Here is a 57,671-nt window from a genome sequence, read left to right as displayed (position 1 = left end):
AACTGATACCCCGGTGCAGCCGCTGTCGCGAAGTTGGTCCGGCACGTCAGGCGAGCAACTTGTCCAGCGTGACGGGAAAGCGGCGAATGCGCTTGCCGGTGGCATGATAGATAGCATTCGCAATTGCCGCAGGAACGCCGACGATACCAATTTCGCCGAGGCCCTTGACGCCCAGCGTGTTAATGCGGTCATCCCGCTCCTCGACGAAGATAACGTCGATGTCTTGAACGTCGGCATTCACCGGAATGTGGTACTCGGCGATGTTTGCGTTCATGATCCGACCGAAACGGTGATCCATCACGGTCTCCTCGTGCAAGGCCATCCCGATGCCCCAGACCACGCCACCCATGATCTGACTGCGACCGGTCTTGGTGTTCAGGATCCGCCCGGCAGCGACGGCGCTCACTACCCGCGTGACGCGGATGACGCCGAGCTGCTCGTCAACCTTCACCTCGGCGAAGACGGCCGAGTGGGTGTTGCGGGCGTACGACTTGTCCTCTGCGAAATGATTGAGCTTCTGCTTCTCGATGCGCTCCAACTTGCCATGGCGCATAGCATCAGCGATCGAGACGGCACTGCCCATGTCGCCGGCCTTGGCTATTGTGCCGCCGACAAGGATGACATCGGCCACATCGACACCGGCGAGCGGCGAAGACGGCATTGCACTGGCGAGACGTATGAGCTCCTGGCGAATGTCATCGGCCGCCCCCAACACCGCATGCGCGCTCGACGCGGCCATCCAAGAGCCGCCCTCTACCGGAGCTTGGGGCAACGTCGAGTCGGCGAGCCTGACGTCGATGTTCTCGATCGGCAGCCCGAGCGCATCGGCCGCCACCTGCGCCACGATGGTGTACGTGCCGGTGCCGATGTCGGACGCCGCGCAAGACACCTCGGCATGACCGTTGGCAGTCAGCCCGATGCGGGCTGCCACCGGCATCTGCAGCGCCTCCCACACGCCTGTCGCCATGCCCCAGCCAACCAGCTCCTTGCCGTCGCGCATTGAACGGGACGCGGGATTGCGCTTGCTCCACCCGAAGGCTTCCGCGCCGCGGGCGTAGCATTCGCGCAGCTGCTTGCTGGTGTAGGGCAGGTCTTCGCTCTGGTCGCGATCGGAGTAGCACTTCAGCCGCAATTCGATCGGGTCGAGCTTGAGCGCGACGGCCAGCTCGTCCATGGCGCATTCGAGCGCGCAGACGCCCGAAGCGGCGCCTGGCGCGCGCATGTCGCAGGGCGTGGAGACGTCGAGGCGGACGAGCTTGTGGGAATAGCGGCTGTTCGGGCTCTTGTAGAGCTGTTCAGCCCAGCCGCTGTCGTTGCGGGCGAAATCTTCGTACCGAGAGGTGACGGCGGTTGCCTCGTGCGTCACCGCCTCAAGCGTACCGTCGGACTTGGCGCCGAGGCCGACGTGCTCGATCGTTGCCGGACGGTGGCCGAGCCCGTACATCTGCTGCCGCGTCAGCACGACGCGAACGGATCGCCTCAGAGCGAGCGCAGCGAGCATTGCCAGCACCACCTGATATTGCGGCCGCAGGCCGGAGCCGAAGGCGCCGCCGACATAGGGCGAGAGCACCCGGATATCGTCCGGCTTCTTGTCGAACACGCTGCACAGAAACTTGTGGACGTTCTGGACGCCTTGTGTCTTGTCGTAGACCGTGAGCCTGCCGCTGCTGTCCCAGACGACCGTGGAGGCAAAGAGCTCCATTGGGTTGTGATGCTCGGTCGGAATGAGGTAATCCGCATCGTGCCGTACGGCAGCTTTGGCGAGCGCTCCTACAGCATCGCCGCGCGGCTCGTGCGGCTGCTTCACCTCAGTCGCCTTGCTGCGCCCGGCGTCGAGATCGGTCGCAAACGCCTGCTCCTCCCGATATTCGACACGCACCAGCGTCGCGGCGAATTTGGCGGTTTCCCAATCCTCCGCCACGACCAGCGCGATCGGCTGGCCGTTAAACTTGATGCTGTCGTCATAGAGCGGCCGGAAGGGCGATCCTTCCGCCGGCGCGACCTCATCCTTCCAGGCGTCGTCCTTGCCGGCGAGCGGTGGGCGATGCGTATGCGTGAGCACGTCGAGCACGCCCTTCACCTTCAACGCTTCGCTGGTGTCGAGCCGGGCAATGCGCCCGCATGGAATGGTGGCCGCGACGACGAAGCCATGGAGAAGCCCGTCGGCCGCGAATTCGCCGGCGTATTTGGCGGCCCCAGTGACCTTGGCCCGTCCGTCGACGCGAGACGTTGGTGTTCCGACGTAGGCATTCATGGCTGCCTCATGCGATCTTCTTGTGCGCCTGCGACTGCGGTGTGGCACTTGCGGCCTGCATCAATGTCCGAACGATGGCGCGGCGCGCGAGCTCGATCTTGAAGCCGTTATGCGAACGGGCCTTTGCTTCCTGCAGTAGGGAATCCGCAAAGCGGGAGAAATGCTCCACTGTTGCCGCCTGGCCGCGCAAGGCCATTTCGGCCTCCGCGCTGCGCCATGGCTTGTGGGCCACGCCGCCAAGGGCCACGCGTGCTTCGCTGATCGCATTACCCTCGAGTTCGAGCACAGCAGCAACCGAGACCAGCGCAAAAGCATAAGACAGCCGGTCGCGTATCTTGAGATAGCTGTAGTTGCTGGCAAAGCCGCGCGGCGGCAATTCGACCGCCGTGATGATCTCATCCGCCTCGAGATTGGTATCGATGTCGGGCGTTTCGCCGGGGAGCCGATGGAAATCGGTCAGAGCCATCGTGCGCTCGCCGGATGGGCCCGCGATATGCACGAGCGCATCGAGCGCGGCCAGCGCCACGCTCATGTCCGACGGATTAGTCGCAATGCAGGAGTTGCTCGCACCAAGGATCGCATGGTTGCGGTTGAGGCCGTCAATCGCTGAGCAGCCGCTGCTGCGCGTTCGTTTGTTGCAGGGCGTCGCCGTGTCATAGAAATAGGCGCAACGCGTTCGTTGCATCAGGTTACCGCCGACGGATGCCATGTTACGCAATTGGGCCGAGGCACCGGCCAGGATGGCGCTGGCAAGCAGCGGATAGCGCTGCTCGATGAGCGGATCGTACGCAAGGCCCGAGTTCGGCACCAAAGCACCGACGCGCAGTCCTCCGTCGGCCGTCTCCTCGATCGTTCGGAGCGGCAGGCGGGAGATGTCGATCAGCCGGGAAGGTTGTTCGACATTCTCCTTCATTAGGTCGATCAGGTTGGTGCCGCCGGCAATGAGCTTGGCGCCGGGATGGCCGGTGAGCAGGAGGATCGCATCGGCAACATCTCTGGCCCGGGAAAACTGGAAATTGATCATGGCCGGCTCATTGCCTGCTGGATTGCTGCGACGATGTTTGGATAGGCGCCGCAGCGACAGAGATTTCCGCTCATCAGTTCCCGGATCTCATCTGCATCCCCGGCGTGACCTTCGGCGAGCAGGCCTGCCGCCGAACAAATCTGTCCCGGCGTGCAATAGCCGCACTGGAACGCGTCGTGGTCGATGAAGGCCTGCTGCAGAGGATGCAGCGCCCCATCCCGGGCAAAACCTTCGATGGTTGTGATCTCCGCGCCATCCTTCATGACAGCGAGCGTCAAGCAGGAATTGATCCGCCGTCCGTCCACCAGCACCGTGCAGGCGCCGCATTGACCGTGGTCGCAGCCCTTCTTGGTGCCGGTCAGCGCGAGATGGTCACGCAGAGCGTCCAGAAGTGTGGTCCAGGGCACGACATCGAGAGTGCGCCTGTTGCCATTGACGATAAGATTGATCGGAATGCGGTCGGGAACTTGATTTGCGGCATCAGCCATGACTCTTTCCCTGCGACCGAGGCCGAGCCGAGAAATCAAGCCGTGTTGACGCGAAAGCGCGTCGTCTCCGCTGGCCAATAGCGCCCAACGGACGGCCGGTCACTTGGTTCCATACAGGACAATTCCCTGCGGCGACGAAGCCGTTGGCCTTCAGGTCGCCAAGCTGGCCCTTGCTGTTAGACCTTGCGCCCTGTTCTCGGATTGGGACGATAATTCTCGAGAGGGCACGAAAACGTCGGTTTGAGTCCGATTTCGTTGAAAAAAGGTGCCAGTAGTCGGATGTATTGGCGCCGGTCAATGTGCGGAACGGCTTTGCTGACCCTTACGCGGGTTTGAGGGTTTGCATCGGGATCAACTTGGCCATCTTGCGGAGGTTCTGGGCGGTGGCTGCGAGGGTGAACTCGTCGCGCGCGCCATTTGGGCCTCGTAACCGCAAACGGTCGAGTTTGAGAATGCCTTGAGGTGCGCGAACAGCATCTCGATCTTCTTGCGGAGGCGGCGCGAGGTCCGACCCCTCCCACGATCTTGCGATCTGACGCGCCATTTCGCGGGCGCCCTCGTAGATCTGAGCGCGGCACCCTGCGATTGCCTTAGGATCTCACCGACGCCGCTCTTGGCGCGACGAGCGGCGTCCGCTACCGAACGAACCTTGGCATACTTGCGAATGACCATGTACATGGGGGCTACCGCGCGCCACACGCGCCCTCGCATCAAAGTATACCGGTCCCTGTCGGACTAGGGCCCACTTCCGGGATGGGCCACAGCGTCCGGTTGAGCTGACCGCGCAACGCGCCTTTTCCAATGAGGCATCCTCGCCCAAAATGAGCCATCCTCGCCCAAGTGGGGGCGAGGTGCTAAGGCTCAGGAGCCCTCGAACTTGAACGATACGTTGAGCTTGGCGCGATAGGCTTCGACTTTTCCCTTGTCATCCAGTTGCATATCGAGCTTGACGACCTCAGCAATGCGAAGATCTCGGAGCGATTTTGCAGCTTGCTCTACCGCATTGGCGGCCGCCTTCTCCCATGAGTCGGTGCTGGTGCCGACCAGTTCAATGACCTTGTAGACGCTATCGGGCATGTCGTCCTCCTATCGGTAGAAGGAAATCTAGCATCACGATCTCGACGCTGACACGTCTCGGGGTGCCGCGGAAAAGGGTCCGATTGGCTGTCGCTTTTCTGCTTGAGGCCGAAAGAACTCGAGCGGCCCTCTGTCGGGCTGGCCAAGCGGAAGCGGCTGTTCGACGGTGTAAATACGTTCGAAGGCGATAAGAAGCGGGCTGCGGGCTGCTGTTCGTAGATCAATATCCCCGCTGCATGCCGCCCATTGGCCCACAAGCAGACCTTTGGCCACCATTGCGATGCAAAGCCGGGACGGGGCATCGTCAAGCAACTCATAGAACTGATGCTGCCGGACCATGAACCGGCCCATGCGCTTTCCGCGTAGCCAACGAACGATCACTTTTGTCAAAGGGATAAATGTCTCCGGCTTTCAAGATTGCGAGCGCTTGGATACCAAAGCCAGTAACCCAAACTGTGATGACGGCATAGGACGGCGCGTATTCGCGCTCTTTCCAAATCCCAGACAAACCTCGGTCAGTGCGACTGACGCTTTTTGACTCAGCCGCAACGACCGTAAGAGCCCGTTTGGCGCTGGAGTCTGATCCATCGTAGAATGTTGCTGGTTGGTGGGCCATGGTGCGGGCCATGGTGCAAGAGCGGGTCCGAGTCGAGCGTAGATTATCGGCGATCTTGGCCGCCGACGTGGCTGGCTACTCTCGGCTCATGCACAATGACGAAGAGGCAACGCACGCCAAGCTGACGGCACTCCTCGCCGGAGGTGTCGAGCCCGCAATTGCGCAGCACGGCGGCCGCATCGTGAAGCACACCGGCGACGGGTTTTTGGCTGAGTTTCCAAGTGCGGTCGAAGCGGTGCGGGCTGCCATGCAGTTCCAGTCCCGCATCAACGAACTTACCTGCGACGACGCGGAAGACAGGCGCATTCTCTTCCGTGTGGGGCTCAATATCGGCGATATCATCGCCGAGGCCCATGACATCTTTGGAGACGGCGTCAACATTGCGGCCCGGCTCGAGAGCATCGCCGAACCCGGCGGCATCTGTATCTCTCAGACTGTCTTCAATCACGCGCGCGACAAGGTGCCGTTCGATGTTGAGGAAGCGGGTGAGCAAACTCTGAAGAACATCGCCCGGCCTGTTCACGTTTACCGTATCATCATCGACCCGGGCCCGCGGACTACGACGCCCAAACGCGAGATTCCGGCGCTCGCGTTGCCTGACAAGCCGTCTGTCGCCGTGCTGCCGCTGACCAATATGAGCCGCGACCCCGAGCAGGAATTCGTCTCCGACGGTATAGCCGAAGATGTGATCACGGCACTATCGCGCTATCCCTCGCTGTTCGTCATCGCGCGGAACTCGTCGTTCACTTACAAAGGGCGAGCAGTTGATGTAAGACAAGTCGGGCGCGAGCTCGGCGTCCGCTACGTGCTTGAAGGTAGCGTGCGCAAGGCAGGCAGCCGGATCCGCGTGACCGCGCAGCTCATAGAGGCGGCGACCAGCAATCATGTATGGGCCGAGCGCTACGACCGCGATCTCGCGGATGTTTTCGCGGTGCAGGATGAGCTTACCGAAGCGCTGACGACTGCGCTCGCCCCCGCCATTGCAGATGCCGAGCTCCGACGCGCCATGCGCAGGCCGCCGGGGAGCCTCGATGCTTGGGCAGCCTATCAGCGCGGCCTGTGGCATCTAAGCAAAGCGACCGCAGACGACGATGAGACCGCAGAGAAATTCTTCAGACAGGCGATCGATGTCGACCCGACCTTTGGCGGCAGCTACAGCGCGCTCGCTCTGTACCAGCTGCAAGCGGCCGCGCTCTACCAGAAGATAAGCTTGCCAGACGCGCAACGCTCGGCGGAGGCCCTGGCCCGACGGGCGGTCGCGCTCGATGGTGCCGATGCGGAAGCCCGTTCGTGCCTTGGCTGGGCCTTGCAGGCACGCGGCGAGGCTGACGATGCGCTGGCGGAGATCGAGCGTGCTCTCTCCATGAGTCCAAATCTGGCGATCGCTCATGGCCATCGAGGCGCAACGCTGATCTTTGCCGGACGACCCAAGGAGGGGGTCACGGCTCTCGACGCGTGTATCAGGCTCGATCCCCGCGACCCCTATCTGGCAGTCCGCTTGTTACACGTTGCCTGCGGTCTATATTTCTGCGGCGAATACGAGGCTTCGATTGAGGCCGCAAAACGTCTGATCCGGTCGTATCCCGATTTTCCGATGATCTACCGCTGGTCCGCGGCGGCGCTGGGCCAGCTTGGCCGCACAACGGAAGCGAAGGAAGAGCTGGAAAAGGCCGTCTCGCGCGCAGCGGGGGCATTAGATATGTATGTCCGCAACAGAGCTCCGTGGTTTCGGCCAGAAGACCACGCTCACCTCATTGAAGGTTTGCGTAAGGCGGGGTGGAACGGGTGAGGCTATCCTGTTCTTCTTCATGTCGCAGTTGATACTGCCGCCGATCGTGCTCGCGCTGCCGTTTCTCGTACTCTACAAAGCCCTGGTGCTGCTCGACACGAGCTTCGGCCTGATCCTGCTCTATACGTTGACGGTGCTGCTGATCGTCATCTGGATCATGCGCGACCAATTCAACTCGATCCCGATCGAACTCGACGAAGCTACCTTCGTCGACGGCCTGTCGACCTGGGGCGCGTTTCTGCGCATCATCCTGCCGCTAGCCTTTCCTGGTATGGCGGCGGCCTTCATTCTCTCGCTGGTGTTGTGCTGGAACGAGTATTTCTTCGCGGCGCGGCTCACCAGCACCGACGCCAAGACTCTGCCTGTGATGGTCGCGAGCCAGACCGGCTCGCAGGGCATCAACTGGTGGTCGATGGCGGCATTGTCGACGGCTGCAATCGCGCCCCTCGTCCTGATTGGCATCTTCCTCGAGCGCTACATCGTCAGCGGGCGACGACCGGCGCGGGCAAGTAGGTGGCGCGCGACCGGCTTACACCGGCACAGGCGCGTCTGCCTCGAGCAAGCGCGCAGCCTTCAGATCGGCCCACAATGCGGTGGGCACGCTGGTCGTAAGCGCCGCCACGTTGCGCTCGACCTCCGCGGGGTTATGCGCTCCCAGGACCACGCTCGCCACCGCCGGATGGCCGAGCGCAAAATGCAATGCAGCCGTCGGCAGAGCGATGCCATGCGCTGTGCAGATGCGCTGGATCTCGGCAACTCTCGCCAAGATGTGAGGTGGGGCGTCCTGGTAATTGTACTTCGCGCCAGCGACGGGACCCGTCGCCAGGATACCGGAATTGAAGACACCGCCGAGCAGAACGGCGATACCCTGTTTCAGCGCCAACGGCGTGAACTCCTCCAGCGCGGGTTGCTCCAAGAGCGAGTAACGCCCGGCGAGCAGCATCACGTCGAAGGTCCCGGCCTGCGCAAAGCGCACGCACATCTCGGCTTCATTGACGCCGATGCCTATTCCTGAGACCACGCCCTCGCTACGAAGCTTGTCGAGCGCCACATAGGCACCGGTCATCGCTTCACGAAACCGGTCCTCGATCGCGTCCTTGCCATGGGTCCAGACATCGACATCGTGGATCAGAAGCAGATCGACCCTGCCGGTGCCGAGCCGCAGCAGCGACTGCTCAACCGAGCGCATTGTCCCGTCGTAGGAATAATCGACGACGGCCCGGTGCGGCTGTCAGCCGACAAAGCCCGACCGGGTCTCCGGCAGGTGAAACGGATCCATCTAGCGGCCGGTCTTGGTGCAGAGGACCACATCTTGACGCTTCACCCGCCGGAGCGCAGTTCCGCAGCGGTGCTCGGACAGACCGTTGCCGTAATGCGGCGATGTATCGACCAAGTTGACGCCGAGCTCAAAGGCGCGGCTTGCGGCGGCAATCGCCTTGTGATCGTCGAGTTCAAGGAAGAGATCGCCGAGCGGCGCAGTTCCGAACCCGAGGATGGAGACTTGAAGTTCGGTCCGGCCAAGCCTGCGGCGCGGCAATACGGATTGCGAAACCATGATGGATCCTTGCCTTCCCCGCGCCCCTTCGGCGCGCTGGGCTCATTGTCGGAACGTGCAGCGTATGTCTTCGCCAACGATGCGCAAAGCCATTTCGCTGATTTGCGCCGCTGCTCCCTATAGACCACCCAGGCTTCTGCGGGGTCGGGATCACCAAGCACCGACACTGCCTTCAATAGATTTTTCTTGATCTCCTGGTGCACACGTCGTGCACACGCCGCCCTCTAACCATCTGAAACACTTGAGTTCTCGCTCCAGTCCATCTTTGGACCGACCGAGCTTCCGCGGCCGGGATCTTCCCGGTCCATATGTATGAACAACAGCTGAAACCGCGTTTTCGGATATTCGGTACACGAGTCAAATTCACGAGAAAGCGAGTGCACACCCCACTGGGAAGGCGTGCATATGAGCCGCATTGGCAACTGATAAGGTTTGTTCAATTTCCTTATCAGTTCGCGAAACTGCGTCCATTTGCGACCAAGCCATATCGGTTGCCGACTGACTGCTGCGCTCACCACCCGACTTCGTCTCGGACTCGCTAAATGAGCCCTATCTTCCAGGCGACTCCGCAGGCTAGGAGATTGCGCGCGCCTCTCGGTGTCATTCCGTGACCCCGTTCATTCAAAGGGCGCGCGCCGGGTATGCCAGTCCGTCACCGACTGGAAGGCATGACCAGCGCGGGCAAGCACATCCTCGGACAGATGCGGACCCACCAACTGCATGCTGAGCGGCAGGCCGTCCGACGCCATCCCGTTCGGCAGCGTGACAGTGGGGCTGCCCGAGAAGTTGAACACTGCGGTGAAGCGCAGGATACTGAGCAGCACGTTCGGATCGGCACCGTATTCGCCCATCTTGGTCAGCGTCGGGATCGGCACAGGCATTGTGGGGATCAGCAGCAGGTCGATATCGCCGAACAATGCGGCGAGACTGCCGCAAAACTTCAGTCGCTCATGATGGATCTGCGCTATCGAGATACCGCTCATTGACCTGCCCTGCTCGATCAGCTGCGCCAGATCGGGGCCGTATTCCGATTCCCGCGACTGATAGGTCTCCAGGTGCGCCTCCGCCGTTTCGATCGAGCACATCGGGATCCACATGCTGACAAGCTTCTCGTAGGCCGGGAACTTGACCTCGCGGATGTCGGCACCGAGCGCTGCCAGCGTGCGTTCGGCTTCCAGCAACGCAGCGACCACCTGCGGATCGATCCCGTCCTGGATGTAGCTGCGGTCCACGCCGATCCGTACGCCCCGGATGCCGTCACCGATACCAGCCAGATAGTTCGGCACCGGCGCCTGCAGGGCCGTGGGATCATTCACATCCGCGCCCGCGATGACGCCAAGTATCGCGGCGGCATCGGCCGCGCTCCGGCACATCGGCCCTACATGGTCGAGGGAGTCCGCCAGCGGAAACACGCCGTGACGGCTGACACGTCCCCAGGTCGGCTTGATTCCTGTTAGCCCGCAGGTTGCAGACGGAAACCGTATCGAGCCCCCCGTGTCGCTGCCGATTGAGCCGAAGCAGAGTCCCGCCGAGGTCGCCACGCCCGATCCGCTCGAGGAAGAACCGACCCAGTAATCGACGCCCCAGGGATTGAGCGGCGGCTGATCGTTCGGATGGTGACTGGTATACGCGCCCTCGGTCATCTTCAGCTTGCCGAGCGTAACGGCACCGGCGTGTTCGAGCCGGTCCACGACGGTTGCGTTGAAGGCCGGGACGAACTTGGCGTGGATCGTGGTGCCGCCGGCAGTCGGCGCGAAGGTGGTGTAGCAGAGATCCTTCAATCCGATCGGCACGCCGTGCAGCGGCCCCCGCCAGATCCCCTTGGCAAGCTCGGCGTCACAGCGTTTCGCCTGCGCCATGGCGCGCTCGGCGAGGACGAGGGCGTAAACGTGGAACTTGCCGTCGAGATTTGCGATCCGGCTCAACATGGCCTCGGTGACTTTCGACGGCAGAAGGTCACCTCGGCGGAACAGCTCGGAGAGTTCGAGGATCGACTTGTAGTGAATTGGATCTGCTGACATCTGACAGCCCTGCTGTTGTCGGAAACGGCTTCGCTCACCGGCACCGCAGACGGCCCGGTCTTGTGCCTGCGCAGCGCCCGCAAAGCGCCTAGAACTGCACCCCCCGCGTGAGGGCACCGTCAACCACGAGGTTCGTCCCCGTAATGAAGCTCGCCGCCTTGCTGGCAAGGAACACCGCACCGTTCGCCATTTCCTGCGGCGTGCCCATCCGGCCGGTCGGGTTGAGCGCCAGCGCAGTCTTGTACAGCTCGGGATTGCCGCCCTTAATCTGATGCCAGACACCGCCCTCGAAATAGGTGTTGCCCGGCGACACCGAGTTGGCGCGGATACCTTTGTTGGCAAGCTGGAATGCGAGCCCCTGCGTATAGTGGATGATCGCGGCCTTGAACGTGCCGTAGGGGCCGCTGGCGAAGTCGACCTCGCGGCCCGACACGCTGGAGATGGTGACAATCGCGGCCGCTTTGCTCTTCTCCAGATACGGCATCGCCGCATTGACCAGCCGCACCGTGCCCATCATGTCGGTGGAGAATTCCTTCTCCCAGCTCTCCTCGTCCTGCCCAATCGACAGCGCGCTGACATTGGCGACGACGATGTCGATCCCGCCGAGTTTCGAGGCCATATCCTGGACCCATTCCTTGAGCGCCGCCCCGTTGGAGACGTCGACCGAACTGCCGAACGCAGCAACGCCCTTCGCCTTGATCGCAGTGACAGCTTTATCGACGTCGCCTTGGTTGCGAGCGCAGATACCGACATTGGCACCTTCCGCCGCGAAGGTGTCCGCGATCGCCCTGCCGATGCCCTTGGTGCTGCCGGTAACGAGAACCTTTGCTCCCTTGAGTCCCAGATCCATGTCTATTCCCTCCCTATCGACGACTTGAAAACATGAGATGCGGCCGTTCAGAGCAAAAGCTGCTCGCGGACATTATTCTCGTTGACCTCGCCGCCTGCCAGCGACTGCGTGATCTTGCCCTTCTCCATAATGTAACAGCGCTCGGCGATCGCCAGGATCGTATCGAGGTTCTGCTCGACGAAGATGATCGTCGTCCCGAGCTCGTTCCGGAACGATCTCAGCGCCTCGCAGATATGGTGGACGATCGAGGGTTGGATACCCTCGGACGGCTCGTCCAGGATCATCAACGACGGATTGCCGATCAGCGCGCGGCCTATGGCGAGCTGCTGCTGCTCGCCGCCCGACATGGTGCCCGCGGCCTGCCGCCGGCGTTCCTTCAGCCGCGGAAAATATTCGTAGACGAGCTCCGGCAGCTTCTTGCCGCCAGGACCACCGATGAGCTCACCCACTTGAAGATTTTCTTCGACCGTCATCTGCGGAAAGACGTCGCGTCCTTGCGGGATATAGCCGAAGCCCGCCCTCGCCCGCGCGTCGGCTTCGAGCTTTGTGACGTCCTGATCCATGAAGCTGATCGTGCCGCGCCAGGTTTGCAGCAGGCCGATCAGGCACCGCATCAGGGTCGATTTGCCGACTCCGTTACGGCCAATCACGCCGACGATCTCGCCGCGCAAGACCGACATGGTGACACCCTGCAGGATCGGCGTTGCGCCGTATCCCGCCCATAATTCCGATACCTCAAGAATCCGGCCAGTGGGCGTGGGCTTAGTGAGCATGGGTCTTACCGAGGTAAATTTCGGCGACTTTTTCGTCCTGCAAAATGCTTTCGAGATCGCCGCGCGCAAAGATCTTGCCGAGATGCAGCACCGTGACGCGCTGGGCGACCTGGCGCACAAAGGCCATGTCATGCTCGACGACAAGCACCGTCATGCCCTCGGCATTGAACGACTTGATCAGCTCGCCGGTCCTGAAGGTTTCCTCCGGCGACATCCCGGCCGTCGGCTCGTCCAGCAGCAGAAGCTGCGGCTTCAGTGCCAGCGCCATTCCGATCTCGAGCCATTGCTGTTGGCCATGCGACAGCGCGCCAGCTAGCTTGTCGCTGTCCGCCGCGAGATTAAGAAGTGTCAGCAGGCGATCCTCCTCGGCGAGGCGTTCCTCGCCGGACAGTCGCTCCTGGAGCGCGATCTGGATGTTCTGCCGGACCGGCAGCTCCTTGAACACGCTGGGAGCCTGCATCTTGATGCTCATGCCCCGCTGCACGCGCGCGTATGGGCGCTCAGCCGTGATGTCGACGGTATCGAACAGGATGCTGCCCTGGGTCGGCGGATAGAGGCCCACGATCAGCTTGAACAGCGTGCTCTTGCCAGCACCGTTGGGACCGATCAGGCAGTGGACCTCACCGACATTCACCGCGAGGTCGACGTCGGAGACGGCGGTCAACCCGCCGAACCGCTTCGATACGCCTTTGACCTCAACCAGGGTCATGATCAGGACTCTTTCGACTGCAGGCGAGCAGTCTCCGTAAGGCTCGCGCCGGCATCGCTCGGCCCTCGCCCGCCCCACCAACCGGCAGCGAGCTTACCGATACCAAGCACAAAACCTTGCGGCGCCAGCATCACCGTCGCGAGCAGCAGCGCCCCCATTAACACCAGCGCCGCCTGCTGGCTGTAGACCGTGATGGTCTGAAAGCCGAACAGCAGCAGGAATGATCCGACCAGGGTCGCAGTCAAATCGCTCCGCCCGGAGAAGGCCACCCACACGATCGGCATCGCTGCCGCCGGCAGGCCGATGCTGGACGGCGTGATGAACTGTCCCCAGGATGTGTACAGCGCGCCGCTAAGGCCTGCGAGGCCACTGCCGATCACGAAGGTCAGTAGCTGATACTTGCGGACGTCATAGCCCAGCATCTCGGCGCGCTGCGGGTTCTCCCGCGTTGCCACGATGACGTTGCCGATCCCCGAATTCACAAGCATGCGCAGCGCGAGATAGACGATCACGATCAGTGCGACCATGACGTAGTACAGGGCCGATCCCTCGACATAGAAGTCGCCCACGGTCAGCGGGTCCATGCCCTTCATGCCGTTGAAGCCGTTCAGCCGCGCCGGGCCGATGTGCCATTCCGGCCCTGCCGTCTGGCCAAGGAAAAAGGCGAGCACCAGGGTCGCGGACAGCGTCACGATGCCAAAGAAAATGCCGTTAATCCCGCCCCAGATCATGAAGTAGCCGAGGATTCCTGCGGCGATCATCGCGAGGACAACCGAGAGCGCGAGCGCGGCGATCGTCGCGGTGCCTCCGCCCATGTTGATCGCGAGCACGCCGTAGCCGTAGCCGGCGATGCCGAAGAACAGGGTCTGGCCAAACGACAGCATGCCGCCATAGCCCCACATCAGGCAGAGGCCGAGCGCCATGAAGATCCAGATCAGGAAATAGGCAAAATTGCCGACACCGTAGGAGTCAGCGAACAGCGGATAGCTCAGCGCTCCCGCCAGCACCGCGACAAAGCACAACCAAAATTTCTTGCCGCGCCCGAGCGTCTGTGGGCCTTCAAGAAGCTTGAACATCACAGATTCCCTTTAGCGCCCACGACGAACCAATACGCTGGAGAGTCCCTCGGGCAATACCCGGATGATCACGATGACAGCCACCAGCATGCCGATCTGTCCGATGATCTGACCGTAGCTCGCATTCAGCGCCATCCGGATCATCGCCAGGAACACCGCGGCCGGCGCCGTTCCGAGCAACACGTTCGCTCCTCCGATCACGACGGTGACGAAGCTTTCGACCACGAAGGTCGCGCCCATGGTCGGGATCAGCGTCATGGTCGGCGCGTAGAGCGCCCCGCAAAGCCCGGCGAGACCGGTGCCGATCCCGAAGCTGATCGCATAGATGCGGCCTGTGCGTGCGCCCAGCGCCTTTGCCATCGCCGCATTCTGCATGGTCGCGCGGGCGATCACGCCGAACCGCGTCTTCATGAAGATGATGTAGAGACCGGCCAGCACGGCGACCGCACAACCGAACAGCACCAGGCGGTAGGTCGAAAACGTATAGTCACCGATTGCGAAGCTTCCCTCGGGTGTTCCGATGCCCCGTACGGCAGAACCGACGATCAGGAGCATCGATTGCGTCACGATGAGGCTAAGGCCCCAGGTCGCGAGGAGCGAATCCAACGGCCGCTTGTAAAAGCGCCGCACGACGAGGAACTCGACGAGGACGCCGATGAGCCCCGCCGTCACCGCGGCGAGGATCTGCGCGATCGCGAGCGGCACGCCGAGATTCACCAGGCCGACTGTCACATAGGCGCCGCACATGATGAACTCGCCATGTGCCATGTTGATGACGCCCATCATGCCGAACACGATGGCGAGACCTGCAGCCGAAAGAATGAGGAACGCAAACACGTCGGCGAACTGATAGAATAGCGAGAACACTTCGGCCGACATCTTGATCCCCTTGCCGATCCCGGCGCCGCATCGTTGCAGCGCCGGTTTTGTCCAAGACCGTGACACTCAACTCGAGCAAGATCCGTGCCCGTTGCGCGTCACGACTTCTTCGGGAGATGGCTCGGCGTGTACTGATCCTTCTCGTTCTTCTTGGTGAGATCGCAGCCGATCTCGCCAAGCCAATAGGGCTGGATCACCCCGTAGTCCTTCTCCACCGTCACCTCGTGCTTGGGCCCGACCGAGATCAAGCGCATGCGGTGCGACGTGTGCTGGCTCTTCGGATCGATGCAGACCTTGCCTTCGGGCGCGTCGATGCAAGCATCACCCGCTGCGATGGCCTTCCGCATATCCTCGAGCTTGGTCGACTTAGCCTTCTCGACCAGCGCTTTGTACATGTAGAGCGCATTATAGGCGTTGTAGCCCATATCGTTAATGTAGAGCTCGTCCGGGAATTTGGCGTGCCAGCGCTTCTTGAACTCGTTGGCCTCCGGCGTGTCGATCTCCTCGAACCAGTTCGCGGTCGCGTGCATGTTGTTGAGCGCCGGCGGCTTGAACCGCTTGTGCTCGAAGCCGAGCATGACCTTGATCGAAGACCCCATCGGCAGGTTGAGGTTGGCAGCGGCCGCCTGCTCGAAGAACGAATCCTGGGCGGCACCGACGTTGATCGTCAGCAACCAATCCGGCTTCGCCTTCTGGATGTTCTGGATGGTCTGCGCAAACTGCGATACGCCGAGCGGAATGAACTCCTCGCCCACGACCTCGCCGCCGAGATCCTTCATGATCTTGCGGTTCCACTCGGCCGAAATCTGACCGAAATTATAGTCCGCCGCAATGACGTAGACCTTCTTGCCGAACTTCTCGACCATCCAGGGAATCAACGTCGAGAATTGCTGCTCAGGTACAGCACCCATGCTGACCATGCTGGCGTCGCAGACACCGCCTTCGTACTGGTTGGTGTAGAAATAGGGCGTCGAGGTGCGGTCAACGATCGGACGCAGCGCCTCGCGCGAAGCCGAGGTGATGCCGCCGATCAGCACGTCGACCTTATCGCGGTTGAGCAGACGGCGGCCGAATTCCTGATAGCGGGCGTTGTCGCCCTGCGGATCGAGATGGATCAGCTCGATCTGCCTGCCCAGGATGCCGCCGCTCTTGTTGATCTCCTCGACGGCGAGCTGAGAGCCGTGCAGCTTGGGCATGCCCATGAAGGCGAGGTCGCCGGAGACGTCCTCGAGCAGGCCCACCTTCAACGGTGGTTCCGCCGCCCGAGCAACACTCATCGCCGCCGCTGTACCGAGCATGGCCCCGAGCAAAACCATCCCTAACTTACGTCCCGAATTCATCGTGATATCCCCTGTTTCTGAAAGCGGTTGAATGTCATGGCTTGAGGTAATTCTTCAGGATCGATGCCCCCATCGTGTATTTGGGGTCGACCATGTTTCCGAGGCGCATGCGGCCGGCCTGGCTGAGCAGCATGTAGGCGTCGATCTCGTCGAAGCCGTAATCGGCTGCCATCCACCGCACGAGCTCGCGATAGGCGATACGGGCCGCATCTTCGAGCGGACGGGCGCTGCCGATCGTCATGATGAAGTCCTTGGTCTCGAGCCGGGGCCAGGCAAAGCTCCAGTTCTTGATCAAATCCACCTGCAGCGTGACCGTCGCGCGTTGCTCCAGCGCCACGCCGGAGAGCTCGCCGTCGCCTTGCGTCGCGTGGCAGTCACCGACGTAGAGCATCCCGCCGTCGGTATGCACCGGGAAATAGATGATCGCGCCGGGAGCTACGTCGGGCAGATCCATGTTGCCGCCGTGATAGTCCGGCTGCAGCGAGGAGATCGCCTCGATCTCCGGCGAGACGCCGATGGTGCCGATGAACGGCTCGTAGGGCAGCGTGAGCTTGTCGTTCCAGCGCACGCCGTTCCTGTCGACATGCAGCTTCTTCACGCGCTCCGGCAGCGGCGGATTGAGCAGCGCCGTGGAGCCGGTTCCGACAAGTCCGCCGAACTCCGGGATGATGCAGGTCGTTCCGGCCGGCTGCTTACCCCGTGTCTCGACGTCGCGGATGTAGATCGCGAGGCAATCGCCCTTCTTGGCACCCTTGACGGCAATCGGTCCGCATTGGGGATTGAGATAGGGGAAGTTCAGTTTGGCCGTGGGGCTGTCAGTCTCCTTCGTGAGCACGCCGCCGAATGCGTCTTCCGTCTCGACGACGACCACCCCGCCCGGGTCGATCGACAAGGTCGGCTTGGCATAGGGACCGTAGACGTAGTGGAAGCCGCCCTGTTGCTCGATCGTCAGGCTGTGCGTCGCGCCGGTCGCACCTTTGGCGACGGCGCGCTTGGCCATGATTGATGTCTTCAACCAGTCTTCGGACATGTGATCGGCTCCTCAACTCAGATCCCGGGATGACGCTTGTGCCAGTCGGTGACGCGCTGGAACGCATCGCCCGCGCGAACGAGGCCGGCCTCGTCGAAATGACGGCCGACGAACTGGAAGCCGACCGGGCCGCCATTCGCAGCGAAACCGCCCGGCAGCGTTACGGCCGGACTTCCCGTCATGTCGAACGGGCAGGTAAAGCGGAGCAGTCCAGCGATCAGCGAGGCGTCCTCTCCGAGTGCCGCCATCTTGGCGAGCGTCGGCGCAGCGAAGGCCTGTGCCGGGACCGCGATGAGATCGACGCTCTCGAACAGCAGACGCATCGCGCCGCGAAACGCTTCGCGCCGGAGCACGATCTTCTGGTAATCCATGCCGGACTGCTGCCGACCGAGATCGAGCAGGCCCGCGAGCGCCGGACCGTACTCGTCCTTGCGCGCCGGATAGGTGTCCTCGTGCGCAACGGCGACCTCGACGCCGCAGAGCGGGAACCAGTCGTCGATGATCGCCTTTGGATCGGGGAACGTGATTTCCTTGATCTTCGCACCGAGATCGGCCGCCACACGCAGCCCCTCGGCTAGGACCTTGGCCGCGTCGCCGTCAGTACCTTCGCTGGTCCAGCGCCGGTCGACGCCGATTGTCACACCGCGTAGGTCGCCGGAGAGACCCGCGAGGTAGTCGGGCACGGCCAGTGGTACCGATGTCGTATCTTTGGGATCCTGCCCCGCGATCACGCCGAGGATGGCGCCGCAATCGACCGCGCTCCGCGCCATCGGGCCGATGTGATCCAGCGTTGCCGCAAGCTCGAACGCGCCGTGGCGGCTGACACGTCCCCAGGTCGGCTTGAGCCCGGTGATGCCGTTGGCCGCCGAAGGAAAGCGGATCGATCCGCCGGTATCGGTGCCGAGCGAACCAAAACAGAGGCCCGCCGCGGTCGCGACACCGGAGCCGCTCGAGGACGCGCCGGGCCAGAGATCCGTGTTCCATGGATTCTTCGGTGGGTCGATCTTCGGATGGTGATCGGCGTAAGCGCCTTCGGTCTGCTGCAGCTTGCCGAGGATAATCGCGCCAGCATCCTTCAGCCGCGCGACCACCGTTGCATCCTCGGTCGGACGGAAATCGCGATGAATGGTCATGCCATGCGCCGCCGGCGCGCCCTTGGCCCAGCAGAGATCCTTGACCGCCACCGGCACACCATGCAGCGGCCCCTTGATCTTGCCGGAAGCGATCTCCTTCTCGGCCGTGGCGGCATGGGCGAGCGCCGAGTCAGCCATCACATGCGCAAAACTCTTGAGCTTGCCGTCGAGCTTCTCGATCCGCCCGAGCATCGCTTCGGTCGCTTCTACCGGCGACAGCTCCTTCGCCTGGATCTTCCGCCCGACGTCGACGAGTCCGAGATAGTGGAGATCTGTTGCCGCCATCGCTCTTCATCCTCCCACTCGATGTGACGCACGGTCGCGCCCACGCACGCGTCACCGCTCTGGCAATGCGCATGCTTTGCCAGTTCCCCTGGCGGCAAACGAAAAAAGCCACCCGTCCCTCCCGAATGAGGTGACGAATGGCTCAAATGCCGCGGCTATGATCTATCGCTTAGGGTCCGAACTCGAACGAAGCACTTAGTGCAAGGAGCTGGACGTCATCGGCCAGATCGGCGCACGCGAGGTTCGACAGGAGCCCCTGTAGGAGAAAAGTCTAAGTAACTGCCTATCGCATTGTCAACGATGCTCTCTGCCTAAATTTCGATAGTGCTGCGCAGCAAAACGGCAAGCCACTTGCACTGTTGTCGCCGATGATGATTTCATCTTCGCGCTGCACTAGCGAAAGTCGTCAATGACAAGACCGTCTGTTCCCGTTGGCATCATCTGCTCGCAGTCCGGGCCCTATCAGGCCATGGGCCGCGAGATCCTCAAGAGCGCGATGATGGCGGTCGACGAGATCAACAACCAGATGGAGTTTGATTTCTCGATCGTTCCCCATGTTCGTGATCCCCGCGGAATCATCTCGGAATACCATACGGTCTGCGACGATCTCATCCGCAATGTCGGCGTCGAACACATCATCGGCTGCTACACGTCGGCGTCGCGCAAACAGGTCCTGCCGATCGTGGAACGTACCGATCGCCTGCTTTGGTACCCTGCGCGCTATGAGGGCTTCGAGTGCTCCGACAACGTCATCTATGTCGGGGCCTCGCCCAATCACAACGTCCTGCCCCTCGTCAGGTACGTGCTCGACAATCTCTCGCGGGAGATCTTCTGCGTCGGCTCCAACTACGTTTGGACATGGGAGACCAATCGCGTTACCCGGGAACTGGTCAGCGCGGCAGACGGCCACATCCTGGCGGAACGGCTGCTCGAGCTCGGCGAAAGCGCCGTCGGCCACATCGTGGATGAGATCGTCCGCCGCAAGCCGCCGATCGTGTTTAACACGCTCGTCGGAAGCTCGAGCTACCACTTCATCCGAGCCTTCCATGCGGGCACCAAGGCCGCCGGGCTCGAGATTCCGATGCTGAGTTGCAGCCTGTGCGAGCCGGAATTGTCGATCGTCGGACCAGCATCGGCCGGCTGCATCACGTCATCCGCCTATTTCGAGAGCATCCACCTGCCGGAGAACCGCGCCTTCGTCGCGCGCTGGAAGGCGCGCTATGGCGAGGACAGCAGCCCCTCCGTTGACGGACAATCCGCTTATGTGGCGGTCTATCTGCTGGCGCGCGCACTGCAGCGCGCGGGCACGTCCGACATTGCAGAGGTGCGGCGCGCCGCGGCGGGACATCGCTACAATTCGCCGCAAGGACCGGTGTGGATCGACGGCGGCAACAACCATTGCGTCCTTACACCGCGGCTTGCCGTATCCAATCCGCAAGGACAATTTGATATCTTCTGGGAAGCCGAGGCGCCTGTTAAGCCTGATCCTTACCTGACGCAGCTCGACGTTGCCGTCGGCCCGGCGAGGGAAACCTCGGCGGGCGGCACATTGCCGAATGCGCCGCATTTGCGGGTTGTAAAATGAGCAGACGGTCTTCATTTTCGCTGCGCGGACGCAAGGCGCTCGTCGCCATCAAGGACGAACGCGACGCGAGCATCGTGCGACGCCAGTTCGAGCGTCTCGGGATCGAGGGTGTTGCATGGGCGCTGGGTGAGCCCGTCGACTTCGCACCCGATCTGTCGCTGATCGATGACGAATTCCTGCCCTTGCTGCAACCGGCGCAGCGCGCGTTCCTGGCGCGATCACCTGTCATCGCCCTGCTCGGCACGGAGACGCCGAGCCGCCTGAAGATGGTGCTCGAACTTGACCCGGCTTCGTTTCTGGTAAAGCCGTTACGATCGGCCGGCATCTATGCAGCGCTCGTCATGGCATTCGAGCGCAACGAACGCACAAGCGAATTGAAGCACCAGATTATCAAGCTCGAGAACCGGTTGAAGTCTCGTCGCGTCGTGCTTGCCGCCGTCCTCCAGGTGATGAATTCGCATGCGCTCGCCGAACCCGCCGCCTTTGCGCTGATCCGTAAAGCGGCGATGGAGCACCGCAAGACGATCGAGGAGCTTTCGGCGGAGATTACGGCTAGGGGCGCGCTCCCGCGGGCAACGGGTTAGGATCACTTTCCGCCATGGGCGGAGATTAGGTTTCCTATCTCTGCTTCTGTCTCTGCCATTTGCGATAGCACGATGAGGAGATGAACGCAGCACGCCCGCGTAGCGCTCGATGATCTCTCAACTGATTAGCGCCGTCGACCAAACTCTAGATTTCGCTTCTGGCCAATAGTTGATTTCCAACGGCTGCAGCTACGGTCAGCCATTCGGGACAAGGCAGGTATCCATCGCCCGTTGAGCGCCCAACTGATAAGCTTTCGCTTGAAACCTTATCAGTCAGCCAACTGACTCCTTTCGTATGAAAGTTTTTCAGTCGGCGGACCGAACTCCGTTTGCCACCAAGCCTTATCGATGGCCGGGCCCCATTCACGATTATGTCGGCTCGAATAGCGAGATCGGATGTCTGGGTCTCGCAGGAGATCTGTTTGAAGCGCCGCACGTTTCAGATAGACACTTTTTCACCGCTGCATGTCAGTCGGTCCAATCCATCATGGGGGCCGTAGAAAATTTCCACCGTAAGCCATTCATTTCACTGATCTATTTTACCTTCGATCGATCCTATATGTGATTGGACCGATTGAGAAATCTGGTTTGATGAGGCTTCCGCTGCTTGGCTCTTCTAGGGCTAGATAGGCATGAATCGGAAGTGGAAATCGCGTCTTCGGATTCTCAGTGCACACGTCACGCACACGAGAGCAAGGCGTGCACATGCAGAGTACTCAGCGCTTCTTTGAACACAAGAGCGTAGCGGCCTCAATTCTACTCACTTCGCGATGTGACACTCTCCCCAACGAGACCATCCATTCAACAAGCGGCGTAGTCCGATCAATCTCCGAAAGCGGACGTCAGAGGCGTGCCGAGAGATGTCAACAACGCGTTAGAGGTATCAGACGTCACGACGACGATAAGGTGTGCTCCAACAGTGATCATCTGAACACCCGTTCGGTGCGTGAGCACAACAACGGCTCGCCGTCGCCAACCTTATATCGAGCCCTGACTCTTGTTCGGAAAGCCTGACCTAAACCAAACGTCGTCTCAGCTTTTCAGGTCGCCGCCGAGCCGATCCCAGACGTGCGGTTCAGGCCGAATGGCCGCTTTGCCCCACCTCCTCGCGAGGTCGCGTTTTGACCAGCAGCAGCCTCTCGCAAGCGAAAGATGACCTCGGCTGGTGCAGAAGCTCGGCCCACCGAACGGTTCTACTCGCGCTTAAGACGGAGAGAAGCCCCAAAGCCATCAGCAGCATGCCAAGCCAGGTCCAGCCCCACCCGTCATCGCCCGCCTCGGCGGTGGAAAAGGCGCGCGGCGTCGCCGAAGCGACAACCGCGTCACTGGTGGCCGGCACAGCCGCCAGGAGTGCCTCCACGTCGACTTGACGCGGCCTGATCTCGTCAGCCGTGAGCCGGTCGTTCGCGCGTTTGGAAAGGGGGACCGGCGACACGCGAGTCGTGATCCCGGTAGCAAGGACGGGACCGGCATCAACCGCCTGCACGGGCGCGGACGGGCTCGGCCGAGACGTATCCTCAGGTGTGGAGCGCGGCAGCTCCGCGCGCGCATCCACCACCGCCTTCCGATTGCGCGCTGCGGTCTTGTTCTCTTCGGCCGTGGCGACACGATGTTTGGCGTCGCGATGCTGAACCAGCTTCTTCACCGTCTCCGTCCCTTCGGCGACCTGAAACCAACATCGCCGCTGGCCTTCCACCCGATAGACCCAGTGCTGGCCGTCGGCGGTCGACTTGCCGGGCCGCGTCGAGCACTCCACTTCCGCGGAAGCGGGTGCAGCGGCCGTTGCGGGACCGGCGTTGAAGAATTCGGAAAGGGAGTTCGAAGACGCGGATGACGTCGAGAGACCTGCAAGAAGCACAATAGCTACGAACCAAAATCGCAAATGACCGGACATCGAAACCCCGGTGTTGCGCCCCTGCCAGGCAAGAGCTTTGGCCGTGACCTGGGTCGCAATGCGACTTAAATCCGGCGACGCGGTGGATTCATTATGGCCGCAAACCCGAGATGCAGGTGCGAATCCCGCACCCGTTCTGCAGCCGGGCGACGACCCGGCCCATCGGTTCGATTGTCCATCTTCGCCACCCCCTTAAGGTCGCACTTTCAAACATCGGCCAGCGCAAAGCTGCAAAGGCTGGAACTGTACCCGAACGGATGTAGCCGATGTTACGGCTGCCAGACGAAGCGCTATATCCGAACTGACGACTGGGCTTTCGACTTTCCCAGGATGACATTCTGTCCGGAGACAAGAACCCGTCCGATTGCGCGGAGCGATTGCGATGAGGGAGGCTACGATGAATTTTTCGCAGATGTCGGATGGGATCCGGCTGCATCACGCCTCTCATCACCACGATGGGTACGATGGCGACGATGAACCGGCCCTTACGCCGAGCGCCCCGCTCCCGACTGACGCGGCCGGCAATGGCGCCCCGATCCATGCTCCCGGCCCGTTCGCAGGCCAATTTGCAGATCCCGGACCGCCCCCCGCGAGCGCGAAGATCCAGCATCATGACTCCGACCCGGTTCAATCCGAACATCCCGCCGCCAAGCTCGCTTCCGACGCATCCCATCCCGGGATGAGCACGGTCGAGAGCGGAGCGAACACGGCCGGGAACGGCGGAGATGGCTACTTTTATGGAGGTATCATTCACGCGTCCCTGCTGATCTATGAACCGATCAACATCTCGGTGAGCCTGGGATACGGCTCGGTCGCCCTGGCCAGCCAGTCCAACAATCTGAATGTCGATCAATCCGCCTTGCAGATGGCCGGCATCGGCGGCCATGGCGGCAGTGACAACATTGCATCGGGAGGCAGCATCGGGACGTCCCTCGGCGCCGGCGTGATCGCAAGCGGCGAGAACAGCGCCGGAAACGGCGGCAGCGGTTATTTCTCGGGTGCGATCGTGGACGCTCCCGTGGTGATCTATCACCCGGTCAACATTGCAATGGCAGGGTCGGGCGGCACCGCGCAGGCAAGTCAATCGAACACGGTCGACATCGATCAATCGGCCATTCAGATCGCGGGCGTCGGCGGCAGCGGCGGAAACGGCAATGTGGCCGCCGGCGGCAGCGTCATGACGCTCGACCCCAGCTGGGGATCAAGCAACGGAACGGGCGTCGCGGACGTTCAAACCGGCGGAAGCCAGGCCAGCAATGGCGGCGACGGCGCGCTCCACGGGAGTCTCGTCCATTCCTCCGTCGTGGTGTACGATCCGATCAACGTCGCAGTCGCGGGCTATGGCTCCAGCGTTCATTCGCTCCAGACCAATGACGCCTACGTCGATCAATCCATCGTTCAGCTCGCCAGCATTGGCGGGCACGGCGGCAACGGCAACGCCGCGGCGGGCGGCCATGCCAGCCATCTCCCCCAGGTGTCGGGCGGCTCCGACACGATCGCGACCGGTTCGAACGCCGCAGGCAATGGCGGCAACGGCTATTTTGCCGGCAGCCTGATCGATGTCAGCGTCGCGATCTATGCACCCATCAACATCGCGATTGCAGGTCCCCATTCAACGGCCGTGGCCGATCAGGTCAACAACGTGCACATCGACCAGAGTGCGGTCCAGATCGCCGGTGTCGGCGGCGACGGCGGTTACGGCAATCTCGCACTGGGCGGCGATCTTTCGGCCCATCTTCTGTCGGATCTTCACCTGATGGGATAGCGAAACGTCACATCGCCCGGACAAGCCCGATCGTGAGTTCGGTCGACACGCTCGCGCATGCAAGCACGCCCTGAGGCGCCCTCCCCTGACGTTTGAAGCTCCGCTGTCGCGCGGCGGATGTCATACTTTCGTACGTAGGTCGACCAAACCGGATGGTGTCCGATTTGACATCTATCGCCGTCGCGCACGAGCGGATCAGAGTTGCCGCGCGCGTCCGCCTGATCGGGATGGATGATGCGCGACAGCCAACAGAAACACGGAGGCTCAAATGTTGCCCAAAGCGATCAACATCTCGGACTCGATCGGATTCAAATCGATCAACACCGGCGGTCAAAGCGTCGGAAACGGCGGGGACGGCACCTTCAAGGGAGCCATCATCAGCAAGCCGACGGTCAACTTCGATCCGACCAACAAGGCGGACGGCGCTAGCGTGCACGTGAACACCGGTGACAGCGTCAAACAGACGGCAGATTGGGATGCCGGCGGCGCCAACGCTAAGGCATCGGTGTTTTCGAAGGCCTATGGCGGAGACGCCGAGTCGAACGGAAGCCAGAAGTCCTATAGCGGCTACGATACCTCCAAGGTCTACGCCAATACCGATGCAAGCCAGATCAACAAGGTCGCGGTGGACCAGCACCAGGACGTCGTGGCCGGCATCGGCGGCAACGGGGGAGACGGCAACGCCGCGCTCGGCGGTGAAGTGGACTTCCATCTCGATACGTTCTGACCGTCGGCTCGTCCGACCGGCAGGACCGGTGATCGCCCTCACCGGTCCTGCAGATCAAGCCGATACCCCGCCGATGCCGTTGGCAGTGACGTTGGCCATCGGGCAAGTGCGCCGGACCTCGATTTCAGGCGGTGACGATCATGCTGATGCCGCCCGTTCGGTTTCCCATCCTGCCGCAGGTGCCAACGCCACTGCACGCGGCCCTCTGGTCCTGCGCGGGACCGCTTGGCCTCGTCTTCGCGTATAGCTGCAGCTACAACCTGCTTCTGTTTGCGCCCTCCATCTATCTTCTTCAGATCTACGACCGGGTGTTGTCGAGCCGGAGCGGTGACACGTTGCTCCTGCTCACGCTCATTGTCGCGGTCACGGTGGTCGTCGGCGGCGTGTACGATGCATTGCGGCGCGCCGTCCTGGGACGCCTTGGCGCCTGGCTCGACGACCGCCTTCGTCCTTGCGTGCTATCGGCCGGCCTCGAAGCGGCGTTTCGCAGCGATTGGACGCAAGCGTCGGGCGCATATCGGGATCTCACCACGCTGCGCCAGTTCGTCGAGTCCGGCGCATGTCCGATGCTGTTCGACGCGCTCTGGGCGCCCTTGTTCCTGCTTGTCCTCTTTCTGATCCATCCTCTGCTTGGCGTGGTGGGCGGCTGCTGCGTCGCTCTCCTGTTCGCGCTCACGGTTGCCGGAGAGCTGGCCACCGAAGACGTTCTGCTCAGATCCGGCGCAGCGCTGTCCAGAAGCTACGGCCGCCTCCAGACCGCCGCCGGCAACATCCACATGATCCGCGCCATGGGAATGTTCGATAGCGCCGCGCGCATGATCTACCATGACGCACAGGACTCCCGCAGGGAGCACGATGAGGCCCTCCGGCGAGGCGAGATCGTCATGCTCGCCACCAAACCGGTCCGCGCGCTATCGCAGGTCCTGATCATGGGGGCGGCTGCATGGCTCGTCCTCGATCACGGCAAGAGCCCTGCAATCATCTTTGCTTCCACGCTGATGTTCAGCCGGGCGCTCGCGCCGGTCGAAAGTGCGGTCGCAGGCTGGAAATCACTCGTGACAGCCGTGAGTGCCTGTCAGCGGCTCGGCATGCTTCTCGCCGCGTTCCCTGCAGCCGCGCGGGAGGATACGGAGATCTCGCCGCAGCAAGTCCGGAGCGATCTCGTCGTCGACAATGTCAGCGTGAAGCTGCCGGGGACCAATCATCTTCTGCTGAACGGCGTCTCGTTCAGCATCGCGCCCGGAGAATGCCTCGGCATCATCGGTCCGTCCGGATCGGGCAAGTCGCTGCTTGGCCAGGTGATCGCCGGGCTGTCGATGCCGACACAAGGGCGTGTCCATCTCGACAACACCGACGTTGCGCTGTTTCGCGAGGGGCGAAAAGGCCAGCGTCTCGGATATCTCCCCCAGGACATCAACCTGCTCGGCGACACCATAGCCGACATCATTGCGCGCCTTGACGATGCCGATCGGCAGAAGGTCGTCGAAGCGGCCAAGCTCGTCGGACTCCATCAGGCGATCATGCGCCTTCCGCTGGGGTACGACACGGCGGTTCCAAGTGAAAAAACCTTCTCGCGCGGATATCGGCAGCGCCTCGGTCTTGCCCGTGCCTTTTTCGGCACTCCACGCCTCGTCGTCCTCGACGAACCCAACGCCAGCCTCGACTACGCGGGCGAGCGAATGCTGCTGGATGCCATCGAGCGCATGAAGCTCGCGGGAGTCATCCTCGTCGTCGTCACTCACCGGATGGGTCTCCTCGCCGCCACGGACAAGATTGCCATCATGGAAGACGGCGCGGTCACCGCGTTCGGCGACAGCGAGGACGTCTTTGAACGGCACCTGAGCCGCCCCCTGGTTACTTCGCAGATTGTGCCATGATCTGGAACTCGCTCACCATCTGGAAGGTTCCCGCCGTCGCGAGACTTCCCATGATCTGGGGCCAGCTCACGCGAACGCCGGTGCCCCTCACCCCGGCGGCCTGGCGATTTGGAGCGGTGGTAACCGCAATCGACGATTTCGAGCCGATCGAGTTTCCATGGTGCTCGAGGCCCACGCCGATCTCTCCGCGCGCAAGGCTTCGCGGTATCACCGTCGCGGGCAATCTGCTGGTACTCTGCTTCATGCTGGGGCTTGGTACATGGGCGAGCCTCGCGCCTCTCGAGAGCGCCGCGATCGCATCCGGCGTCGTCGAATCGGAATCGAGCCGCAAGACGATTCAACATCTGGAAGGCGGTATCGTCCGGAAGATCCTGGTTTCGGACGGCGATGTCGTGCGAAGCGAACAAACGCTGATCGCGCTGGACGACACCCGGGCCGGCTCGGAGGTGCAAAGCCTTCAAGGCCAGTTGTGGGATGCAACGGCCCGTGCCGCACGGCTTCAGGCCGAACAGCAGAGGTTTGAGAGCATCGCAATCCCGGGCTCGCTGGAGCAGGACAGCAAGCAGAGTGGCGTGGCCGCCGCTGCGGTGTCGGCGCAGCAGTTCATTTTTCAGGCCCGACTGCAGGTTCACGAGTCGCAGCTTGCAATCATTCGCGAACGAAGGCGCCAGGTCGAGAAGGAGATCGAAGGCCTCAAGGCGCAGGAGAACGCCACCGGGCAGCGAAGCAACATCGTCCGGGAGGAACTGGATATGGTCGCGGCGCTTGTCAACAAGGGACTCGAACGGCGGCCGCGGCTTCTGAACCTGCAACGCGAGCTGGCCGACGTCGAAGGCCGCCGCGGCGAGATCGGCGCGCAGATTTCCCGCGCCGCGCAGGTCATCAGCGAGCAGCAGGCCACATTGTTCAAGCTCGAGAGCGAGAGGCAGAACGAAATCGCCCAGTCGCTACGCGAAGCCCAGAACCAGATATTTCAGCTCCGCGAGCGATTGCTTGCGGCCAGGGATCAGCTCGCTCGAACGGAGATCAAGGCGCCCGAGGACGGCGTGATAACCGATCTACGGATTCATACAGCCGGCGGCGTCGTCGGAGCGGGCGCTCCGCTCATGGACCTGGTGCCCCGGCAAGACCGCCTCATCGTGATCGCGCGCCTGAGGCCCGAGGACATCGATGTGGTTCATCCCGGCCTCAATGCCGAGGTTCACCTCGTACCATACAATCAGCGTCGCGTGCCTCGCCTGAAGGGAACCGTCGTGCACGTATCCGCAGACCGGCTCCTCGACAAGCGTACCGACCAGCCATACTACGCGACCAAAATCCGGATCGACGACGCGCAGATCGCCGCAAACGACATCCAGATCGTGCCGGGCATGCCGGTTCAAGTATTCATCACGACAGGGCGTGGGACCGTGGCTCTCTACGCGCTCCGGCCCTTGCTCGACAGCTTCCGGGGGGCATTCAGGGAGGACTAGGTCTCTGGCATCGGAACGGCGCCGGGGTCGCGATCGCGGCTCAGCACGGGCAACCGGCCGCGCCAGCGGAGGACGGCTTCCGTGCGATTGTGCGCAGCACATTTCCTCATGATATGCTGGATGTGCATTTTGACCGTGCTTTCCGAGAGGTTCAATTTGGCGGCGATCAGCTTGTTGGGCAGGCCGAGCTCCAATTCCGCCAGAACCTGTTGCTCACGAGGCGTGAGATCGGTCACGCTCCTGTCAATGGCCACTCTGGCTCCGTCGTTCATCAGATATGTGGGCGCAAGCACGCGCGCATCCGGCGGTTCGAAATCCGGCATCCTGTTGATCCCGGCCACGGGCAACGGCCTGTAGACGCCGCCGACAAGAACGAGGCGCAGGCCGGCTATGACGATCTCGATCGGCAGCGAGGTGGACAGAAAGCCGCGCACGCCCCGCTGCATCGCGGCCTGCACTGTCGCCTCGTCGTCATGGTTTGACAGGAGTGCAACGGCGGCGGTGGGACAACACTCCGCAACGAAGGCGAGATCGTCCTCAACCGAGGGATCGCCGATGGACTTGTCGGCGATGCTCAGCACCACCAGACGAACATCGCGGGCTGACGTGCAGTCCAGGCTTTGGGCCGTTGCCATGTCAAGGATCTCGAGTTCGTCCAATTCCCGCCTGAGGACGTTCAGAATGCATGTGCGAGGCAACAGGAGCGGCTCGATGATCACCAGAACCGGCAAGTGAAGCGATTCATTGAGCCGTTTTGAGGTGTTGGTTATGTCGTGCATGACTTCCTCGAAAATGAAAGAATTTCCGCGATATTCCCATTTCGTTTGCATCTCCCCTGCTGCCGCATTCATCCCGAATGGAGCAGCACGAGAGCGGTGCAGCGCCAGCGTTGGTGTCGTATCCACTGCGGGATCACTTGGCGCCTGGGGAAAATTCTTTCCGCTCAAATCATTTCGGCGCGAACCACGCGATGGCGCAGTCGACGCACTCCCTCAATTGCAGATATTTCGATACGCGGTTGACGACGCCGACCCTGACTTGCCATCGACGACATATGCCTCATCCTCCTTGACGAGATACAGAAACGGCCTCTCTCCGGTCTCGCCGCCTGACGCGCTTCTTCCTTTCACACGCCCGCAAATCGTATCCACGCGGCGTCCAAACATGTTCTTTCGCATTGCGCGCTTCATGTCGCTGAATTCGGCCGATTTCGGATCTTCCATCTTCGTCGCGATCGCGACCTTCGCCTTGTCCAGAGCAGGATCTGATATTTCCGCGGACCGTTCGGATGCCGGGACGCTGATCCTCGTTCGCGAGGACGCCGCTTTGGCGAGGTCAGCCGATTCGCGCTTCTTCGGAGATGATTTCTTGCCGGGCCTTGCCGGAGTTGCGGAATTCGATTTGACGACCGCAGGCTCTTGCGCCAGTGCCGTCGGCATTGGCTGTGCGGGCTGGGCGACTGCAACCCTGTCGAAACAGGGTCGCGACGCACACCCGAGGAAATACCCCCGGGAAGGCGCGAACCAGCCAAAGCCGATCAGGACTCCTGCCAGCACTCCAATGAAAAGCAGTCCCATCCGATTCCCCTCCTCGGGAGCTCGGCTCGCACTCGTAACTAGGACTAATTCCGCGCTGGTGCTCTATCTGTTGCGCAAAAGCATTAAACGCTCATTAAGCGCGCGCGGTTGCCCGGCAGGTTGCCTGTACGAGCCGGTCAGATAGGCTCCCGACCCGCCGAGATCCGAAAGGCCAACGCGAAAACGATCATGGCCGAATTGGTTCGCTTTTGGGCTCTTCTGCAACTTGCGTGCTCGTCCGAATGTCCGGTTTGCGCGAAAAGCTGCCGATCCTCGCACGAGGTTGCTTCATTGGCGCGAGAAGGCCAGCTCCCATAGCCTAGCTGGGCCTCAGTCGCATTCGCAGTCAACACCATCGCACCAGCGGGCCCTGGCCGATGCTATCAGGAGAAGAATCGTCGCAAATTGTTCCCGGGCGCAAGAAACTGCGGCATACATCATGGGCTTTTCGCAAGATCCTAGAGTACCTACAATCCTTTGGTCCACGCGCAGCACATAGCGGACAAAAGGCCTGTGAGGTCGCACGCTTTCTTGAGCTGAAACCAGGCATGACTGTCGGCGATAGCGGGGCAAGCAGCGGCTACTACACGGCGAACGGAATGAATGGGGCTGACAAACGTCATATTCGCAACGGGCGAACGACACGACCCCCGCCTGCCCGCTTCCTCCCTGGACGCGGCCATCCTCGGGCACATGGATCACGAGATAGCCCAACCGTATGCCTTCCTCTATAATCTCGCGCCCACCTTGGAGCCGGGCGCGCGGGTCGGAATTGTCGACTTCGAGCGACCGACCTCGAAGCATGGCACGCCGATTGAGTTGTTGCGTTGCGAACTGACTGCCGTTGGCTATGGCGAGATCGCTACTTATCAGCTCGCGGGCGATGGCCGATACTTAGCGGTGTTCGTGCCACCGCAGGAAGTGGGTCGAAAATTCTCCCGCGATATCGTTGCTTGCACGGATCGTGCCCGCTCTCGCTGATGATAGTTAGTGAAGGCGGGTAAGCACCCAGCCGACCTCGTGAATCGACGATCCGCGATCCAACCAAACCGCATTTCGCTCGTAGCCCATCCCGTGAGGCCAACGTCATCACAAATCGCGGTCCGCGCTATTAGCCTGGTGCGGTATGCCATAGAGCTCCGCAGAATCGAAGATGTATCCGCCAGCGGCTATCGCGCACAAATAGCAAGATGCCGCAGAAGTGATCCGCTCATTAATGGAAGCTCCGTGCGCGACCGCTTCACGCTCGCCGAGTGTAGATTTTCTTGATCTCTGGGTGCACACGCCACCCTCTAAACCGATTGAAAACCTAAACTCTCGCTCCAGTCCATCATTGGATCGACTGAGCTTCCGCCGCTGAGCTTTTTCAGCTTCATATATCCATGAAGGGGAGCGGAAGCCACTACTTCGGATTTTCCGCGCACAGGTCGGGTCCAAGAGAAGGCGAATGCACACCCACTCGAGCATTGCACTCCTTGAGCTACATTCGGAACTGATAAGGTTTGTTCATTTCCTTATCAGTTCGCGAAGCTGCGTCCATTTGCGACCAAACCTTATCAGTCGGCGAATGGAAGGCTTTCGCGTCGCAGACGCTTCAATATCGCCCTCGTGAGATTTCTCATGTCGCCATGTCCTCTTGAAGCTTATTTCCCACTTTAACAAACTGCCGCAAGCTCACAACGGCCTCGGCGGCAACTACGCGATGAAAGCCTTTGGTCCGTTCGGGACTAGGGGTGTCCTTGTCAACCTCGCTGATTTAACTCGATTTTTCATGCGCCTCTGAATAATAGCTACGGTGTTTGCAACGGTCGCCTCAGCAATATCTCAACCGTAGTTTTCCGCCGCTGAGCGTGGCTTGCGACCTGCCCCAAGCCTTCCTTCAAAACGGCCAGGGAGCGGATCTATTTGTTGATCGGGCATTTTGCCGGTCAAGCTGAACGCGCGCAGGACGACCTCAGCACATGGCTTTTAGTCACGGGATCCTGGGTTCGAGCCCCAGCGCGCTCACCAAGCTAATTCAATTACTTAAGCGCACTAACGAGTCTTTCTCCCTCTCCCTTAAAAACCCCGCGTGCACACACTATGCACACGGGAGAGCGGAATTGACCGCGCTCGTCGGCCTTATCGCCGGCATTTCCGTAGGGATCGCCATCTCGCGAGCTGTGGGCGCGGCGGGAGAAGGCCAAAGGCTTCATTCGGACCGCGCTGATGGCTGCGGCTCCCATCTTGGTGTGGGCGCCGATCCTGTGGCTGATGGAGGGTGATGGTGACGATCTTTCTCAAGCGGCCGCCGGGTTGAGATAGTTTCGGCGACGGGGACCGGCGCTCGATGACGCGCGAGCTCGTCGATGTCGTGCTGATCCCATGTGGCCGATCAGATTCCTGCGGCCAGTGCCCCGTCGAGCAGTAGCTTTTTCCTCAGAACCGCATCGCCCTCCGCGGAAAACACTTGCTCCGAGTGTCGTTCCACACCCACGACGCGCAGTATCTCGCGCGCTCCGAGTCGTCAGCAAGGATAAATGCCTCTACGCGCGCCGCTCAGCCATTCGAAGCTGGTCGCTCGTCAAGAACCGACGGTATTCGCTTCGTCAGATAAGCAAGATTGCTCACGCGCCGTTTGATCGTTTCGATTAGTCCGGCCATGGTCCCATATCGCTGCAGACCGAAACTCTCACGGTTCCTCTCGCTAAATCTCAGGTCGCGCCCAACCAGCCGAGACGCAGGCATTATGAGATAATCCATGATCTCTCGATTGCCGTCGCTCAGCCTGATCACGGCAACGAGGCCCGACGGAAGATGCCGACCACGCACTATCACCCAGCTAGGATGTGTCGCCCCGCGCGCATTGCGGCTGCGTGCCACGCGGAACGATATCGCGATTACGTGCACCCTCAGGATCTGACGAACCTGATCAACTCTGACATCTCGTCCGGATTCTGCGAGCGCGGACCCCACCTTCAGGACCGTAGTCTTGATCATATCGCAGCGGACTGGACGCGACTTAATGTGCTCGTAGTTTCGCTTCGGAGTATAGCCAATCAACCGATAGGCGTTGCTCAGGCTGCCAAAGCGCGCCAAGTATGCTGTTGTGCCCGGGATACCTTCTGTCTCGTTGATGACGTCCCTGCTCAGCCTCCCTCTACGATGTAGCAGGACCCTCAGCCGCTTCAGCATTTCCTCGTCCGACACCCCCCGGGTGTGTTGGCGATCCATGAGCATCTGCTGTGCTTTCGCGAAAATCTCCTTATCAACTATAGGTTCAAAAACGCCCTCCTTCTTGATCCAATCTGCCGGAGCATTTTCTTTTCGGGCCGTTCGCAGCTTGGCGCTATGCCGGTTGTAACGATTGGTCCCGATGTAATTATCGTTCTGCAACAGATAGTGGATTTTTCCGCAGGTCCACGGCCGACCGCGATTAAAGACACCGCAAAGATTGAGCTCTCGCGCAATCTTGGTCTCGGTGCGATGCCCGTTCACGAAACGATCGAATATAAGCCTTACCGTTTCGATTTCATGCTGCGGTCCTGGGCGTAGGATGATGCGATCGGTCTGAAGTGATTTCCATTGTCCGGCCTCCAGCACCCCTTTTGATCTGCCACTTCCATCAAACAGTTCTCGACGTAGCCCGAAGCAAGGGTGACCGCCTTGCCGAAAGCCAAGCCTCGACAAATGGCACGCGCCGGCGTGCACCTTGACCGATAGCTCTCGACTGTATTCGGCAGCCATCACTCGTTTGATGTTCTTCACAATGCTTGAAATCACAGTTCCATCGTTCTCGAATTGCTCCGCGCAATAAGAAACTGTGACGCCCGCCTCCCGGCAGACAAATTCGTAGTGGGCACTTTCATCGGTGTCTTGAAACCGCCCCCATCGACTGACGTCGTAGATGAGGATGTGATCGAAATTAGCTCGGCGTTGGCAGACGTCGGCGATCAAACCGATCAGACCCGGCCTGTTTTTTATCGCAAGACCACTCTCACCATCGTCCCGATACGTTCGAACAATTTCGAGCCCGCGCGCTTGTGCGTAGGCGGCGATGACAGCAGCTTGATTCTCGATGGAGTACTGCTGGTGGTCCGTCGACATGCGGACGTATTGCGCAGCGCGGAGTGTCCGCTGCGCTTTTGGCAAAGAGATTTTGTGCGGAACGAGCGCATTGACCATCGAATCGGCCTCAAACGCATCGCGCGTTTTAGGCAATTTACGACAACCAGCCAGAGCCGCGAAACTCACGTCTTCAAGATGGACTGCTCCACGGCCATCCATACTTTGCCACCCAGGTCAGAATGGCTGTCGCAAAAGCCACGATCAGCCCACCCCAATGGGATGCATGGCGAGCCGCGCTGATCGAACGCAGATACAGAAACGCACCAAGCAGCCTCCCGTAATTTCTTCGGAAGTCTCCGTTGAGCTTCGCAATTTTGGATAGCTCAGATGACGCTTGGATTTCTTCCGCCATTGAGCCCGCTCCTCATTCGATCAGGAGCACCCTATGAACCACTGTTCTGCCCGACGGAGCAAGCGAACATTTCGGCATATCGGAATATTTTCTCGTGCCGCTATAAACAGGTCCGATAGGCGGGCGGGCACGGAATCGGTGCTGGCCGAAGAACAGGCGCATCCGAGCGAGGAATCGGAGCGGGACCAGCCGCCGCTCTGCCTGCATCTCTAATCGCGTCGTCTCGACGTTCTCCTTGGATCAGGGAAGTCTTGTACTCGGCAAATCGACGCATCGCTTCGGCCTCGGTCATTTCTTTGTTTTTGACCGACAAGACCAACGAGTCTGTAAATTGGACGTACGCGTTCCCCATAGACGAACAATCATTACTGGGGATGCAATCGGCATTGCGGGCCTGCTTGCCGCATTCCGCCATAGCTAGAAAGGACGAAGTTTGAGCGCTGCACTTATCGTAGTAACTCCACACCATCGGACCGCCCAGCGACAGGCAACCGGCCAGCGCGAACGGTAGTGCACAAAATGCGATGGCGAGCAGGAAAAATTGCTGACGAAACATCCACTCCACCCAATGACTGCCCGTTTTCTTTATCAACTACAGAATGTACGACGACAAGAAAAGTTTTTCGTCGCGTCAGGCACTCGTGGCGGGGATAACGCCATCTCGCACCGGCGAAGGCCGGCGGCTCTAGTTCTCCACACCCACGACGCACAGTGGCTCGCGCGTCCCCCCGAGCCACCAGCAATCGACAATTTGACTCACATTCGGCGAGATGCGCGAGATGGGCCTGCGCGGCGTCCTGGTCTATTGCGCGCATCGTTGCGGCCACCACATTGCTCTGGACGCTGATCGCTGGCCGGACGATATCCGGCTATCCGACATCGAGCCGCGCTTCATCTGTCAGGCTTGTGGCCGCCGCGGCGCCGAGGTCAGGCCCCTTCCATGGGGGTAAGCCGCCAACAGCCGCGATGGGCTATCGATAGCGGGCAAAGACGGCCCCGGCCTGGGTTCTGGGTGTGGGTGGCCGGGCCCGTTTGGGGTGCTTGGACCTTTGGGGAGGATCAGGCAGCTCCGACCTTGCTCACAGCTCAAAGCGCCGGTCTGTACGTTTCCCCAACGTTGGCAGTATTGTTCCGGATAGGAATAGCGTCCGGGCCGATGACGAGGAGCCCTGCCCGACAATGACCGTAGGCTGGGGGCGGCCTTTCGACGAGCCGATTGACATTGCCGGCCCGAAGCTGGCCACGCTGCTTGATGCCGGCGAGTATATCGCCGCCCTGCCGAAGAAGGAGCACAACGCGCCGGAGTGGCAAGCCGCCATGGAAGCGCTGCTCCTGGTAGCGGAAGGCGGCGGCCCGACGATGTTTGCCCGTATCGGCATCTTGCGGGCATTGAACCGCCACTACGTGCCGGAGTTCACCCCAAGGGGAAAGGAGCCGCATTGGGGCCGGCGCAAGCTCAAGAGGGATCAATGACCGTTTTCGTGTACGTGAACACCGCCAAGCAGGTCGGCGACGTCGACCACATCAAGGTCTTCTCCACGGTCGACGCCGCGGAAAAGTGGTTTGAGGAAAACGACCCTGAGGGGGTCGCCTTCGAGTACGACGTGATTGAAGATTAGGCGCGCCATCGTGAACCAAGCCCAAATTGACTCGCGCTTTAGGTCAATGAGGCGCATACTTATGGCATCACCGTTTCCGTATTCTGGCATTTGCCGGTGACCGAGAGTTTTGCGCTCCCGCCCATGCGTAGGGAGGCATCATGGCCCAACCTCAACGCCCGTCGCCTGCCATTCCACCGAACACATTCCAGCGCCCCGTCTGTCCAAGGTGCAACGCCTCGATGACGCTCGTCAGCATCGAGGCAGAGCGCTCAGGCGTGGACTTGCACAGGTTTCAGTGCGCTCTCTGCAATGACGTACTTACGATCCGTGCCGCCTACGAAGATCCGATGCATTCCAAGTCCCTTGGCCGCTGGCTTCAAGGCGATTTGCACCCGCCGAGGTAATCCCGCTGTGAGAAGAAGCCCGCCAGCGTGAACCGTCGACCCGCTTGTCGCTGGCCCAACCGTGCTTATGGCGGTCGGATATGCTCCGGCGTCACGTCAGACTTTCGTAAGCAATTGAGTCCACGGTCTCGTGTGGGACGGGGGCCTCGGGGACATCCGCGGCCTTGTGCTTGGGTCGAAGGCCCGCCAATTAAGCCAGCCCCGGCGGGCCTTCCCTCACCAAAATATTGGAACCGTATGCACGTTGAATTGCACGTTAAGCAGTTCGTGAAATGTGAACTAAATTATATTGAAATCCAGCGATGTCCCGATACGATCTCTTTGCCGGGGCTGGCTTGCATATTTCACTTAGATCTTTTTCACCCGGTTATTTTTGACCAATGCGCGGGCCGCAGCTGCCCCCAGCTGCGGCCTTCGTATTTATCGAATTACGTTTTAGGGGTCGAATTCAATGCCCAACGAACATTGCCTGATCGTCCATGCAGCAGGAAGACAACTGGACCTGCTCCGGGGAGAAGCTTCGCGCATCGCAAAAGGAAAGCAGATCAACTGGTGGACTGATCGCGCCGAAGTCGGCACACGCTTCTGTTTTGAAGATGTCGGGGCGAAAGAGGCTTTTGCGCTTACATGCGACAACTTTGGCGTTCGTTGCCGAGACGGCTAGCAAAGCAGAAACTCGCTCGGCGTTGCGAAGCGGGTAAGGTTGGCCGCAGGTTCTGCTTTAGGATCGGACCTCCACACCATGCGGATGACTAGTGAAAGACGCCGCCGACGAGGCGGCCTTATCCATTTGCGGTGCGATTATTGTCGTTGGCGAAAAAGGGACGACAGGCAAGAGCCGCATTGCTCTCTGCCTTTTCGGCCTTCTCGTACTGCTCCGGTGCTTGGACATGGAGGGTTATCGCCATCGCCGGATCGGGCTCTACAAGAGCCAGCCGGGCGGCGGCCTCTGCCTGCCTGAGATGATACTCGACATCTGACACCGGCGCCTCCCGGTGTGTCCCTTAACAACGCGTAACGCGCCGGGCCGAATGAACGTTCCGACCTTCATGTCTTAAAATGATCGCTCCTCACTGGCTCAGCCGGGCTGTGGCGATCAAAGCTGCTCCAGTCCCCCCTCGATCACTCGGAGGTCCTCAAGGATAGAATCTCGAGACCGAGCCGCGTTGATGCCCGATGTGGACTGTAACGGTTTGAGCAACTGGCACCGGAGCTCGCGCATATTCTTCAGGGCTTGCCGGTTCTTCGAACGCACACAAGCGGAAACGATCGATTCAATGCCTGCTGGCATTGGGTAGCTCCCAATATCCAATTCTAAAATGGGTCAGCATCGTAGCCGTCCGGGAAAATCTGGTATGCACACTTTGGTGCTTAGGGTTAAAGCGCCTGCCAGCCAGCCCCGGTAGCGCTCTCCCTAAGCACGCTGACGTGCATTAAATTACTCGGGCCGCAGCGAGCTCAGTCGCTGCGGCCTTCGCATTTGTTGATCCGTGGACCAAAGAAATTGCCGCCGACCTCGTGAGCCGGCGGCGGGAGTTAGCAGAGATATAGACCGGCGGGCACCGGTCGCTTGAGGTTGATGTAGCATGAGTCCCGCCAGCGTGAACCAGCGGGCACTCTTCAGAAGGCAACTTGTGAGCACCGTCTGCGTTAAGACATCCGGAGGGGTGTGCCGCGGAGACCTGTTGATGTCAGCCATTCCTCTGGAAATCGAGCGAAGGTTTGAACAGCGTTGGGCCGCGAGATTTCTCCTTCCGAACAAATCGAGCGGACAACATAGCCAGCGCCCCAAACGGACCCAGGTTACCGGGCCCGCAAGAGCCAAAAGAAAAGCGCGCCGTGATCGAGCAACGGGCTCGAAGCCTACTCCGGTGGCGTGAGCGCGGGGCCTCACTTCAGATCGATCGTATCAACCCTGCGGCATGGCAAGCACCTGTAGGCATGCACTGCTGGTAGCTTTGCAATCTCCGGCAGTGTCGCAAGATAATCCATAGGACGCCTGCATTCGTAGCAAATGAGGATGGGCGGATTTTTCTTCTTCCGGTGGCTCGTCATCCCAACGCTCACTCAGAGCGTGGCAGTATAAGTTCAAGCTGCGCTGGACACACCTCCGGCGAAATACCGAAGCCTATCGAAATTCGGCAGCTTGAGACTAAGCATTGACGAGATGTAGAGCACGCGCGCGAACAACCAAGACGTAGTGTGCTCAAGTGGACATCTGAAGATTTTGCAGCAGCCTACCTTCGCCCGGCGTCGGTTGGTTTCGCCTCCGATCCGAAGCGCTAGGCGGCCTCAGCTCATCACCCTGCCGAAGCTGAGGTCGCTTACTCCTTCTGAAATAAGAACTTGGGATTCCGAACGAGAGTTGGTGCGTGCTTGCTCGCCGCCGAGCGGCCCGGGTCTCTAGCTCCCCTCCCAACTGGGCCGTCGGCTGTGCGTCACCGGCGAAGCTGTTCTGAGGTCGTTTGTCGTCATCCCGGCCGGCCGCAAGGATCGATCGCCAGCACGCTGGTCCGCCCGCGCAGTATCACGAAGGCAATCGTCGGACCCGGCACCGAACGCGAGCTGCTCTCGGTCGAGACCTTGCGCGTCGACGACCGGCCGGACGGTGTGAAACGGACTGGTCGTCACGGACCGGGAACGTGGGCGTCCGGTTGGTCATCCCTGACCACGTCGTGGGGCCTCCCGTGTTGCGTACGCTTTCCTTGTGTACATGCTGTCGCCACTACCCCGGCGCAGCGACTGGAGGTACTGCTTCGCTCACTTCCTCCAGCCGTGTCAGCCTTCCCCGAAAGGGTCGTCGGGTCGGCCTGCGCATCGTCCTTTTCGAGGCTTGCTCGGCGTTCACTCGCGTTACGGCCGCGCTGTCACCAATGCGTGACACGCTAATCGAAGGCTTCAACCACTTCGTTACCTCCATGACTGCTCCGATTGCTTCCGGCTGGAGCGTTTGCCGGATGGGGCTTGCACCCACTGGAAAGCGCCGCCTTGTCACGGCGCACACCCGTAGCAGACGTCGCGTCGGCTTAGGTTCGATGACGTCTTCTGACCCAACCGAACATGCGACGCTTCGTGTCCTGCGCGCTTGCTGGACGGAACTGCACAGATGGCGACCCTGAACGTGACTGTTCACCTGAGGCAGACCGGAAGTAGCGGGTCACGGTTTTACGTAGGTCCAACCCGTCTCCTGCAGTTCCATGACGCGCACCACGCCTGATTTTACAACCTGGGCCTGAGAAACAATCGGTATGTCCTTGTGCTCGGCTTGTTGCATTTTTTCTTGGGTGTTGCCGCATGCCTTGAATGATACCTCCGGCGTGCTCAGCGCCATCTGCTCTATTCGAGCTTTCACGGGCGACGTGTCATCGCGAAGCATATGCAGCCCAGGCCCGAACGTGATCACCTCGATCTTCACTTTCTCCCTGAGTTCCCTATAGTGTTGCGTGACGTTCGTTGCGTTGTTTAACGTGAGATTCATCGCGGCAGGATCATTCGTGTCGACCTGCAGGATCAAACGGTGCGTTTTAGAAACGGGGACGGTCCGGGCCATCGCAGCGAGAAAGGATCGCTTGTGGGCCTGTTTCACAGCGAGCCGATCCGTCGAGTTTTTCACTAGCCATGGCCCATGCGGAGCTCGGTTCGACTTGATCGATCCGGAGTATGGAGCTGGGGTGGTTATCAGCGCTGGGTACGGGGCCAGGGTCGTTGTTGCTGGTTTGGAATATTGGGTCGGATTTTCCATTGACGGTCTGGGCTGTGAGCCGTCGCTCGTCTTCGGCACCCAGTATCGCCCGCCTTGCTCCGCTGCCGCGATCGGAGCGGTAAAAAGGACCGCCAAGGCTCCCATAGTCGCTGCCTTCACAATGTGCTGAAAGATGCTCATCGTATTTCTCCATCGCGAAATTTGCTGAAAACCATCAAATGGCCTGGCGCTTTGCGACGGCATAGTGCCCGGCATTCCGAGACATCTCGCGCGCACCAGATCGCGAACTCTTGCTCTTGCGCATACTGTTCCACAGATCAGGAACTTCTATGTCGCGGCTCCAAAGTCACCGCCAGTGCTACGCGTTCGGCTACACGCGATCCTATGCCTCTTAGGGAGAACTCCTTATCTATTTCGGGGTAGTATGCGAACCCTCAGGCCAGACTCTCAAGAGACATGCTCTGCCGTACGGCGCTTTCCCAGCAGAGACAAAACAACTTCGGCGACAGTTTGGGCCATGCTGAACGCGCCCGTACCTGCTGAAGAGCGCGGTCGCCAAGTTCGGCTTCTGGCCATGGCTTCACTTAGTGCGATCCAGCGGCACGTCCGGAGTTTGGGGTAGACTGGACGTGGCTGGTAGAGAGGCAAACCGACGCGATTGACCCTTAGCGGAAGGAGCGAGCCGATGATTTGCTCGCGGTCGCGCGCAGTGATCGCCTCCCGGCATCACCCCCGGGGCTATGTCGAAGATGTTGACTGCCTGTGAAGTAGTTTACTTCCCTGTGCTCTTGGCCCGGATTAATGTGGCGATGGCTTCTTACTTTGAAGGAGGCATCCAATGCTCGCGGCAATCAAATGGAGCTCCCGATATAGAGCTCGCGAATGGGTGATGATAGCTGGGGCGCTTGTTGTCCAACTCCGCGCCCATGCAAACCGACAGAACGGCGAAAGTAAGCAAAGGCAGCCACTCTGGAAACACTTCGACGACACCCATCATTGGGACGAAACCGCGGAGGAATGGGTCCCCAACCATGATCGGTGATCGTGCAACGCATTGTGCGTCGCACAGGCCGTGGAATGCCGTCGCGATCGACGCAAATGCCCCTGAATGGACGTGGTCGATATAAACTGGGCGCGGTGCGGTCTCAGGTGTTGGCTTTGGTTTGCTCGGAAGCCGTATCACGGACTGACGCGGACGCCCCTAGCTTCTGCCCTACTGGGCTTGATCGTAAGCCTGCAGGATCCGGACAAAATCAGCCATGCTGGATCGATCTCGGTTTTCAGCCATAACCGCAATCTGGGTATTGGACGCAGGTTGGCTTCCCTGCCCAGAACCGTATCAGGAGATGGGCGATGTTTCGCATGGCATACCCTCTTCATCAACCACGCGGCAAGCATTTGAGCGGCCAACTGCCGCTCGATCGGGAAAAGAGTCGGCGGGCGCCACCCCGCCGGCCGTGTCCCGCAACTGCCGGCTCGCAGGGCCGGTTCCGTTGCTTCCGCTCTGGATGGATCGGTACGCCAAGCCCTTGGTCGGTGCCATCGCCGCCGGTATGAAGTGACGACACTAAGCTAGACGAAAGCTAGTGAGTCGGGTCCAGTCGCCCAAGTGCCGGTTGAATCGTTGGTAGGTTGGCGACTCGTTGATGGCCCTGAGCCGAACTGCGGTCCGGCAGCGAGCACGTCGGCTGTCGGAGTTGGAGCGGACACGCCCGACGCCAGCCGGGAGCGCCGCTTATGACCAGCCGGAGGGGACGTTCGGCGCATCAGCCCGACACTTGGTACCTGTGTCGCGACGAATGCTCCGCGCACTCGCGCCGCACCGCGCCGGATGTCGACAGATGAGCGCGACGGACATGAAACGAGCCGACTGCGCTATGAGCACGGACGAAAACAGATGCTCAGGCTGGTGCCGGCACTTCTTCAGGGGCTTTGCGAGTTGCGTTATCGAACAACCAGCCCAACGCCTCTGCGGGATTTAACCAGCGCACCTCGTCGATCCGTTCGGCGAGCGTCAGCGCATATGCAGTAACGACTTCTACATCGCCAGGATCGGCCGCAGCCTTTTCCAAAGCCGCTATGCACCGGTTGAGAGCCGCCAGTTCCAGCTGAAGTTCCTCGATTGTTGAGTGGTGATGTCCGGCCCCCACGACTTTCCATGTTCTTCGTGCTCGCATCTTTTTCTCCCCATATGCGGTCACACATTCGTGCGTACTGTTTATGGCGGCAACACGAAAGCCGGGAGACCGAATTAGGGAGCTTCGCAGGCCGGGCGCCCAAAAGTGAGGCATTGATCGATGCCGTCGTTCTGAGCCCTTGAACCCGGGATGCAAACGTTTCACGTAGAATCGATCCGCGCCAACAGCGGGCTTGCCCGTTCGGCTGTTTGCCCAAGCGACGATATTCAGCCCAAGTCTCGTCGGTTGTTAGCGGTAAACCGAGCATCGTTGGCGACCGCTTGTGACCCGGAGCGGAAAAATTATGCCATTACGTCGATGCGGTATCCCTGAGGGAGTGAATGAATATTGACAAGCTGATCCGCTTGCGGCGCCGCGCTCCACCTGCTTAAGTTGCAGGAACTGGAGTAGGCGATTTATGAAACGTCAGTTATCCACTTCAGCACTCATCGTTTTGGTGCTGATCTTCACCAGCAATCACGCAGCCGCAGTCAACACTGACAAGAAGATCAACGGCGGCAAAGGCTGCTTCATGGGTGATTGCAGCAAACGTCAAGAGCGGGCTGCTGTAAGTTGCTCTCACCGCGCTGATTCATGTCGGATGAAGAACAGCGCCCATCCTAGCATGGCTTCACGATGTGAGGCCGCCCGCCTAGCATGTCTCAAAACTGGTACTTTTGTAACGTTATCCGGTGAAAGGATAACTGGCACCTTAAGGGAATAATCGAGACCACTTAAGGCGAGTATCTCGACGTCTACTTCCTGACCCGCTGTGCACATTCCTGTGAACACAGGTTTTCCCGTCTGCTCGTGGCCCATAGCGCCGATCGTCGGCGTTCGTGCTGGCGTCTGCTACTAGGAGTAAACAAAGACATCGCCAACGGCATGGCGTCATCGGCGCAAATGAGCCTCAGGCGAAGCCGTCCTCTCGGACAGGTCCGTTTTCCAAAAGCTGCCCCATCGGAATGGCCTGCCCGAGACGCAACGTCGTGCAAATTTGCCCGGATAAACGCAGGGGCGGACGAACCATCGCGTTGACGGCGTGATCTACTATCACTGCTGTCGAACAGCACGCCAGGCAGCGCTAACATGCAGACTACGTCGCTCGGCATTTTGATGACGGACTGCGTCGCAATCAGGAGTAATTCGTCGGCCTCAGTCGCAATCCGTTAGCCTTGTCTCAAAGGAGACTGGACGCTGTACGCGAGTGTTCACCTGAAACACGGAGGTTGAGAATGAAGACGATCTTGGTACCGATCCAAAACATTGCGATCATGGCATCCGTGCTCGAGGCCGCCGCACGTCTCGCGCAACGTACCGGCGCCTACCTCGAAGGCTTTCCGCTCCGGTTCGGCATCCCTCAATATTTGGTCGCAGAATTGGCCACCGGGTTTTCTTTAGATTCGTATTATACGGAGAGCGAGGAAGAATTAGCCGAAATGCACCGCTCGTTCGAGGCGTTCATGCTGAAGCACGATATTGCCAGAGCCACCGCAGGTTCGAGCGGACCATGCTTCGGCTGGTTGGAAACCGCGCCTGAGGGTGAAGACTTTGTCGGAAGTTATGGGCGCGCTTTCGACGTGATTGTAATGACGCGGTCCGACGTTGATGCTGTCGGCCCTCACCGGCGCGCCATTGAATCCGCACTGTTTGAGAGTGGCAGGCCCGTCCTGCTGGTGCCAGTAGAGGCGCCGAGAAGCATCGCGACGAACATTGTGATCCACTGGAACGGTAGTACCGAGCAGGCTCGGGCAAACGCATTTGCTATGCCGTTGCTTCGTCTGGCGGAACGGGTAACCGTGCTGACCGTGGTTGGCGGACAAGAGGTACCAGGCCCATCTGCCGATCAGATAGTCCGGCAATTGCTGTACAACGACATTGCCGCCAAGCTAATGAGCATTGAACTGGAAAACCGCGACACTGGTGAGGCGATCCTTGACGCGGCCAGAGCACAAGGCTGCGATCTGTTGATAAAAGGGGCCTTCACCCGCAACAGGCTGCGGCAAATGATATTCGGCGGTGCGACTAGCTATATCATGGAACACGCGGATTTGCCCGTCCTAATGGCTCATTAGAACTGCGCGTGCCCTCTGATGTAGTTCGGCGCGACTGGGCATGGAATTCGCGTTACCCCGGCAGCTTGCCCAAGGAAGAAGCGCGCCTTTCTCGGCGTCCTTGTCAGATTGCTGATAGGAGAATGCCTTAAGACATTAAATCGCTTGAGGAGCGGACGCGCATAAAGCCGCTGGGCGACGCCAACCCGCGAGCATCTGTGTGCCATGAAAGCCTAGGCCCTGTGATGGACGGTTTGCAGGTCGTAGACCGGCGTCGGGATCCCCTCGTAGCGTGCTTTCAACTGTAGGGAAAGGAACTGCGAGTAATGGCGCGACTGATGCAGATTACCACCGTGGAACCACAGGCCTTCCTGCTGTGTCGGCTTCCACATATTGCGCTGCTCGCCTTCCCATGGGCCGGGGTCCTTGGTCGTGTTCGAGCCCAGCCCCCACACCTTGCCGACCTTATCGGCCGTTTCCCGGCTGATGAGGTCGGCAACGAAGCCGTTCATCGAACTGTAGCCGGTGGCGTAGACGATTACATCGGCGGGCAGTTCCTTGCCATCGTCGAGCCTCACGCCGTTAGGCGTGATTTCCTCGACCTGACCTGCGACCAGTTTGACCTTGCCGTCGATGATGAGCTGGGAGGCGCCGACATCGATGTAATAGCCCGAGCCGCGACGCAGGTACTTCATGAACAGCCCTGAATCGTCGTCGCCGAAGTCGAGCCGGAAACCGGCTTTCGTCAGCCCCGCGTAGAAATCGGCGTCATCCTCGCGGATCTTGTCGTAGACCGGCTTCTGCAACCCAGCCAGGATTTTATAGGGCAGCGAGGCGAAAATCAGATCGGCCTTCGCCGTCGTCATGCCGCCGCGGACGGCGCGCTCGGAATAGAGATCCGCTATCGATTGCATCAGCGAATCCGAGCGCACGATATGGGTGGTCGAGCGCTGAACCATGGTCGCGTCGACGCCGGCCTCGTACAGCGCGGCGCAGATGTCATGCGCGGAATTGTTCGAACCGATCACGACTACCTTCTTGCCCTTGTAGCGGTCGGCACCTGGATGGCGCGAGGAATGGTGCTGCTCGCCCTTGAAAGCGTCCATGCCCCTGAATTGGGGCATGCTCGGCTTGGCCGACATACCGGTCGCAAATACCAGTTGCTTCGGCTTCAGCGTGATCTCCTCGTCATCGCGCTCGACGACGACGGTCCACTCGTTGCGGGCGTGGTCCCAATCGGCGCGTTTGGCCGTGGTGCCGGTCCAGTAGTTCAGCTCCATGACCTTGGTGTACATCTCCAGCCAGTCGCCGATCTTGTCCTTGGGCGAAAATACCGGCCAGTTCTTCGGGAAGTCGATGTATGGCAAGTGATCGTACCAGACCGGATCGTGCAGGCAGAGCGACTTGTAGCGGTTGCGCCAGGAATCGCCGGCACGGTCGTTCTTCTCGACGATGATGGTGGGCACGCCGAGCTGACGCAACCGCGCTCCGAGCGCGATGCCGCCTTGGCCGCCGCCTATGATGAGCACATAGGGCTGGGCCTTGACGCCGAGTAGCTCGGTTTCCTCGTCGCGCAATTCCTTCCAGGTTTTGGCGCCGGGATTCACGCCGTGCCGGGCGCCGAGCGGTCGGCTGAAGCCGGCCTTTTCCTCGTGACCCTTCAGTTCGACCATCGTGGTCAGAAGCGTCCAGATCTGGCCGTTCTGGAGGCGGATCAAGCCGTAGCCGCGCGCGACCTGGGTCTCGAACGAGATCCAGCACTCGGTTACGTCGCCGGCGTCGGTCGCGCCTTCCCCCTCGGCGATTTTCCAGTTGCGCGGCGTTGTGCGCGCAAGGCAGGAGCTGAGCATTTCGCGGACCTGATCGCGACCTTCCATGGTCTTTATGTTCCAGGTGAAAGCAACGAGGTCGCGCCAGTAGCATTCCGGTGCGAACATCGCTACGGCGGCGTCGAGATCATTTGCCGCAAGCGCCGCTTCGAATTTGTCAAGAAAGACCTGGACGCGCGCGTTAAGCGTGGTGTCGAGCATCATCTCCTCCCGGCGGTCGATTTCAATTTTTCTGCAATTGTCGGAAGCTTATCCCAACTACCGAACGAATCCAGACTTGCGCGGCCCGATTTTCCCGGACAACGCCATTGTCTCGCGATGGCGTCAATTACCGCTCCTGGAGGTATTCCTGCCTGCGGCCCTGGTGCGAAGTCCGGGCGGGCTCTGAATGGTCTGCTAATCGGGGTAGACCGGAAGTGGCTGGCCGACATCCCAAACGGCGCTCCTGACCCAAGGCAGACTTAGCGACGATAGCCGGATTAAGACGGCCTCGACTTCGCTAACCAGGTGACGGAAGTTTGCGCACCCGAACCTCATAGCTCGCAGGAAACCTGCATGAAACATTTTGGCTGGGTCGACCTGATAGTGATCTTGAGCGCAATGATGTACATGCTGTCGTCATCTTCATCTCTAGCTCAAGAGCTCCTGTCGCAGGGAGCAGAGCAACAGGTGTTCAACAACGCTTGTCGAACTTGCCATTCAACGAAGGAGGGCGACAATCGTCTGGGACCAAACCTGTACAAGATTATTGGAAGAAAGGCAGGGTCCCTGCCAAAGTACAATTACTCTTCGGCGATGAAAGATGCTGATTTCGTCTGGGATGAAGCCAAGCTCGCGCGCTTCATAGCTAATCCAGATGAACTCGTGCCCGGGAATGAGATGACTCCATACGGCGGTCTCACGTCTGCCGAGGATAGGAAGAGGGTCGTCAATTTTCTGGTATCGATGGGGGCTCGATAAGATGCTGACACTCACATTCAAAAAAAAACCGCCCGAAGGCGGGAGGCGCAAGATACTCATGGTCCGTTAGATCACTCGGAGGCGCACAATGCCTGCTCGGTGCTTTTCTGCGAGCCAGGCCTTGTCAGGCCAACTGTGAGTTGATTGGGATCCGCTGAAGCCTCAGCAATCTTCAGTGTTTTCGCACGTGGCGTCAGAACTGCGATCTGATGAGGAGAAGCCGGCATACCAGCTAACATTAGCGTTGGCGTAACCGCACTCTCCTCCACTTGGGCCGAGCCCAGCACTGCTACTTGATGCCGGGAGATCGGGAAGCCCGCACGTTCAAAAGTTGGAAGGCGTAATGCGCACGCTGCGTGACTAGTCGCTACGCCTCCGATGGCGGCAATGATGGACACGATCAAGAACAGCTTTTTCATGGAATTTCCCCTCTTGGATTAGAGATATTCCCACCACGAATTCCATGATGTTAGCCCGAGCAACGGACGTACTTATGTGAACCTGTTCACTGTGGGTCCCCGAAATCCGGCAAAGGTTCAATCGGACCTGTCAGCGTGGCTGCATTTCTGGCGCAGTGCTGCAGTCGTGGGTCCGCAGTCCGCAGTCGGGGGCGCGAAGCGGGATATCGTTCGGTCGAACGATACGGTATCATCATGCGCACGCAATCAAGTATTGAGCCGGTGGACCCAAACCGATAAGTTTCACCGACATCATTCCTCCTAGGTCTGATGGGTCGGGCGATCAGGCTTACGGACTGCCGCTCGACAATACTTGAGCGGCTAGCGCCCCGCCTCCGGACACATTTTCAGTCCGTTGGGCTCTGTTGAATATATTGCCCACCGTTCTTCCCATTGACTCGGAGGCGGGCCTTTTTTCTGTCACTTCGCGTTGTCGAACAAACAAATCGATTTGATAGGTGGCTATTTTGCGAACTCAATTCAAAACGCACATAGCGACGTCGCTATGGTTGGTGTGGTTGCTGACGTCCAACCCGGCCTTGGCACGCGATCCCGGTGGTAAGTACGCCCAAGCCGATCCTACAATGCACAAGTGGTTTGAGCAGTTGAGATCAGTGGGAGGAGAAGCTTGCTGTGCACTGTCTGATGGAAATATGTTGAGTGATACGGACTGGCGCAGCAACGACAGTCATTTCCAAGTCTTTCTTGAAGGCGAGTGGATTGATGTGCCGGATGCTGCCGTTGTGAAGGTACCCAACCTGATCGGACGGACTATTGTCTGGCCATACTACGAAGATGGTCATCCGTCTGTTCGATGCTTCATGCCGGGCAGTATGATTTAAGGGCAGCCTGAATGAGCTGCTCAGTGTACGGGTGAAGCAACTCGGAATAGCGGCCCTACTCGCTTGCATCGACTTCCGGTGTTGGCCCTGACGCGAAGTTCGGATTGGCGCTGAAATCGTCAGCTTGTTGGGGTAGACCGGAAGTGACCGGCACGCCTCAAAACCGACGCTCCTGACCCAACTCCGACATGGCGACCTGCGTCGTCATGCAGCCGACTAACTCGACTTTGCCCCATTGAAGCCTCCGAGCTGACGCTCGCCGCCGTGCCGCTGGTCTCAGGGCACGGCGGAGTTCACGCGCGTCACCGCGTACTGCCCGTGGTAAGCTCTTGCGACTGCACCGGGATCATCAGGTGCTCGTTGGGTTTGCCGGGGAACATGACGAAGGGCTGCGTCGGGTCTTTGACATCCAGATCGTGCGGATAGGGACTGAGCATCTCGCGTGCTGCGCCGCCGACGATCATCACATGCGGCCCGGTCTGGACCCAATGCTTGTGCGTGTGCCGTTCGGCGGAATCATGATTGCTCGTGCCCGTGTCACCGGCCAGCATGAAAATGAAGCCAATCTTATTCGGCGGGGCCTGTTTGGCCTGCAGAGCTTTACGCCATTCCATGGCGTTCTCGTCATCGCATTCGGGCGTTCCGTCGTTTCCGATAAAGCACGTGAAACCGTTTGATCCGGTTTGGACGGCCTTAGAAGACCCATCCAGCTGCGGCATGGTAATTGTCGCGTTGTTCACGACCGACGCCGGAGCGGCGGTCTTCACCTTGGCGATGTACTCTGGTTCGGTCTTCGGGATTTCCTCGCTTGGAAGAGCCGATGCCGACGTGGTGGTGAGGGCCGCCGAAGCTACGCAGAACCCAACCGATGCGAGAGCATAGAGCCTGTTCATGGCTTACCTCCTATAGTGGGGAACCGGCATCAATTGTACACCGAAACCAAGTGGGTGCATTCTCCAAAAAGTATCTCAGGCGGACATATTCGGCGAGGTGCCGCCGATGCCAAGACGGGAGGAACGAGCTACCTAATGGAGAAGAAAGTTGATGAATCGCCACCGCTTCTGGGACCATCGTCATTCCGAGCAGCGGTGCGCGGCCAGACACCAAAGCGCTATTGCCGCTTTCATTTTGCGCGCAGCTAAGAGCCAGAGTGAGCGAAGATGTCTCGCTGTTATGCACAAGTGCGACAACTGCTGTTGTGAAGGGTTTCGGATGCCGGCCCCACGAAGGTGGTGCGGCGCACGGCGGGGCCGGCGTCCGAAAGCCTCCAAGGGAGGAAACCGCGCTTAAGGGAACGTAAGGCCGTGCGGCGGGCGCTATGGGGATTTGAGTGCCGCGGAAGAGCTGGTTGGTTGGGATCGAGCTGATCGAGCAAGTCGTGCGACGGTGAAGCGACTGGCGAATGAGCGGCGGGCGGCGTCGAATTCGGTAAATTGTCGAGCGATTTGCGACGGCTGGCGGATATCTGGGCGCGCTCTGCCGTGGCTGGTCGAGAGCCGGCGAACGCGACGAGCCGATTGGCGGGATTGTGACGCGGTCATGAGGTGTCGATCCTGATGCGATTCGGTGGGGCCGTCGGTTGATGCCGTGGCGTTGCACCGCGCGCGAAGACCTCGATGATGATCATGCGGCCGCCGCAGCAGATTGATGGTCGGCACACCAACTCCGCTCGCCGCCAGATGAAGCTGGTAGCGGCGCACGTCCTCGAAATCAGCCGTATCGGGTGATCGCCCGAGGAACGCGGCGAAGTCCTTCACCCTTTGCACGTAGTCGTGTTGGGTTTTGGGCGCAAACTTGCGGATCGTCATGTCTTCGATCATGCGCCGGCGCAACGGGCTTACTGCCTCGTCGGTCATGGGGATGCTCCTGTCTTGGGTGAAGGTTGCGAACCCCTCATCTCAAGACAGGACGCCCAGTTGCGCTATCCTCTCGGCTCCGCTGCCAGCCGCAGTGCCCTACCGCGCGAGCGGTTTAGTCCGTTGGCCCTTAGCCGAATAGGGCGGACGCGGTTGCCATGTCGGCTATCGGCGGCAGACCGGTCGCGAGGCCGCTTGCCCTGCCCGCTGCTTGTCAGCGACCTCGACCTCCTCCTTTTGCGCCGCTGTCAGGGGCCCATTCCTGCGATGGGACGGTTTCGGAGCGCCCTGCCCTTCGAGCCCGCTCGCGGCGCGGAGCAAATCTGTAGCTTATCATCGTAGCTACTCACGCGAACTCCGGGTTGCCTGCCGAAAACTGCAGAGTACGCAATGCATTGGTCGCTCCCGTTTGGAGGAGCGGTGATCCGCCAGACAAGTCAAGACGAGCGCTTGCCCATATCGCGCCACAGTACTGATAAGCTTTTGTTAGAAACCTTATCAGTCTAAGAACTGACTCCATCCGCGAGCAAAGATTATCTATCGATCGCCCCTGCCCGTTGCGACGACCCAGCAAATAGCCTTTTTCGGCCCACGGAGAAATGCAAGGAGCGTTGCCGAGCCAACTATATTGCACGTGTACCTGCAAGCCGAGCGCTCATAACGGTCTGGTTGCAGGTTCGAGTCCTGCCGGGCCCACCAATGAGATCAAATACTTAGCTGAACGGCCATTTTTGCTGCGGACCGTTTCGCGGACCGGCTGTCGGAGTAACAGTTTCGGACGCGAACCCTCTCTGAGTTGTGCAGATCGCGCGCCGGTCATGAAGACACCGAAGCCAAAGCAATGGGCTGAGCAGGAGGTCCGACGACTAGTCACGCTGGGCCGGAAAGGAGTTGGCGCAACGAAGATCGCTGCCGAACTCGGCCGGTACGCTGGATCAGTGAGGCGAATGGCGCGAAGGATGGGACTACTGTTGAAGAAGTAGCCATCGTCCGAACGTGGGCGGAAAGGGCTGGATGCACCACACCTTCGGTTAGTCGCCACAAGATAGCACTCGCATCCCGTGCTGCACTGCGAACTTAGTCGCGGCTACGGGCGTCCGTAATTCTACGGCCGTTGCGCATCCGCAATCTTTGGCATCTACTTCAGATTGATTTTATGACCATCGAATTTTCCGACGAGGGTGCATGAGCGTCAAAGCCATGATGGCGACGATCCTCCACAACCAGCTGAAATTGCGCGGCGTGCATTCACTTGCGCCGTCTGACTATGAGGAGATCGTAGAGTTGCTGATCGAGCAGCTTCGAGAGCTGGAGCTTGGGTTGGCTGCGCGAGAGATAACCAACAAGCACGAGCCGTAGTCGCGCCATCCGACCGGGGTGAGACCGCGACAGGAGGCAAATGCGAATGGCGAATGACCTAACAGGCGCGCGATGGTTACGCGCAGGCGGTCCACCCGTAAATTTCCCAAGCGGTTGGCAACCAGGCGCACTGGTTAAGTGACGTTTCAGATTGGCGCCGCACCATGAAAACACCGAAGCCAAAGCAATGGGCGGAACACGAGATCCAGCGACTGGCCAAGCTGGCCCGGGCAGGAGCTGGAGTATCGAAGATCGCTGCCGAGCTAGGCCGCCACGCCGGATCAGTGAGGAGAACGGCGCGAGCGATTGGAATACTTTTGAAGAAGTAGCCGCCACCTCGCACGATTGCCCCGTAGCTCGGCGCCCGATTGGGATCGGTCAATGCGACGCGCAGTGCGGACATTCACCGTCTGCGGCTTCGCGTAGCTGCCGACCAATCTCTTCCCTGAGGTTCTGCGGTTTCCAGGTCGTACCGTCGCTCTTGATGATCCTCTTGGCGCGCTCCAAGGCATGGCTTTCGGCCGCATCATCGCCGACGCGGATGGTTACGTCAGAGTGGAAGGGACAGACCGCGATTGCACGAGTTGTCTCCAGTGCATAGCGCACCGTCGCGCTGAGATCATCGGCATAATCTTTGGCGGACATGTCGAGCCTCGTGTCGCCTCGGCACGGCGAGACCTTGCACGCAGTCAGCCATGGCGCGATGCGGATAAGCAGTTAAGCCGAGGCCCGGTATGCCTAGGAGCCCGGGCCTCATAACCTCAGCAGCCTGACAACAGGTTGTTCGGCTACGGACCTAGCCTAGGCAGTGTGGACCAATCCCGTTTTGATGTTGCGCAAAGTCGCCTCGGGCCAGCCGGTCCCTTCGGGCGGTCGAGAGGGACAGCGGGCAGCGGTCCGAAGGGCTGGCGTGCGGGGAGGCGCGCCATTCACCCCGGCACGCTAGCGATGGAGCGGGGCGGGACGCGTTCGCATACCGTTCCTCCACGTTAAGGTTAGCTCTGGTTCGCTCTAGCTCTGGGTCGGGGAACCAGTGCTATGCTGTATTCAAACGGGGGCAGCAGCTTGGCCATTTATCGAATCCTACAGAACTCAACTCTGGGACCTGAAGAGATCGCCCGGCTTTCGACGGCTTACGAACAGGCCCTGCGCACCATCGGTGTAGAAGATCGGAACGACCCTCTCACCGAACTGATCGCCAAGAAGATCATCGAGATCGGCCAGACCGGCCTCAAAGACCCGACCCAAATTTGTAGTCGGGCCGTCGAAGCATTGGACCTGCCGGAAGGGTGATCACGGACCGGGTGGATCAGTTGCAATTATCGTGTCGAGCTGCCGGGCTGGGTTCCAAGCGTGATCTATGTGAACATTTCTCAACCGGCGGAGTTGTGTTGGCGAGACCGTCGCCCGCCGTCAAGGACGGCGCAGGTCGTGGATAGCCAAAGGTTTGTTCATCACCCGCTGTTCCACAAGCGCTCACGACAGATAGCCAAAGGCGGCGGTCTCGGCCTCAACTCCTGAAGATTAGGACGACCATCGCAGGGCAGGCGTTCCGCCGGACAAGGAGATTCTGCCATGCGAACCGGCATTGATATCGACAAGGCGCTCAGCCGGGCAATCCGCCGAGAGATCGGTGAGAGATTGCAAGCATGTCTCGGGGACGACGAGTTAACTCCGAGCCTTAGAGTTCAGCTTGATCGGCTACGGCAACTGGATCGTCAATCACCGCGAACTATGCGATCATCCGCCACGCCATAGGCTACGGAGATCGCGACCGTAGCGTTAATTTGCGACAGGTGACGCTTACTGGGGAAACAGCTTATCGCGAATGTAGCGCGATGTGGGCGTCAGTTTGATGCCGCGCGGCTTGCGCCAAGCCGCTCTGTCGATCTCCCTCTTGTCGCCGATCTTCAAACGACCGGATACGTCCTTAGCCACGAAGACCGCGTCGTTCATCTTTCGCCCGGATCGACGGTTCTCGGCCTTCACTTCTTTCCAGAGCTTGACCGGCCCGACCTTGAGCTTTGGCAGCTCCTCACCAAGTTCGCGGCGAAGACACTTCCGCTCGCTCTCGCCAACACGCCTGCGGCCTCCGGGAAACATCCAGAGGCGGTCGCGCCGACGCCTGACGAGGAGCACGCGGCCTTTCCGCGCGGCGACTAGTTTTGACGATTTGGCCATCCGCAGGGCTCGACTCAAATTGGGTTTACAGCGTCAGTGTAGCTCACCATTTCCAGGCTTCAACCGCACGGCCATGCCGTCTGCTCAGACAACCCAATTCCCGTAGTAGTCCGGGATAAGCGCCGGTTTTGAACTCGGGCAAGCTCCGGCGATGCACACGGGCTCCGACAATGGCTCGAAATCTCCGGTCTGCCAGACGTGCGGCCGGGAGATGACCCTATTGGCCATACTGCCGAGGATGGGCAACAGGCCGTGCATCCACGTGTACAAGTGCTTGCCATGCGGAAGAATTGAGGCCGTCTACGAGAACTAAGTCTGAGCCTCACCGCCATCATTGCGGCGCTGCGCTCACGATCCGGCGACCTGCACGGCATCATCGGGCTTGAAAGCAGCGGCCATACGCCAACGGCAACGCGTGCTCCCGACGTTCAAGCCAATCGCGTCAACCTCGATACTTGCTTCGGGGGAAGCAGCGGCCTTTGGTTCGGTCCAGCCAGGCCCCCTGTTGCGAACTCTCAAGAGGGCCTAGCACTGCAAACGATACGCCGACCGGCATGTCTATTTCAGCAGGCTTTTAGTTTTCTTATTATCTGCGCAACCATTCCTAGACGAGTCCCTGCAACAGCAGGCTCCGCTCCCTAAATCGGACTCGATACCTTTTCGCTAGTATGTTCACAGTTCGTCACCAGCAACAGCTCAGTGGTCTCGGATACGCTCGAGGGAAATCTCCGCCAAGACTCTCTTTCGAGTTGAACTGGCCAGCTTCAAAATCGAAGACGCCGGCGTGTGCAGCGTCCGTCCGGAGACTGATAAGCTTTCTCTCAAATCCTATCCAGTTTCAGAACTGAAAAGGTTTCTGCGAACCCTTATCGGTACGAGCAATCGAAGGAACAATCGAAAAGAAAACCCAGGCCGAGCCGAAACTCGGCTTAGCCTAGGTTGATACCAACTTCGCCAACTAGAGCCGACGTGAGCAACGAATGTCCAACGTCGCGCACTAGCGACTACACTCATTCACAATAGTGGACCAACTTTTTTACCGCCCGCAACGGCACATCAACCTCTTGCGCAAGCTCATCCATCGCTCGTAGTAGATCTTCAGCGATTCGCATAAACGAGAAAGGTTCACTGGCGCTATCCATTTGGCGATAATATTTCCGGATTCGCTCCAACATCGCGCGTATTTTTTTCTGCCGTTCTAAATTCACATCCTCTTCGTCAGTGGCCTTAGCTAATTCTTCTAAGTGGACCACAGCGTCCGATATCGAACCTTGAAGGTCGGCAATGTCTTCGTACAAGCTATAGGCCCTGAAATGCGATTGTTGCAACAACTCCGAAGCATGCTTAACTTCAGCCCACAGCGCATGCCCAGATAGAAATTGGCCACGCAACTTTTTCTGCTTCTTTTTCGATTTCATTTTGACATTCCAATCTTTGATAGGGTGAGATTCACAACGGTCTTTGTCGTTGCGAACTACTTTACAAGATTGATTTTGACCTATGCGTCCGACCTGGTATCGAGCTTGCCCAGTACGTGCGAATTGAACCATCCGCCTCATGACTGATAAGAAAATTCTGAAAACCTTATCAGTCAGCGAATTGCGAGATTTTCCCTTGCGCACAGAGTCAGATTCTCTAGAATCTGACTGCAACTGGTTTGAGTGAGATGGCTGGCAAGCAAGCGAAGACGCTTTCGATTGACCATATCGACGATCTTTTGTTTTTCGCCGAGCGCTCTCGCCACCCACTTCGCAACCGCCTCATCGTCCTGCTCTCAGTCAAGGCAGGTCTTCGCGCCGCCGAGATCGCCAAATTGACGTGGGCGATGCTGCTGGATCCGAGCGGCGAGGTCGGTGGCACGCTTGAAGTTCGCGACGAGATCGCCAAAAAGCGCGGCGGTCGCTCAATTCCGATTCATCCTGAGCTACGACAGGCCCTCGTCGAGGCGCGTCGGCTGTGTAAGGCGCATGGGCCCCTCATTCGATCCGAGCGCGGCGGCGCGATGACACCGATGAGCATCGTTGTCTGGTTCAGCCGCGCTTATGGCGAGCTCGGGTTCGAAGGATGCTCGTCGCACTCGGGGCGTCGAACTTTCATTACGCGAGCGGCTCGCTCGGTTCACAAGGCAGGCGGCTCGCTACGGGACGTTCAACTGCTGGCTGGCCACCGGTCCATCCAGACCACGCAGCGGTATATAGATGGGGATACCGATGCTCAGCGCAGGTTGGTCGGACTGATCTAGCCAGCAATCTCCCTTTCCACGAGCACCGAGAAAGCTTCCCATCAAGATGTCGAACCCCTTTAACAAAAGCTTTGATGCGTTTGCGCGGGCGGAAAGCTTAATCCGGACTGTCTGCGCGGTCGCGGGATCAATGTCATTCCTCGACGAGATCGACGACGAGGCTCGGCACGCGGGTCTAGATCGAGCTGTCGCCCTCGCCGATACGCCCCCTATTTTTGATTGGCTCGTTACGACGTTTAGCTTTCAGGGGATCTCGGACCGAGTTGCGCGCGACTACATCAATAAGCACGGCACGGCGTCCTGGTCGGCCATTGAAGCAAGCGAGAGGAATGCGCCCTCTTGTCCAAAGCTGCGCAGCTACTGGCATTTCGCAGATTGCCGATACGACAAGACCAGCTTTACCTGTTCTGAGCCCGATCACATCGATGCGTGCCCCCTGCCACGTCCGCACCTTCGCAACGGCCGACTGAACCAGACCGCATACTCCCTCTTCTTGTTCGTCCGCGACCTCGCCGACGGCGACCTGGTGGGCTGGATTGACCGCCAATTAAGAAGCGCGAAAGGTGCGACCAGGCCCGAACTGGATGCCGCCCGGCAGGAAGCCCTGATCGGTCCACTTCGAAACGTCTACGGCGTCTCCGACAAGATACTCATGATGACGCTTTCGACGCTGCTAATTGGTGTGCGGAAAGACCGGCCACTCTGGTTTGAAACGGGTACCGCGATGATCGCGGTGGACACGCTGGTTCACAACTTTCTGCATCGCACGGGCATTTTACAGGACTGCGGCAGCTCTCACGCTTACGGCGCTGCGTGCTACGCCCCTGGTGGCTGCGCAGAAATTATCAGGACCGTGGCCGACCGCATCGATGCCCGCACATTGAATCCTGTATTCTCAAAGCGGTTTCCGCGGTTCGTCCAAAATGCCATCTGGAGGCTGTGTTCAGAGGATGGACTCAACCTTTGCAATGGCAACCGAATTGACGACCGGCAAGCCTGCCAAATCGGCTACTGCCACCTGTATCAGAAGTGCGGCCGAATACCGCTAAAAATGGCAAAAACTGACGCAAAAACAGTCGCTTAGAACAACGCAACATCGAATGATTTGCTTGAGGCGGCAACACGATTCGCCTATACTCGCTCAACAACGTCTAATAACGACTTTG

46 protein-coding genes and 3 pseudogenes are annotated in these 57,671 nt (G+C 60.0%); 21 read left to right on the top strand and 28 right to left on the bottom strand.

Annotated elements, in window-relative coordinates; genetic code table 11:
• Positions 1-46: 46 nt before the first annotated feature.
• The 5 genes and pseudogenes from YUA_RS0105035 to YUA_RS0105015 all read right to left on the bottom strand — a co-directional run bounded on the left by YUA_RS0105035 (position 47) and on the right by YUA_RS0105015 (position 4,843).
• Complete coding sequence (locus YUA_RS0105035; RefSeq protein ID WP_027529689.1) at positions 47-2,254, bottom strand: xanthine dehydrogenase family protein molybdopterin-binding subunit; 2,208 nt, start codon at positions 2,252-2,254, stop codon at positions 47-49.
• 7 nt (positions 2,255-2,261) lie between these two features.
• Entirely contained in the window at positions 2,262-3,278 is a 1,017-nt protein-coding gene (locus tag YUA_RS0105030) for a xanthine dehydrogenase family protein subunit M (protein WP_027529688.1), read from the bottom strand.
• Positions 3,275-3,766: a (2Fe-2S)-binding protein gene (locus YUA_RS0105025; RefSeq protein WP_027529687.1), complete on the bottom strand. Its 492-nt coding sequence runs from the start codon at positions 3,764-3,766 to the stop codon at positions 3,275-3,277. Before YUA_RS0105025 ends, YUA_RS0105030 begins: the two co-directional genes overlap by 4 nt.
• Positions 3,767-4,088: 322 nt before the next feature.
• Positions 4,089-4,331, bottom strand: a pseudogene (locus tag YUA_RS0105020) (transposase); the annotation flags it as partial.
• A 296-nt stretch (positions 4,332-4,627) separates the two neighbouring features.
• Positions 4,628-4,843: a dodecin family protein gene (locus tag YUA_RS0105015; RefSeq protein WP_027529685.1), complete on the bottom strand. Its 216-nt coding sequence runs from the start codon at positions 4,841-4,843 to the stop codon at positions 4,628-4,630.
• A gap of 671 nt (positions 4,844-5,514) precedes the next feature.
• Here YUA_RS0105015 and YUA_RS0105005 point away from each other — a divergent pair.
• Positions 5,515-7,248 (top strand): adenylate/guanylate cyclase domain-containing protein, encoded by a 1,734-nt coding sequence (locus tag YUA_RS0105005; RefSeq protein WP_198029373.1) that lies wholly within the window; start codon positions 5,515-5,517, stop codon positions 7,246-7,248.
• Positions 7,249-7,252: 4 nt separating this feature from the next.
• A pseudogene (locus YUA_RS47830) lies at positions 7,253-7,738 on the top strand (carbohydrate ABC transporter permease); the annotation flags it as partial.
• A gap of 39 nt (positions 7,739-7,777) precedes the next feature.
• Here YUA_RS47830 and YUA_RS43495 read toward each other — a convergent pair.
• The 10 genes and pseudogenes from YUA_RS43495 to YUA_RS0104950 all read right to left on the bottom strand — a co-directional run bounded on the left by YUA_RS43495 (position 7,778) and on the right by YUA_RS0104950 (position 18,899).
• Positions 7,778-8,803, bottom strand: a pseudogene (locus tag YUA_RS43495) (aldo/keto reductase).
• Between the two features lie 617 nt (positions 8,804-9,420).
• Entirely contained in the window at positions 9,421-10,824 is a 1,404-nt protein-coding gene (locus YUA_RS0104990) for an amidase (RefSeq protein ID WP_027529681.1), read from the bottom strand.
• 88 nt (positions 10,825-10,912) lie between these two features.
• Positions 10,913-11,674, bottom strand: a complete 762-nt coding sequence (locus YUA_RS0104985; protein ID WP_027529680.1) for an SDR family NAD(P)-dependent oxidoreductase — start codon at positions 11,672-11,674, stop codon at positions 10,913-10,915.
• A 47-nt stretch (positions 11,675-11,721) separates the two neighbouring features.
• Complete coding sequence (locus YUA_RS0104980) at positions 11,722-12,447, bottom strand: ABC transporter ATP-binding protein (protein ID WP_084292104.1); 726 nt, start codon at positions 12,445-12,447, stop codon at positions 11,722-11,724.
• Positions 12,437-13,156, bottom strand: a complete 720-nt coding sequence (locus YUA_RS0104975; RefSeq protein WP_027529678.1) for an ABC transporter ATP-binding protein — start codon at positions 13,154-13,156, stop codon at positions 12,437-12,439. The genes YUA_RS0104980 and YUA_RS0104975 overlap by 11 nt, the downstream gene beginning before the upstream one ends.
• Positions 13,157-13,158: 2 nt before the next feature.
• Positions 13,159-14,232 carry a branched-chain amino acid ABC transporter permease gene (locus YUA_RS0104970; protein WP_027529677.1) on the bottom strand — a complete coding sequence of 358 codons (1,074 nt, stop codon included), beginning with the start codon at positions 14,230-14,232 and terminating at the stop codon, positions 13,159-13,161.
• A gap of 12 nt (positions 14,233-14,244) precedes the next feature.
• Positions 14,245-15,111: a branched-chain amino acid ABC transporter permease gene (locus YUA_RS0104965; RefSeq protein WP_035970461.1), complete on the bottom strand. Its 867-nt coding sequence runs from the start codon at positions 15,109-15,111 to the stop codon at positions 14,245-14,247.
• A 98-nt stretch (positions 15,112-15,209) separates the two neighbouring features.
• A complete protein-coding gene (locus YUA_RS0104960) occupies positions 15,210-16,427 on the bottom strand; it encodes an urea ABC transporter substrate-binding protein (RefSeq protein ID WP_027529675.1) in 1,218 nt (405 codons plus the stop codon).
• A gap of 58 nt (positions 16,428-16,485) precedes the next feature.
• Entirely contained in the window at positions 16,486-17,481 is a 996-nt protein-coding gene (locus tag YUA_RS0104955) for an acetamidase/formamidase family protein (RefSeq protein WP_027529674.1), read from the bottom strand.
• 17 nt (positions 17,482-17,498) lie between these two features.
• Positions 17,499-18,899, bottom strand: coding sequence for an amidase (locus tag YUA_RS0104950; protein ID WP_027529673.1), 1,401 nt, complete (start codon positions 18,897-18,899; stop codon positions 17,499-17,501).
• Between the two features lie 409 nt (positions 18,900-19,308).
• Between YUA_RS0104950 and YUA_RS0104945 the strand changes: the two genes are divergently transcribed.
• Both YUA_RS0104945 and YUA_RS0104940 read left to right on the top strand, forming a co-directional pair.
• On the top strand, positions 19,309-20,484 hold the full coding sequence (locus tag YUA_RS0104945) for a transporter substrate-binding domain-containing protein (protein WP_027529672.1): 1,176 nt from the start codon (positions 19,309-19,311) through the stop codon (positions 20,482-20,484).
• The gene (locus YUA_RS0104940; protein WP_027529671.1) at positions 20,481-21,068 is read left to right on the top strand and encodes an ANTAR domain-containing response regulator; all 588 of its coding nucleotides are present in this window, start codon (positions 20,481-20,483) and stop codon (positions 21,066-21,068) included. Before YUA_RS0104945 ends, YUA_RS0104940 begins: the two co-directional genes overlap by 4 nt.
• Before the next feature lie 1,075 nt (positions 21,069-22,143).
• Here the strand turns inward: YUA_RS0104940 and YUA_RS43490 are convergent.
• Entirely contained in the window at positions 22,144-22,962 is an 819-nt protein-coding gene (locus YUA_RS43490) for a hypothetical protein (RefSeq protein ID WP_156947058.1), read from the bottom strand.
• Between the two features lie 397 nt (positions 22,963-23,359).
• Between YUA_RS43490 and YUA_RS0104930 the strand changes: the two genes are divergently transcribed.
• From YUA_RS0104930 to YUA_RS0104915, 4 genes are all read left to right on the top strand, one after another.
• Positions 23,360-24,727: a hypothetical protein gene (locus tag YUA_RS0104930; RefSeq protein ID WP_245285107.1), complete on the top strand. Its 1,368-nt coding sequence runs from the start codon at positions 23,360-23,362 to the stop codon at positions 24,725-24,727.
• A gap of 268 nt (positions 24,728-24,995) precedes the next feature.
• On the top strand, positions 24,996-25,454 hold the full coding sequence (locus YUA_RS0104925; RefSeq protein WP_027529669.1) for a hypothetical protein: 459 nt from the start codon (positions 24,996-24,998) through the stop codon (positions 25,452-25,454).
• 140 nt (positions 25,455-25,594) lie between these two features.
• Positions 25,595-27,331: a type I secretion system permease/ATPase gene (locus tag YUA_RS0104920; protein ID WP_035970501.1), complete on the top strand. Its 1,737-nt coding sequence runs from the start codon at positions 25,595-25,597 to the stop codon at positions 27,329-27,331.
• Positions 27,328-28,803 (top strand): HlyD family type I secretion periplasmic adaptor subunit, encoded by a 1,476-nt coding sequence (locus YUA_RS0104915; RefSeq protein ID WP_027529667.1) that lies wholly within the window; start codon positions 27,328-27,330, stop codon positions 28,801-28,803. Before YUA_RS0104920 ends, YUA_RS0104915 begins: the two co-directional genes overlap by 4 nt.
• Here the strand turns inward: YUA_RS0104915 and YUA_RS0104910 are convergent.
• Positions 28,800-29,708 carry a response regulator transcription factor gene (locus tag YUA_RS0104910; protein WP_245285106.1) on the bottom strand — a complete coding sequence of 303 codons (909 nt, stop codon included), beginning with the start codon at positions 29,706-29,708 and terminating at the stop codon, positions 28,800-28,802. The genes YUA_RS0104915 and YUA_RS0104910 overlap by 4 nt on opposite strands.
• A gap of 259 nt (positions 29,709-29,967) precedes the next feature.
• Here YUA_RS0104910 and YUA_RS49805 point away from each other — a divergent pair, with 259 nt between their 5' ends.
• Both YUA_RS49805 and YUA_RS43485 read left to right on the top strand, forming a co-directional pair.
• Entirely contained in the window at positions 29,968-30,525 is a 558-nt protein-coding gene (locus YUA_RS49805) for a hypothetical protein (RefSeq protein ID WP_156947057.1), read from the top strand.
• Between the two features lie 458 nt (positions 30,526-30,983).
• Entirely contained in the window at positions 30,984-31,361 is a 378-nt protein-coding gene (locus tag YUA_RS43485) for a hypothetical protein (RefSeq protein ID WP_051383094.1), read from the top strand.
• Positions 31,362-32,918: 1,557 nt separating this feature from the next.
• On the opposite strand, the gene YUA_RS43480 is transcribed toward YUA_RS43485, so the two are convergent.
• Positions 32,919-34,646: a recombinase family protein gene (locus YUA_RS43480; RefSeq protein WP_245285105.1), complete on the bottom strand. Its 1,728-nt coding sequence runs from the start codon at positions 34,644-34,646 to the stop codon at positions 32,919-32,921.
• A gap of 293 nt (positions 34,647-34,939) precedes the next feature.
• Complete coding sequence (locus tag YUA_RS49800; RefSeq protein ID WP_156947056.1) at positions 34,940-35,395, bottom strand: hypothetical protein; 456 nt, start codon at positions 35,393-35,395, stop codon at positions 34,940-34,942.
• 623 nt (positions 35,396-36,018) lie between these two features.
• On the opposite strand from YUA_RS49800, the gene YUA_RS0104885 reads away from it, so the two are divergent.
• From YUA_RS0104885 to YUA_RS0104870, 4 genes are all read left to right on the top strand, one after another.
• Positions 36,019-36,312, top strand: a complete 294-nt coding sequence (locus tag YUA_RS0104885) for a hypothetical protein (protein WP_027529664.1) — start codon at positions 36,019-36,021, stop codon at positions 36,310-36,312.
• On the top strand, positions 36,309-36,458 hold the full coding sequence (locus tag YUA_RS50885; RefSeq protein WP_198029372.1) for a hypothetical protein: 150 nt from the start codon (positions 36,309-36,311) through the stop codon (positions 36,456-36,458). The genes YUA_RS0104885 and YUA_RS50885 overlap by 4 nt, the downstream gene beginning before the upstream one ends.
• Positions 36,459-37,295: 837 nt before the next feature.
• A complete protein-coding gene (locus YUA_RS47820) occupies positions 37,296-37,508 on the top strand; it encodes a hypothetical protein (protein WP_084292100.1) in 213 nt (70 codons plus the stop codon).
• Between the two features lie 91 nt (positions 37,509-37,599).
• Entirely contained in the window at positions 37,600-37,824 is a 225-nt protein-coding gene (locus tag YUA_RS0104870) for a hypothetical protein (protein ID WP_027529663.1), read from the top strand.
• Positions 37,825-40,001: 2,177 nt separating this feature from the next.
• On the opposite strand, the gene YUA_RS52505 is transcribed toward YUA_RS0104870, so the two are convergent.
• Both YUA_RS52505 and YUA_RS49795 read right to left on the bottom strand, forming a co-directional pair.
• Positions 40,002-40,457 (bottom strand): hypothetical protein, encoded by a 456-nt coding sequence (locus YUA_RS52505; RefSeq protein ID WP_371259871.1) that lies wholly within the window; start codon positions 40,455-40,457, stop codon positions 40,002-40,004.
• A 1,991-nt stretch (positions 40,458-42,448) separates the two neighbouring features.
• Entirely contained in the window at positions 42,449-42,724 is a 276-nt protein-coding gene (locus YUA_RS49795; RefSeq protein ID WP_156947055.1) for a hypothetical protein, read from the bottom strand.
• A 1,235-nt stretch (positions 42,725-43,959) separates the two neighbouring features.
• On the opposite strand from YUA_RS49795, the gene YUA_RS0104855 reads away from it, so the two are divergent.
• Positions 43,960-44,799 carry a universal stress protein gene (locus tag YUA_RS0104855; RefSeq protein WP_027529660.1) on the top strand — a complete coding sequence of 280 codons (840 nt, stop codon included), beginning with the start codon at positions 43,960-43,962 and terminating at the stop codon, positions 44,797-44,799.
• Positions 44,800-45,011: 212 nt separating this feature from the next.
• Here YUA_RS0104855 and YUA_RS0104850 read toward each other — a convergent pair whose 3' ends face one another.
• Positions 45,012-46,808, bottom strand: coding sequence for an NAD(P)/FAD-dependent oxidoreductase (locus tag YUA_RS0104850; RefSeq protein WP_027529659.1), 1,797 nt, complete (start codon positions 46,806-46,808; stop codon positions 45,012-45,014).
• A gap of 354 nt (positions 46,809-47,162) precedes the next feature.
• Between YUA_RS0104850 and YUA_RS0104845 the strand changes: the two genes are divergently transcribed.
• Positions 47,163-47,567 carry a cytochrome c family protein gene (locus tag YUA_RS0104845; RefSeq protein WP_027529658.1) on the top strand — a complete coding sequence of 135 codons (405 nt, stop codon included), beginning with the start codon at positions 47,163-47,165 and terminating at the stop codon, positions 47,565-47,567.
• Between the two features lie 71 nt (positions 47,568-47,638).
• On the opposite strand, the gene YUA_RS47815 is transcribed toward YUA_RS0104845, so the two are convergent.
• A complete protein-coding gene (locus YUA_RS47815) occupies positions 47,639-47,986 on the bottom strand; it encodes a hypothetical protein (RefSeq protein ID WP_245285104.1) in 348 nt (115 codons plus the stop codon).
• A 551-nt stretch (positions 47,987-48,537) separates the two neighbouring features.
• On the opposite strand from YUA_RS47815, the gene YUA_RS47810 reads away from it, so the two are divergent.
• Positions 48,538-48,867, top strand: a complete 330-nt coding sequence (locus YUA_RS47810) for a hypothetical protein (RefSeq protein WP_371259870.1) — start codon at positions 48,538-48,540, stop codon at positions 48,865-48,867.
• Between the two features lie 302 nt (positions 48,868-49,169).
• Here YUA_RS47810 and YUA_RS43470 read toward each other — a convergent pair whose 3' ends face one another.
• Together YUA_RS43470 and YUA_RS51525 are read right to left on the bottom strand one after the other, a co-directional pair.
• Positions 49,170-49,760, bottom strand: a complete 591-nt coding sequence (locus YUA_RS43470; RefSeq protein ID WP_051383092.1) for a hypothetical protein — start codon at positions 49,758-49,760, stop codon at positions 49,170-49,172.
• 423 nt (positions 49,761-50,183) lie between these two features.
• Positions 50,184-50,723, bottom strand: a complete 540-nt coding sequence (locus YUA_RS51525) for a phage integrase N-terminal SAM-like domain-containing protein (protein ID WP_245285102.1) — start codon at positions 50,721-50,723, stop codon at positions 50,184-50,186.
• Positions 50,724-51,908: 1,185 nt separating this feature from the next.
• Between YUA_RS51525 and YUA_RS50880 the strand changes: the two genes are divergently transcribed.
• On the top strand, positions 51,909-52,082 hold the full coding sequence (locus YUA_RS50880; RefSeq protein ID WP_198029371.1) for a hypothetical protein: 174 nt from the start codon (positions 51,909-51,911) through the stop codon (positions 52,080-52,082).
• Between the two features lie 378 nt (positions 52,083-52,460).
• Here the strand turns inward: YUA_RS50880 and YUA_RS0104825 are convergent, their stop codons facing one another.
• Entirely contained in the window at positions 52,461-52,727 is a 267-nt protein-coding gene (locus tag YUA_RS0104825; RefSeq protein WP_027529657.1) for a hypothetical protein, read from the bottom strand.
• A gap of 393 nt (positions 52,728-53,120) precedes the next feature.
• Here YUA_RS0104825 and YUA_RS0104820 point away from each other — a divergent pair, with 393 nt between their 5' ends.
• Positions 53,121-53,375 (top strand): hypothetical protein, encoded by a 255-nt coding sequence (locus YUA_RS0104820; protein WP_027529656.1) that lies wholly within the window; start codon positions 53,121-53,123, stop codon positions 53,373-53,375.
• Positions 53,376-53,885: 510 nt separating this feature from the next.
• On the opposite strand, the gene YUA_RS0104815 is transcribed toward YUA_RS0104820, so the two are convergent.
• Entirely contained in the window at positions 53,886-54,263 is a 378-nt protein-coding gene (locus YUA_RS0104815) for an NUDIX hydrolase (protein ID WP_027529655.1), read from the bottom strand.
• A 1,010-nt stretch (positions 54,264-55,273) separates the two neighbouring features.
• Positions 55,274-55,681 (bottom strand): hypothetical protein, encoded by a 408-nt coding sequence (locus tag YUA_RS0104810; protein WP_027529654.1) that lies wholly within the window; start codon positions 55,679-55,681, stop codon positions 55,274-55,276.
• Between the two features lie 248 nt (positions 55,682-55,929).
• On the opposite strand from YUA_RS0104810, the gene YUA_RS0104805 reads away from it, so the two are divergent.
• Together YUA_RS0104805 and YUA_RS47795 are read left to right on the top strand one after the other, a co-directional pair.
• Positions 55,930-56,505 carry a site-specific integrase gene (locus YUA_RS0104805; protein WP_027529653.1) on the top strand — a complete coding sequence of 192 codons (576 nt, stop codon included), beginning with the start codon at positions 55,930-55,932 and terminating at the stop codon, positions 56,503-56,505.
• Positions 56,506-56,635: 130 nt separating this feature from the next.
• Positions 56,636-57,589, top strand: coding sequence for a hypothetical protein (locus YUA_RS47795; protein WP_084292126.1), 954 nt, complete (start codon positions 56,636-56,638; stop codon positions 57,587-57,589).
• Positions 57,590-57,671: the final 82 nt, after the last annotated feature.

Source organism: Bradyrhizobium sp. WSM3983 (assembly GCF_000473045.1).
Lineage (GTDB): Bacteria > Pseudomonadota > Alphaproteobacteria > Rhizobiales > Xanthobacteraceae > Bradyrhizobium.
The sequence above is the reverse complement of the archived record's forward strand: the minus strand, read 5'-3'. Positions and strand labels throughout refer to the sequence as shown.

Bases quoted from the DNA above. Each gene is read 5' to 3' on its own strand.
- YUA_RS0105035 (WP_027529689.1), bottom strand. From the start codon at position 2,254: ATGAATGCCTACGTCGGAACACCAACGTCTCGCGTCGACGGACGGGCC.
- YUA_RS0105030 (WP_027529688.1), bottom strand. From the start codon at position 3,278: ATGATCAATTTCCAGTTTTCCCGGGCCAGAGATGTTGCCGATGCGATC.
- YUA_RS0105025 (WP_027529687.1), bottom strand. From the start codon at position 3,766: ATGGCTGATGCCGCAAATCAAGTTCCCGACCGCATTCCGATCAATCTT.
- YUA_RS0105015 (WP_027529685.1), bottom strand. From the start codon at position 4,843: ATGCCCGATAGCGTCTACAAGGTCATTGAACTGGTCGGCACCAGCACC.
- YUA_RS0104990 (WP_027529681.1), bottom strand. From the start codon at position 10,824: ATGTCAGCAGATCCAATTCACTACAAGTCGATCCTCGAACTCTCCGAG.
- YUA_RS0104985 (WP_027529680.1), bottom strand. From the start codon at position 11,674: ATGGATCTGGGACTCAAGGGAGCAAAGGTTCTCGTTACCGGCAGCACC.
- YUA_RS0104980 (WP_084292104.1), bottom strand. From the start codon at position 12,447: ATGCTCACTAAGCCCACGCCCACTGGCCGGATTCTTGAGGTATCGGAA.
- YUA_RS0104975 (WP_027529678.1), bottom strand. From the start codon at position 13,156: ATGACCCTGGTTGAGGTCAAAGGCGTATCGAAGCGGTTCGGCGGGTTG.
- YUA_RS0104970 (WP_027529677.1), bottom strand. From the start codon at position 14,232: ATGTTCAAGCTTCTTGAAGGCCCACAGACGCTCGGGCGCGGCAAGAAA.
- YUA_RS0104965 (WP_035970461.1), bottom strand. From the start codon at position 15,111: ATGTCGGCCGAAGTGTTCTCGCTATTCTATCAGTTCGCCGACGTGTTT.
- YUA_RS0104960 (WP_027529675.1), bottom strand. From the start codon at position 16,427: ATGGTTTTGCTCGGGGCCATGCTCGGTACAGCGGCGGCGATGAGTGTT.
- YUA_RS0104955 (WP_027529674.1), bottom strand. From the start codon at position 17,481: ATGTCCGAAGACTGGTTGAAGACATCAATCATGGCCAAGCGCGCCGTC.
- YUA_RS0104950 (WP_027529673.1), bottom strand. From the start codon at position 18,899: ATGGCGGCAACAGATCTCCACTATCTCGGACTCGTCGACGTCGGGCGG.
- YUA_RS0104945 (WP_027529672.1), top strand. From the start codon at position 19,309: ATGACAAGACCGTCTGTTCCCGTTGGCATCATCTGCTCGCAGTCCGGG.
- YUA_RS0104940 (WP_027529671.1), top strand. From the start codon at position 20,481: ATGAGCAGACGGTCTTCATTTTCGCTGCGCGGACGCAAGGCGCTCGTC.
- YUA_RS43490 (WP_156947058.1), bottom strand. From the start codon at position 22,962: ATGTCCGGTCATTTGCGATTTTGGTTCGTAGCTATTGTGCTTCTTGCA.
- YUA_RS0104930 (WP_245285107.1), top strand. From the start codon at position 23,360: ATGAATTTTTCGCAGATGTCGGATGGGATCCGGCTGCATCACGCCTCT.
- YUA_RS0104925 (WP_027529669.1), top strand. From the start codon at position 24,996: ATGTTGCCCAAAGCGATCAACATCTCGGACTCGATCGGATTCAAATCG.
- YUA_RS0104920 (WP_035970501.1), top strand. From the start codon at position 25,595: ATGCTGATGCCGCCCGTTCGGTTTCCCATCCTGCCGCAGGTGCCAACG.
- YUA_RS0104915 (WP_027529667.1), top strand. From the start codon at position 27,328: ATGATCTGGAACTCGCTCACCATCTGGAAGGTTCCCGCCGTCGCGAGA.
- YUA_RS49805 (WP_156947057.1), top strand. From the start codon at position 29,968: ATGTTCTTTCGCATTGCGCGCTTCATGTCGCTGAATTCGGCCGATTTC.
- YUA_RS43485 (WP_051383094.1), top strand. From the start codon at position 30,984: ATGGGGCTGACAAACGTCATATTCGCAACGGGCGAACGACACGACCCC.
- YUA_RS43480 (WP_245285105.1), bottom strand. From the start codon at position 34,646: ATGGATGGCCGTGGAGCAGTCCATCTTGAAGACGTGAGTTTCGCGGCT.
- YUA_RS49800 (WP_156947056.1), bottom strand. From the start codon at position 35,395: ATGTTTCGTCAGCAATTTTTCCTGCTCGCCATCGCATTTTGTGCACTA.
- YUA_RS0104885 (WP_027529664.1), top strand. From the start codon at position 36,019: ATGACCGTAGGCTGGGGGCGGCCTTTCGACGAGCCGATTGACATTGCC.
- YUA_RS50885 (WP_198029372.1), top strand. From the start codon at position 36,309: ATGACCGTTTTCGTGTACGTGAACACCGCCAAGCAGGTCGGCGACGTC.
- YUA_RS47820 (WP_084292100.1), top strand. From the start codon at position 37,296: ATGCCCAACGAACATTGCCTGATCGTCCATGCAGCAGGAAGACAACTG.
- YUA_RS49795 (WP_156947055.1), bottom strand. From the start codon at position 42,724: ATGCGAGCACGAAGAACATGGAAAGTCGTGGGGGCCGGACATCACCAC.
- YUA_RS0104855 (WP_027529660.1), top strand. From the start codon at position 43,960: ATGAAGACGATCTTGGTACCGATCCAAAACATTGCGATCATGGCATCC.
- YUA_RS0104850 (WP_027529659.1), bottom strand. From the start codon at position 46,808: ATGCTCGACACCACGCTTAACGCGCGCGTCCAGGTCTTTCTTGACAAA.
- YUA_RS0104845 (WP_027529658.1), top strand. From the start codon at position 47,163: ATGAAACATTTTGGCTGGGTCGACCTGATAGTGATCTTGAGCGCAATG.
- YUA_RS47815 (WP_245285104.1), bottom strand. From the start codon at position 47,986: ATGAAAAAGCTGTTCTTGATCGTGTCCATCATTGCCGCCATCGGAGGC.
- YUA_RS43470 (WP_051383092.1), bottom strand. From the start codon at position 49,760: ATGAACAGGCTCTATGCTCTCGCATCGGTTGGGTTCTGCGTAGCTTCG.
- YUA_RS51525 (WP_245285102.1), bottom strand. From the start codon at position 50,723: ATGACCGACGAGGCAGTAAGCCCGTTGCGCCGGCGCATGATCGAAGAC.
- YUA_RS50880 (WP_198029371.1), top strand. From the start codon at position 51,909: ATGAGCGTCAAAGCCATGATGGCGACGATCCTCCACAACCAGCTGAAA.
- YUA_RS0104825 (WP_027529657.1), bottom strand. From the start codon at position 52,727: ATGTCCGCCAAAGATTATGCCGATGATCTCAGCGCGACGGTGCGCTAT.
- YUA_RS0104820 (WP_027529656.1), top strand. From the start codon at position 53,121: ATGCTGTATTCAAACGGGGGCAGCAGCTTGGCCATTTATCGAATCCTA.
- YUA_RS0104815 (WP_027529655.1), bottom strand. From the start codon at position 54,263: ATGGCCAAATCGTCAAAACTAGTCGCCGCGCGGAAAGGCCGCGTGCTC.
- YUA_RS0104810 (WP_027529654.1), bottom strand. From the start codon at position 55,681: ATGAAATCGAAAAAGAAGCAGAAAAAGTTGCGTGGCCAATTTCTATCT.
- YUA_RS0104805 (WP_027529653.1), top strand. From the start codon at position 55,930: ATGGCTGGCAAGCAAGCGAAGACGCTTTCGATTGACCATATCGACGAT.
- YUA_RS47795 (WP_084292126.1), top strand. From the start codon at position 56,636: ATGTCATTCCTCGACGAGATCGACGACGAGGCTCGGCACGCGGGTCTA.